At 54.4% G+C, this 57,671-nt stretch carries 42 protein-coding genes, 1 pseudogene and 1 riboswitch (2 of these 44 running past the window's edge); of the genes and pseudogenes, 24 read left to right on the forward strand and 19 right to left on the reverse strand.

The window, feature by feature from the left end:
• Together baeS and baeR are read left to right on the forward strand one after the other, a co-directional pair.
• Window positions 1–1,128, forward strand: the 3' portion of a protein-coding gene (gene baeS, locus JEM67_RS20575) for a two-component system sensor histidine kinase BaeS (protein WP_199637079.1). The gene continues 255 nt to the left of window position 1, outside the view; only the last 1,128 of its 1,383 coding nucleotides appear in the window; the start codon falls outside the window, past its left edge; the stop codon is at window positions 1,126–1,128.
• A complete protein-coding gene (gene baeR / locus JEM67_RS20580) occupies window positions 1,128–1,844 on the forward strand; it encodes a two-component system response regulator BaeR (RefSeq protein WP_199637133.1) in 717 nt (238 codons plus the stop codon). Before baeS ends, baeR begins: the two co-directional genes overlap by 1 nt.
• Here the strand turns inward: baeR and JEM67_RS20585 are convergent.
• Both JEM67_RS20585 and JEM67_RS20590 read right to left on the reverse strand, forming a co-directional pair.
• Window positions 1,839–2,228: a type II toxin-antitoxin system VapC family toxin gene (locus JEM67_RS20585; RefSeq protein WP_006318241.1), complete on the reverse strand. Its 390-nt coding sequence runs from the start codon at window positions 2,226–2,228 to the stop codon at window positions 1,839–1,841. The two genes, baeR and JEM67_RS20585, sit on opposite strands and share 6 nt — an antisense overlap.
• Before the next feature lie 2 nt (window positions 2,229–2,230).
• Entirely contained in the window at window positions 2,231–2,494 is a 264-nt protein-coding gene (locus JEM67_RS20590; RefSeq protein ID WP_126484532.1) for an antitoxin, read from the reverse strand.
• A 350-nt stretch (window positions 2,495–2,844) separates the two neighbouring features.
• Between JEM67_RS20590 and JEM67_RS20595 the strand changes: the two genes are divergently transcribed.
• The 16 genes from JEM67_RS20595 (at window position 2,845) to gutQ (ending at window position 18,841) form a co-directional block, all read left to right on the forward strand.
• Window positions 2,845–3,183 carry a YegP family protein gene (locus JEM67_RS20595; RefSeq protein ID WP_013814108.1) on the forward strand — a complete coding sequence of 113 codons (339 nt, stop codon included), beginning with the start codon at window positions 2,845–2,847 and terminating at the stop codon, window positions 3,181–3,183.
• Between the two features lie 235 nt (window positions 3,184–3,418).
• Window positions 3,419–4,771: a tRNA 5-hydroxyuridine modification protein YegQ gene (gene yegQ / locus JEM67_RS20600; protein ID WP_004951966.1), complete on the forward strand. Its 1,353-nt coding sequence runs from the start codon at window positions 3,419–3,421 to the stop codon at window positions 4,769–4,771.
• A 487-nt stretch (window positions 4,772–5,258) separates the two neighbouring features.
• Window positions 5,259–6,158: a lipid kinase YegS gene (yegS, locus tag JEM67_RS20605; protein ID WP_166729158.1), complete on the forward strand. Its 900-nt coding sequence runs from the start codon at window positions 5,259–5,261 to the stop codon at window positions 6,156–6,158.
• Between the two features lie 193 nt (window positions 6,159–6,351).
• Window positions 6,352–7,566, forward strand: a complete 1,215-nt coding sequence (gene manD, locus JEM67_RS20610) for a D-mannonate dehydratase ManD (protein ID WP_006327237.1) — start codon at window positions 6,352–6,354, stop codon at window positions 7,564–7,566.
• Between the two features lie 14 nt (window positions 7,567–7,580).
• Window positions 7,581–8,597: a Zn-dependent oxidoreductase gene (locus JEM67_RS20615; protein ID WP_199637131.1), complete on the forward strand. Its 1,017-nt coding sequence runs from the start codon at window positions 7,581–7,583 to the stop codon at window positions 8,595–8,597.
• Window positions 8,598–8,681: 84 nt separating this feature from the next.
• The gene (locus JEM67_RS20620) at window positions 8,682–9,971 is read left to right on the forward strand and encodes an MFS transporter (protein WP_199637076.1); all 1,290 of its coding nucleotides are present in this window, start codon (window positions 8,682–8,684) and stop codon (window positions 9,969–9,971) included.
• Between the two features lie 47 nt (window positions 9,972–10,018).
• Complete coding sequence (locus tag JEM67_RS20625; RefSeq protein ID WP_199637074.1) at window positions 10,019–11,491, forward strand: mannitol dehydrogenase family protein; 1,473 nt, start codon at window positions 10,019–10,021, stop codon at window positions 11,489–11,491.
• Between the two features lie 109 nt (window positions 11,492–11,600).
• Window positions 11,601–12,287: a GntR family transcriptional regulator gene (locus tag JEM67_RS20630; RefSeq protein ID WP_006327242.1), complete on the forward strand. Its 687-nt coding sequence runs from the start codon at window positions 11,601–11,603 to the stop codon at window positions 12,285–12,287.
• A 326-nt stretch (window positions 12,288–12,613) separates the two neighbouring features.
• Complete coding sequence (gene fbaB / locus JEM67_RS20635; protein WP_004951977.1) at window positions 12,614–13,663, forward strand: class I fructose-bisphosphate aldolase; 1,050 nt, start codon at window positions 12,614–12,616, stop codon at window positions 13,661–13,663.
• A gap of 234 nt (window positions 13,664–13,897) precedes the next feature.
• Window positions 13,898–14,446 carry a PTS glucitol/sorbitol transporter subunit IIC gene (srlA, locus tag JEM67_RS20640; RefSeq protein WP_004941528.1) on the forward strand — a complete coding sequence of 183 codons (549 nt, stop codon included), beginning with the start codon at window positions 13,898–13,900 and terminating at the stop codon, window positions 14,444–14,446.
• A gap of 15 nt (window positions 14,447–14,461) precedes the next feature.
• Complete coding sequence (gene srlE / locus JEM67_RS20645; protein WP_199637072.1) at window positions 14,462–15,442, forward strand: PTS glucitol/sorbitol transporter subunit IIB; 981 nt, start codon at window positions 14,462–14,464, stop codon at window positions 15,440–15,442.
• Between the two features lie 23 nt (window positions 15,443–15,465).
• The gene (gene srlB, locus JEM67_RS20650; protein ID WP_199637070.1) at window positions 15,466–15,828 is read left to right on the forward strand and encodes a PTS glucitol/sorbitol transporter subunit IIA; all 363 of its coding nucleotides are present in this window, start codon (window positions 15,466–15,468) and stop codon (window positions 15,826–15,828) included.
• Window positions 15,829–15,838: 10 nt separating this feature from the next.
• The gene (srlD, locus tag JEM67_RS20655; RefSeq protein WP_004951983.1) at window positions 15,839–16,618 is read left to right on the forward strand and encodes a sorbitol-6-phosphate dehydrogenase; all 780 of its coding nucleotides are present in this window, start codon (window positions 15,839–15,841) and stop codon (window positions 16,616–16,618) included.
• A gap of 45 nt (window positions 16,619–16,663) precedes the next feature.
• Window positions 16,664–17,020: a transcriptional regulator GutM gene (gutM, locus tag JEM67_RS20660; RefSeq protein WP_199637068.1), complete on the forward strand. Its 357-nt coding sequence runs from the start codon at window positions 16,664–16,666 to the stop codon at window positions 17,018–17,020.
• Between the two features lie 83 nt (window positions 17,021–17,103).
• Window positions 17,104–17,877 (forward strand): glucitol operon DNA-binding transcriptional repressor SrlR, encoded by a 774-nt coding sequence (gene srlR / locus JEM67_RS20665; protein ID WP_004951988.1) that lies wholly within the window; start codon window positions 17,104–17,106, stop codon window positions 17,875–17,877.
• Complete coding sequence (gene gutQ, locus JEM67_RS20670) at window positions 17,870–18,841, forward strand: arabinose-5-phosphate isomerase GutQ (RefSeq protein WP_013814113.1); 972 nt, start codon at window positions 17,870–17,872, stop codon at window positions 18,839–18,841. The genes srlR and gutQ overlap by 8 nt, the downstream gene beginning before the upstream one ends.
• A gap of 41 nt (window positions 18,842–18,882) precedes the next feature.
• Here the strand turns inward: gutQ and JEM67_RS20675 are convergent, their stop codons facing one another.
• The 13 genes from JEM67_RS20675 to JEM67_RS20735 all read right to left on the reverse strand — a co-directional run bounded on the left by JEM67_RS20675 (window position 18,883) and on the right by JEM67_RS20735 (window position 44,850).
• Complete coding sequence (locus JEM67_RS20675; protein WP_004951993.1) at window positions 18,883–19,341, reverse strand: inhibitor of vertebrate lysozyme family protein; 459 nt, start codon at window positions 19,339–19,341, stop codon at window positions 18,883–18,885.
• A gap of 86 nt (window positions 19,342–19,427) precedes the next feature.
• Entirely contained in the window at window positions 19,428–20,228 is an 801-nt protein-coding gene (gene thiD, locus JEM67_RS20680) for a bifunctional hydroxymethylpyrimidine kinase/phosphomethylpyrimidine kinase (RefSeq protein ID WP_006327254.1), read from the reverse strand.
• The gene (gene thiM, locus JEM67_RS20685) at window positions 20,225–21,019 is read right to left on the reverse strand and encodes a hydroxyethylthiazole kinase (protein ID WP_013814115.1); all 795 of its coding nucleotides are present in this window, start codon (window positions 21,017–21,019) and stop codon (window positions 20,225–20,227) included. Before thiM ends, thiD begins: the two co-directional genes overlap by 4 nt.
• A gap of 36 nt (window positions 21,020–21,055) precedes the next feature.
• Window positions 21,056–21,147: riboswitch (TPP riboswitch) on the reverse strand.
• A 1,037-nt stretch (window positions 21,148–22,184) separates the two neighbouring features.
• Window positions 22,185–22,955 carry a serine O-acetyltransferase gene (gene cysE, locus JEM67_RS20690; RefSeq protein WP_199637066.1) on the reverse strand — a complete coding sequence of 257 codons (771 nt, stop codon included), beginning with the start codon at window positions 22,953–22,955 and terminating at the stop codon, window positions 22,185–22,187.
• A 23-nt stretch (window positions 22,956–22,978) separates the two neighbouring features.
• On the reverse strand, window positions 22,979–24,196 hold the full coding sequence (locus JEM67_RS20695; RefSeq protein ID WP_199637064.1) for an aminotransferase class V-fold PLP-dependent enzyme: 1,218 nt from the start codon (window positions 24,194–24,196) through the stop codon (window positions 22,979–22,981).
• Window positions 24,193–25,473, reverse strand: a complete 1,281-nt coding sequence (locus tag JEM67_RS20700; protein WP_199637062.1) for a phenylacetate--CoA ligase family protein — start codon at window positions 25,471–25,473, stop codon at window positions 24,193–24,195. Before JEM67_RS20700 ends, JEM67_RS20695 begins: the two co-directional genes overlap by 4 nt.
• Window positions 25,470–26,471, reverse strand: coding sequence for a TauD/TfdA family dioxygenase (locus JEM67_RS20705; RefSeq protein ID WP_199637060.1), 1,002 nt, complete (start codon window positions 26,469–26,471; stop codon window positions 25,470–25,472). The genes JEM67_RS20700 and JEM67_RS20705 overlap by 4 nt, the downstream gene beginning before the upstream one ends.
• Window positions 26,465–29,602, reverse strand: coding sequence for a non-ribosomal peptide synthetase (locus JEM67_RS20710; RefSeq protein WP_199637058.1), 3,138 nt, complete (start codon window positions 29,600–29,602; stop codon window positions 26,465–26,467). The genes JEM67_RS20705 and JEM67_RS20710 overlap by 7 nt, the downstream gene beginning before the upstream one ends.
• 24 nt (window positions 29,603–29,626) lie before the next feature.
• Window positions 29,627–30,199, reverse strand: a complete 573-nt coding sequence (locus JEM67_RS20715) for a DUF6817 domain-containing protein (RefSeq protein ID WP_199637056.1) — start codon at window positions 30,197–30,199, stop codon at window positions 29,627–29,629.
• Window positions 30,200–30,219: 20 nt separating this feature from the next.
• A complete protein-coding gene (locus JEM67_RS20720; RefSeq protein WP_199637054.1) occupies window positions 30,220–35,229 on the reverse strand; it encodes a non-ribosomal peptide synthetase in 5,010 nt (1,669 codons plus the stop codon).
• The gene (locus JEM67_RS20725; RefSeq protein WP_199637052.1) at window positions 35,229–42,830 is read right to left on the reverse strand and encodes a non-ribosomal peptide synthetase/type I polyketide synthase; all 7,602 of its coding nucleotides are present in this window, start codon (window positions 42,828–42,830) and stop codon (window positions 35,229–35,231) included. The genes JEM67_RS20720 and JEM67_RS20725 overlap by 1 nt, the downstream gene beginning before the upstream one ends.
• 27 nt (window positions 42,831–42,857) lie before the next feature.
• Entirely contained in the window at window positions 42,858–43,601 is a 744-nt protein-coding gene (locus JEM67_RS20730) for a thioesterase II family protein (RefSeq protein WP_199637050.1), read from the reverse strand.
• A 13-nt stretch (window positions 43,602–43,614) separates the two neighbouring features.
• A complete protein-coding gene (locus tag JEM67_RS20735) occupies window positions 43,615–44,850 on the reverse strand; it encodes an MFS transporter (protein WP_199637048.1) in 1,236 nt (411 codons plus the stop codon).
• A 1,153-nt stretch (window positions 44,851–46,003) separates the two neighbouring features.
• Between JEM67_RS20735 and JEM67_RS20740 the strand changes: the two genes are divergently transcribed.
• Together JEM67_RS20740 and JEM67_RS20745 are read left to right on the forward strand one after the other, a co-directional pair.
• Window positions 46,004–46,432 (forward strand): GNAT family N-acetyltransferase, encoded by a 429-nt coding sequence (locus JEM67_RS20740; RefSeq protein WP_199637046.1) that lies wholly within the window; start codon window positions 46,004–46,006, stop codon window positions 46,430–46,432.
• 365 nt (window positions 46,433–46,797) lie between these two features.
• Window positions 46,798–47,478, forward strand: coding sequence for a class I SAM-dependent methyltransferase (locus tag JEM67_RS20745; protein WP_013814117.1), 681 nt, complete (start codon window positions 46,798–46,800; stop codon window positions 47,476–47,478).
• On the opposite strand, the gene JEM67_RS20750 is transcribed toward JEM67_RS20745, so the two are convergent.
• Entirely contained in the window at window positions 47,455–48,696 is a 1,242-nt protein-coding gene (locus JEM67_RS20750) for an MFS transporter (RefSeq protein ID WP_199637044.1), read from the reverse strand. The genes JEM67_RS20745 and JEM67_RS20750 overlap by 24 nt on opposite strands.
• A 94-nt stretch (window positions 48,697–48,790) precedes the next feature.
• Between JEM67_RS20750 and JEM67_RS20755 the strand changes: the two genes are divergently transcribed.
• Together JEM67_RS20755 and rluF are read left to right on the forward strand one after the other, a co-directional pair.
• Window positions 48,791–49,234 (forward strand): winged helix-turn-helix transcriptional regulator, encoded by a 444-nt coding sequence (locus JEM67_RS20755; RefSeq protein ID WP_199637042.1) that lies wholly within the window; start codon window positions 48,791–48,793, stop codon window positions 49,232–49,234.
• Window positions 49,235–49,584: 350 nt separating this feature from the next.
• Complete coding sequence (rluF, locus tag JEM67_RS20760; RefSeq protein WP_199637040.1) at window positions 49,585–50,334, forward strand: 23S rRNA pseudouridine(2604) synthase RluF; 750 nt, start codon at window positions 49,585–49,587, stop codon at window positions 50,332–50,334.
• 81 nt (window positions 50,335–50,415) lie between these two features.
• Here the strand turns inward: rluF and JEM67_RS20765 are convergent, their stop codons facing one another.
• Window positions 50,416–54,219, reverse strand: a complete 3,804-nt coding sequence (locus JEM67_RS20765) for an autotransporter domain-containing protein (protein ID WP_426406335.1) — start codon at window positions 54,217–54,219, stop codon at window positions 50,416–50,418.
• Window positions 54,220–54,413: 194 nt separating this feature from the next.
• The gene (locus JEM67_RS20770) at window positions 54,414–54,728 is read right to left on the reverse strand and encodes a hypothetical protein (RefSeq protein WP_199637038.1); all 315 of its coding nucleotides are present in this window, start codon (window positions 54,726–54,728) and stop codon (window positions 54,414–54,416) included.
• 199 nt (window positions 54,729–54,927) lie between these two features.
• Here JEM67_RS20770 and JEM67_RS20775 point away from each other — a divergent pair.
• Window positions 54,928–55,385, forward strand: a pseudogene (locus JEM67_RS20775) (DNA-binding response regulator); the annotation flags it as partial.
• A complete protein-coding gene (locus tag JEM67_RS20780) occupies window positions 55,382–57,151 on the forward strand; it encodes a hybrid sensor histidine kinase/response regulator (protein ID WP_199637036.1) in 1,770 nt (589 codons plus the stop codon). The pseudogene JEM67_RS20775 and the gene JEM67_RS20780, both read left to right, overlap by 4 nt.
• A 39-nt stretch (window positions 57,152–57,190) precedes the next feature.
• Here the strand turns inward: JEM67_RS20780 and JEM67_RS20785 are convergent, their stop codons facing one another.
• Window positions 57,191–57,671 carry the 3' portion of an enoyl-CoA hydratase/isomerase family protein gene (locus JEM67_RS20785; RefSeq protein ID WP_199637034.1) on the reverse strand. It continues 353 nt past the right edge of the window, so only the last 481 of its 834 coding nucleotides appear in the window; its start codon lies off the right edge, out of view; the stop codon is at window positions 57,191–57,193.

Raw genomic sequence — 57,671 nt, forward strand, 5'->3', positions numbered from 1 at the left:
AGCGACAGCAGCCATAATCTGCCGCCCAAAGGCTGGCGCACTCAGTTTTGGGTGGTGGACAACCAATTCAACCGGTTGGTGGGGCATTCCGGCCCGGTGCCCAAAGAGGGCCCGCGCCATCCGATCCGCTACAACAACGAAATCGTCGGCTGGGTGATCACCACGCCGGTAGAGAGGCTGACCCGCAATACCGATATCAATTTCGATCAGCAGCAAAAACGCACCAGTTGGATGATAGTCGCACTCTCCACGCTGCTGGCGGCGGCAGTGACCTGGTTGATGTCGCGCGGGCTGTTGGCGCCGGTCAAGCGGCTGGTCGCCGGCACCCACCGGCTGGCGGCCGGTGATTTCAGTACCCGCGTGACCGTCGACAGCCAGGATGAACTCGGCCGCTTGGCGCAGGATTTCAATCAGCTCGCCACCTCGCTGGAAAAGAACGAGCAGATGCGACGCGCTTTTATGGCCGACGTCTCGCATGAGTTGCGCACCCCACTGGCGGTACTGCGTGGCGAACTGGAGGCATTGCAGGACGGCGTGCGCCAGCCGACGCCGGCGTCGCTCAGCTCGCTGCAGGCGGAAGTCACCACCCTGACCAAGCTGGTGGACGATCTGCATCAGCTTTCGCTGTCCGATCTCGGCGCGCTGGCCTACCGTAAATCGTCGGTCGACTGCGTACATTTACTGCAAATTGCGGTCGCCACCTTCCGCGAGCGTTTTCGCGCCAAAGGGCTTGAGATCGTCACCCTGCTGCCGGAACAGGCGCCGCTGTTCGGCGATCCCGATCGTCTCAATCAGTTGTTCAACAACCTGCTGGAGAACAGCCTGCGCTACACCGACGCCGGCGGTAAGCTGGAGATTGGCGCAGAACAGTTGCCGGGCCAACTGCGGCTTTACTGGCAAGACAGCGGGCCCGGCGTCAATGACGAACAGCTCGCACGCATTTTCGAACGCTTCTACCGCACCGAAGGCTCGCGCAACCGCGCCAGCGGCGGTTCCGGCCTGGGGTTGTCGATTTGTCAAAACATCGTGGAAGCCCACAACGGCCAGATCTTTGCTGCGCACTCGCCTTTAGGCGGCGTGCGGATTACAGTAGAATTTGCCACCCCGATAATGAATAAGGCACCATGATGGAATCCCAGAATCAGCCGTTGCAAATCATGATTGTTGAAGACGAACCCAAACTGGGCCAACTGCTGGTGGACTATCTGCAAGCCGCGGGATATGCCACCCGTTGGTTGACCAACGGCAGCGAGGTGGTACCGGCGGTGCATGAACACTCCCCGGCGCTGATCCTGCTGGATTTAATGTTGCCGGGCAGCGACGGGCTGACGGTATGCCGCGAACTGCGCCGTTTTACCGATGTCCCGGTGGTGATGGTGACGGCCAAGATTGAAGAGATCGATCGCCTGCTGGGGCTGGAAATTGGCGCGGACGATTACATCTGCAAGCCTTACAGCCCGCGAGAAGTGGTGGCTCGGGTGAAAACCATTTTGCGCCGTTGCTATCGGCCGCTGGAAAACCTGCAGGAAGAAACGCAGTTGCATATCGACGAACCGCGCTTTCAGGCCAGCTATCAAGGCCAGATGCTGGATCTCACCCCGGCGGAATTCCGCCTGTTGAAAACCCTGGCCAGCCAGCCGGGCAACGTCTTCTCGCGTGAGCAGTTGCTGAATAATCTGTATGACGACTACCGGGTAGTCACCGACCGAACCATCGACAGCCATATCAAAAACCTGCGGCGCAAGCTGGAGCTGATCGACGGTGAAAAGTCGTTTATTCGCTCGGTATACGGTGTGGGCTATCGCTGGGAATCCGAGCCTTGTCGGCTGATAAACGGGCTATAAGGTCCAGTCTTCAACGTCCAGCCCGGACACCATGCCGAAGGCCCGATCGCTAGTGACCATTGTCGCGCCCCGGCTAAGCGCATGCGCGGCAATCAACTGGTCCAGCGCGCCCAGGACTTTGCCTTTTTTCTCCATGCTCGCCCGCATCACTCCATAACAGCGGGCAGCTTCGCTATCCCAGTCATAAACGGTCACTGCGGCTAAAAACGCCGTTACCATGGCTTTCAACGCTTTACTCTGCCGCTTGGCCACGCCAAAAAGCAGCTCTGCCTCCGTGATGCTGGAAATGCATACGGTGGAAGGCGGCACCTTTTCCATCGCACTCAGCAAACCTGGGTGCCGGCGAAACAGGTGGCTCACGGTATTGGTGTCAAACATATACATGCTTACTCTTCCTCTGCGAAAGGATCCCGGTCGGCAATGCCCTGTTGGCGTTCATCCGCGCCCAGAAAATCATGCGGCACCGGCGTTTTGGCGATCATGTTCAACAGCGGCTCCCAACTGTCCGGTTTTGCAGGGTATTTCGATAAAATCACATTCCCCTCCCGATCGCGGCGGATATATACACGATCTGTGTCAAATTCAAATTCCACGGGTAACCTCACCGCCTGATTTCTGCCATTTTTAAACAGCTTTGCGATTCTTTCCATCTGCACCCTCCTGACAGGCATAGGCCTAAGCATATGCCTGTACCGCGTCGATGCCAAGATGCTTCGCTTGTTTTTTAATCGCATTGCTTTGCGATGCGGCAAACCTTAATACGCAATGCCCTTCAGCGGAATACCGCGTTATCCAATGTGCGGCAAGCTACGCAATTTTGGGCATCGGGATCGCCGTTAGCTTCCCGTGCTTTGGCGCCTTTTGCTGATGAAACTCAACGCCAACGCAAAAAAATTGCGTTTTTTTTAAGCTATGCTGCGCAAGGGATGTTTATTAGCCGCCCAATTTCAAGCTATTGGCTACACTTACATCACTTATCGGAACCCACAGGAGAGGAACCATGGCAATCGGTCACTATGAGCTGAAAAAAGCAAAGAATGGGCAATACCACTTCAACCTGAAAGCCAGTAATGGCGAGATCATTCTGGGCAGTGAGATGTACGCCAGCAAAGCCTCTGCGGAGAATGGCATTGCCTCGGTGCAAACCAATTCGCCTCAGGAAGGGCAGTATGAATTGAAACACAGCACCAGCAATCAACCTTACTTTGTACTGAAAGCCAAGAATCATCAGGTGATCGGCGTCAGCGAAATGTACAGTTCTGAAACTGCCGCGAAAAATGGCATTCAGTCAGTGATCAAGAACGGCCCAAGCACCGACGTGCGCGATTTAAGCGCATAGCTTCGTCACCCGGCGCGCGATGATCGCCATCGCGCGTTCTTCTTATGACCGGGATCAATCCCCCTGTAATAAATCCGGTTAACTGCTGATTTTTTGCCGCGCTACCGCTACAATTCCCCGCTTTTACTGCGCCATTTGGTGGTGCGTTATGCCCACTGGCTTTCATGTTGCAGCCAACAACGCTGCAGTTTGAAAGACACAGGTATACTGACCTGAAATCAGACCGAGACTCATTATGTTTACACCGGAACTTCTCTCCCCGGCCGGCACGCTGAAAAACATGCGTTACGCCTTTGCCTATGGTGCCGATGCGGTTTATGCCGGCCAGCCGCGTTACAGCCTGCGGGTGCGTAACAACGAATTCAATCACGAGAATCTGGCACAGGGGATCAACGAAGCGCACGCGCTGGGCAAGAAGTTCTACGTGGTGGTGAACATCGCCCCGCATAACGCCAAGCTGAAAACCTTCCTGCGCGATCTTAAACCGGTGATCGATATGGGCCCGGACGCGCTGATCATGTCCGATCCCGGCCTGATCATGATGGTGCGCGAAGCCTTTCCGCAGATGGACATTCATCTGTCGGTGCAGGCTAATGCCGTCAACTGGGCGACGGTAAAATTCTGGCAACAGATGGGGCTGACGCGCGTGATCCTGTCGCGCGAACTGTCGCTGGAGGAGATCGCCGAGATCCGCAGCCAGGTGCCGGAGATGGAACTGGAAATCTTCGTCCACGGTGCCCTGTGCATGGCCTATTCCGGCCGCTGCCTGCTGTCCGGCTATATCAACAAGCGCGATCCCAACCAAGGCACCTGCACCAACGCCTGCCGCTGGCAGTACAAGGCGGAAGAAGGCAAAGAGGATGACACCGGCAACATCGTGCATCTGCATGAGCCGATCCCGGTGCAGACCGTCGAGCCGACGCTGGGTATCGGCGCGCCGACCGACAAGGTGTTCATGCTCTCCGAAGCGCAAAAGCCGGATGAATACATGAGCGCCTTTGAAGATGAACACGGCACCTACATCATGAACTCGAAAGATCTGCGCGCCATCCAGCACGTAGAGCGTCTGACTCAACTCGGCGTGCATTCGTTGAAGATTGAAGGCCGCACCAAGTCCTTTTACTACTGCGCGCGTACCGCACAGGTTTACCGTCGCGCCATTGACGATGCGGTCGCAGGCAAGCCGTTCGATCCCTCGCTGCTTACCACGCTGGAAGGTTTGGCGCACCGCGGTTACACCGAAGGGTTCTTGCGCCGCCACGTGCATGAGGCACAGCAAAATTACGATTACGGCTCCTCACTGTCCGAACGCCAGCAGTTCGTCGGCGAATTTACCGGCGTAAGGCGCGACGGCTGGGCGGAAGTGGACGTGAAAAACAAGTTTATGATCGGCGACGGCGTGGAGATGATGACCCCCGGCGGTAACGTGTTGTTTACCCTGGAGAGCATGCAAAATAAGAAAGGCGAAGCGATCGACGTGGCGCCTGGCAACGGGCATATCGTTTATTTGCCGATCCCACAGGATATCGATCTCAATTACGCATTGCTGATCCGCAATTTACCGGACACCCAGAGTCCCGCCGCGTAAAAACACCCATCGCCACCCTTAGGTGGCGATTTTTAGCAAATATTAGAATTGGATCACATCAATTACCGCGCAGCTTGGTTACCATCAGCCTGCTTAAAACCAAGAATGAAAAATATTTGCATAGCAATACTAGGAACCACCTCCTTAGCCGGTCCAATCTCCCTTGGGCTGGCTTTTTCTTTGGTGCCGTCAAAATACCCGCAGATGAAACCCTACTATTTTTTCAACATTTAAAATTGTCGAGTTATCTATTTTAATAACACGTCGCTCCGCACTTCGATATAAATACCCGACCTCATCGATTAATTAAACCATTAACAAAAACTCGCTGCTGATACCGCGCCTATATCTTAAATTAAGTCAAACATGCAGAAATAATCGCTGGCCCGCTGGCCATAATCAGAATTAACTGAATATTCTGATGGTCTGCTCTCCGCTTGTGGTTTATCGTTTCTGTCCAAAGCATTTGTCAGCCGGGAGAGAGGGAATGAGTCAACACACGTCAGCGCTTCTTATCATTAATGGCAAAGGCGCCGGCAACGAAGACGTTCGCCTTGCGGTGCAGAAGCTGCGGGATGAGGGCCAGACCCTGCACGTTCGCGTGACCTGGGAACAGGGTGACGCAGCGCGCTATGTGAAGGAAGCTTGCCAACTGGGGGTCGCCACCCTGATCGCCGGTGGCGGCGACGGCACCATCAACGAAGTGGCCGCCGCGCTGACGGCGCTTCCTGCAGGCAGCCGCCCGGCATTGGGCATACTGCCGCTGGGCACCGCCAATGACTTCGCCGTGGCCTGCAATATTCCGCTGATACCGGAACAGGCGCTGCTGTTGGCGACGAAAGGCCGTGCGGTGCCGATCGATCTGGCGAAGGTCAATGACGAACGCTACTTTATCAACATGGCGACCGGCGGTTTCGGTACCCGCATCACCACCGAAACGCCGGAAAAACTAAAGGCCGTACTGGGCGGCGTTTCTTACTTTATTCATGGCCTGCTGCGCATGGATACGCTGAAAGCCGACCGCTGCGAGATCCGCGGGCCGGATTTCCAATGGTCCGGTGACGCGCTGGTGATTGGCATCGGCAACGGCAAGCAGGCTGGAGGCGGCCAGCAGCTGTGCCCGGACGCGTTAATCAACGACGGGCTGCTGCAACTGCGGCTGTTGATCGCAGACGAACTGCTGCCCGCGTTGGTGGCCAGCCTGGTTAACGGCGAGGAAAACAAAAACGTGGTTAGCGCCGCGCTGCCTTGGTTGGAAATCAATGCGCCGCACGAGATCACCTTTAACCTCGACGGCGAGCCGCTGAAGGGCACGCATTTCCGCATCGAAGTGCTGCCGAACGCCATTGAATGCCGCCTGCCACCCAACTGCGAGCTGCTGGGCTAAGGCCGCCCTTTCTCTGATCCCTGGGCGCAGCCAGCCTGCTGCGCCCTCTTGCCGGTTCCCCCTCCTCCTTTCCCTCATTACGCGATGAAATGTGATCTTCCCCGGCAAATCCTTTAAATCATACTTGTATGGTAGTTAGTTCATGGCGTATTTTTTCCCTATTAATGACCCGTGGGAACAGGATGTAGACGTTATGAAAATTGTTAACGCAGAGGTGTTTGTCACTTGCCCAGGCCGGAATTTTGTCACGCTGAAGATCACCACCGACGACGGCATTACCGGCATCGGCGACGCCACCCTCAACGGCCGCGAACTGCCGGTAGCCTCCTACCTGAAAGATCATGTCTGCCCGCAGTTGATCGGCCGCGATGCCCACCAGATCGAAGACATCTGGCAATTCTTCTACAAAGGTGCCTACTGGCGGCGCGGCCCGGTCACCATGTCTGCCATCTCCGCCGTCGATATGGCGCTGTGGGACATCAAGGGCAAGGCCGCCAATATGCCGCTGTATCAGCTGCTGGGTGGCGCATCGCGCACCGGTGTGATGGTTTACTGCCACACCACCGGCCATTCCATCGACGAAGTGCTCGACGACTACGCCAAACATAAAGAGCTGGGCTTTAAAGCCATTCGCGCCCAGTGCGGCGTGCCGGGCATGAAAACCACCTACGGCATGGCCAAAGGCAAAGGGCTGGCTTACGAACCGGCCACCAAAGGCAACTGGCCGGAAGAGCAACTGTGGTCCACGGAGAAATACCTCGATTTCACCCCCAAGCTGTTCGAGGCGGTGCGCAACAGGTTCGGTTTTGACGAGCATCTGCTGCACGACATGCACCACCGGTTGACGCCAATCGAGGCTGCGCGCTTTGGCAAAAGCATTGAACAGTACCGATTGTTCTGGATGGAAGATCCAACCCCGGCGGAGAACCAGGAATGTTTCCGCCTGATCCGCCAGCATACCGTTACACCTATCGCCGTCGGCGAAGTCTTCAACAGCATCTGGGACTGCAAACAGCTGATTGAAGAACAACTTATCGACTATATCCGCACTACCCTCACCCACGCCGGCGGTATCACCGGCATGCGCCGCATCGCCGATTTCGCCTCGCTGTATCAGGTGCGTACCGGTTCGCATGGCCCTTCCGATCTGTCGCCTATCTGCATGGCGGCGGCGCTGCACTTTGATCTGTGGGTGCCGAACTTTGGCGTGCAGGAATATATGGGTTACTCCGAACAAATGCTCGAGGTGTTCCCGCACAGCTGGACCTTCAACGACGGCTACATGCACCCGGGCAACAAACCGGGGTTGGGCATTGAGTTCGACGAAAAACTGGCCGCACGCTATCCGTACGAACCGGCCTATCTGCCGGTCGCGCGCCTGGAGGACGGCACCTTATGGAACTGGTAACGGGAGAACGCGCAATGCAAAGCGTGGTGATTGAACAACCTGGCCGGCTGGTTATCCAGCAGCGCCCGCTGCCGCAGCCGGCGGCCGGCGAAGTGCGGGTAAAGGTGAAGTTTGCCGGCATCTGCGGCTCCGATGTGCACATTTATCATGGGCATAACCCGTTCGCCCGCTACCCGCGCGTGATCGGCCATGAGTTTTTCGGCGTGATTGACCAGGTGGGCAGCGACGTCGACCCGCAACGTATCGGCGAACGCGTTTCGGTGGATCCGGTGGTGAGCTGCGGCCATTGCTATCCTTGTTCCATCGGGCGCCCCAACGTCTGTACCGAGCTGCAAGTGATCGGCGTGCACCGCGACGGCGGCTTCAGCGACTATGCCTGCGCCCCGGCGCGCAACGCTTACCGCATTCCTGAAAGCATCAGCGATCGCCACGCCGCGATGGTCGAGCCTTTCACCATTGCCGCCAATATCACCGCCCACCTGCAGCCCAGGGCCGAGGATATCGCGCTGATCTACGGCGCCGGGCCAATGGGACTGACGGTGATCCAGACGCTTAAAGGGGTTTACGGCGTGAAGCAGATGATTGTCACCGACCGCATCGCTGAACGGCTGGCTATGGCGCAAGAAAACGGTGCCGACTGGACGTTCAATAACGCCGAGGCTTCACTGCCAGCCGAGCTGGAACGACGCGGCATCCGCCCGACGCTGATCGTCGACGCCGCCTGCCATCCGGCCATTTTGCAGGAAGCCATTAACCTTGCATCACCGGCGGCGCGCATCGGCATCATGGGTTTCTCCGGCGATGCCTGCACCGTCACCCAGCAAAGCATCACCAGCAAGGAATTGTCGATTTTCTCCTCGCGTCTCAACAGCGCCCGCTTCCCGCAGGTTATCGACTGGATGGCCGGCGGAAAAATCGACCCGCAGCGGTTAATCACCCATTGCGTAGCCGCCAATGAAGTGGAACAGGCGATGCTGATGTTCGAAAAAGATCAACGCACCTGCTGCAAGGTGTTACTGCAATTCAGTTAGTTTTGTTAACACCGGGGCATAGGGCGGCCTGGCCGCCCTTGCAGAAAATAAAGCATCAAAACTAGAAATATATGGAGTGCTTTTATGTTTAAAAACCTGCGTTGGACCATAGTATTCCTGCTGTTCATGGTCTTTATGATCAACTACCTCGACCGCGTCGCGCTGTCGATTACCGTGCCGATGATCGAAAAAGATCTGATGCTGAACGCCGAGCAGTTTGGCCTCATCTTCGGCAGCTTCTTCTTCGGCTACGCCATCTTCAACTTTATCGGCGGGCTGGCGGTCGACAAGTACGGCCCGACGCTGGTGCTCGGCATCGCCGTGGCCTTATGGTCAATCTTCTGCGGCATGACGGCGTTCGCCACCGGCTTCTATTCCATGCTGATCCTGCGCATCCTGTTCGGCATGGCCGAAGGGCCGATCAGCTCTTCCGCCAACAAAATGATCAACGGCTGGTTCCCGAAGAAACAGGCGGCTACCGCCATGGGCCTGCTCAGCGCCGGTTCGCCTTTGGGCGGCGCGGTAGCCGGGCCGATCGTCGGCTATCTGGCGCTGGCGTTCGGCTGGCGGATGGCGTTCATGATCATCTGCTCGATCGGCATCGTCTGGATGCTGGTGTGGTTCTTCGTGGTGGCGGATAACCCGGCCAAGAGCAAGCACGTCAGCGAAAACGAGCGGGCGTTGATCAACAAACTGAAAGAGGAAAAAATCAGCGAAGAAGAAGAGCTGAGCGACGCCGCGCATGGGCTAGGCTACTACCTGAAGCAGCCGATCATCCTGGTGGCCGCATTCGCCTTCTTCTGCTACAACTACATCCTGTTCTTCTTCCTGAGCTGGTTCCCGGCGTATCTGGTGCAGGCGCACAACCTGAACATCAAGGAAATGAGCCTCACCACCATGATCCCGTGGATTGTCGGTTTTGTCGGACTGGCGCTCGGCGGCTATATCTCCGACAAGATTTTCAATATCACCGGCAAGTTGCTGCTGTCGCGCAAGATCGTATTGGTGACCAGCCTGTTGGCGGCGGCCATTTGCGTCGCATTGGCGGGCACCGTCAGCAGCGTGGTGCCGGCGGTGATGCTGATGTCGGTCTCTATCTTCTTCCTGTATATCACCGGGGCCATTTATTGGGCGATCATTCAGGACGTGGTGCATAAATCCCGGGTCGGCGGCGCCAGCGGCTTCGTTCATATGATCGGCAGCGTGTCGGGGATCATTGGCCCGGTAGTGACCGGTTATATCGTGCAGAACACCGGCAAGTTCGACAGCGCCTTTATCCTGGCCGGCGGCGTGGCCGCACTCGGCGCCGTGCTGGTGTTGCTGGTGATCAAGGCACCGCGCAATGCCGCACAACCGCAGATCTCGAAACACTAACCCCTTCGGGGCGGCCAACGTCGCCCCGCTCTTTCAGGGATTTCAGCATGACACTTTCCAGCAACAGCGCGCTGCCGGCGGCAATTGCCCGGCCAGGTTACGACCGTGAACGCATAAAACCCCGCATTGTCCACCTCGGCTTTGGCGCCTTTTTTCGCGCACATCAGGCCGTGTATGCCGAGCAGTTGGCCAACGATCACGCCGGCGACTGGGGTTACTGCGTGATCAGCATGCATAACGGCCAGCAAAAAATCGCCGATCTGCAGCAGCAGGATTTGTTGTACACGGTGGCCGAAATGGACGGCAACGGCTGGCGCGGCAGGACGATCGGCGTGATCAGGCAGGCGCTGCACCTGCAGGTTGACGGGTTGGCAGCGGTGCTCGACGCCATGGCGCAGCCAGAAATTGCCATAGTTTCATTGACCGTCAGCGAGAAAGGTTATTGCTACCAACCTGCCAACGGCCAGTTGATGCTCGATCACCCGGATATTCAACACGACATTGCCAACCCGCTGCGGCCGCGGTCCGCGCCGGGGCTGATCCTGGCTGCGCTGCGCTTGCGCCGGGAGCGCGGCCTGCCGGCGTTTAGCGTGATGTCCTGCGACAACATGCCGGCCAACGGCCAGGTAACCCGCAACGTCGTCGCTCAACTGGCGCAGCGGCAGGATGCCGGGTTGGCCGACTGGGTGCGGCAAAACGTCCGCTTTCCTTCCACCATGGTAGACCGCATTGTCCCGGCGGTGACGCCGGAAACCCAACGCCAGTTGCAGGCATTGCTGGGCGGCGTGAGCGATGCGGTCGGCGTGGCCTGCGAACCCTTCCGCCAATGGGTGATCGAAGACGACTTCCCTCAGGGGCGGCCTGAGTGGGAGCGAGCGGGCGCCGAACTGGTCAGCGACGTGCTGCCGTATGAGGAAATGAAGCTGCGGATGCTGAACGGCAGCCACTCGTTCCTTGCCTATCTCGGCTATCTGGCCGGTTATCCGCACGTCAGCGACTGCATGCAAGATGAGGACTTTGTCCGCGCCGCTCGCCATTTAATGTTGGCGGAACAGGCGCCGACACTGCAGGTAAGCGGTGTCGATTTGGCGCATTACGCCGATTCATTGTTGCAGCGCTACCGTAACAGCGCGTTGAAACACCGCACCGGGCAAATCGCCATGGACGGCACGCAAAAATTGCCGCAGCGCCTGCTGGATCCCATTCGCCACCATCTGGCGCACGGCAGCCGTTTTGACGCCCTGGCGTTGGTCGTGGCCGGTTGGATGCGCTATGTCGGTGGCCTGGATGAGCAGGGCCGGCCGATCGAAATCAGCGATCCCTTGCGTGAACGCATTGCCGATCGGGTGGCGGGCAGCGAAGAAGGCCCACAGCGCGTGCTTGCGTTGCTCCAGTTGGAAAGGGTATTTGGCCATGACCTGCCGGACAGCCCGCGCTTCGTCAGCGCAGTAACCCAGGCCTATTTGGCGCTGTTGGATAAGGGAGCAAAAGCCGCCGTCGCCGGATTAGCGGTTAGTTGATAGATCGATTGAAATTCATCAGGCTGCGGAGGGATTTATCCGCCCGCAGCCCCAAGATAATCTGCTAGTATGGTGGCATTCACTGCAAGTCGGGTCACTGATTGTCGCCATGTCTGAATCCTACAGCCTCACCAACACCCTTCCGGTCAACCAGCAAATTTACCGTTTCCTGCGTAAAGACATTGTCGACTGCACCATTCCGCCCGGCACGCTGCTTTCCGAGAAAGAGATTTCCACCCGCTTTAGCGTTTCGCGCCAACCGGTACGCGAGGCTTTCATCAAGCTGGCGGAGGCCGGTTTGGTGCAGATACTGCCGCAGCGCGGCACTTTCGTGATGAAGATTTCCGCCAAGCGGGTGGCCGACGGGCGCTTTATCCGCCAGGCGGTGGAGTGTGCTATCGTCCGCCGCGTGGCGCAGCGGATCACGCCGGAACAGCTGATGACGCTGGAGCACAATTTGCATCGCCAGGAACTGGCGGCGCAAAACCAACAGACGCGCGAGTTTTTGGCGCTGGACGATGAGTTCCACCAGTTGCTGACCCAGTTCGCCGACTGCCCCCTGGCCTGGGAAACCATCGAAACCATCAAGGCCACCATGGACCGGGTGCGTTTTCTCAGCCTGAGCGAGGTGTCGCCGCCGGAAAGCCTGATCCAGCAGCATTATCGGATCTTTGCCGCACTGAAGGCGCAGGATGCGGACGCCGCCGAACGCGCCATCCATGAGCACCTGCAGGAGATGATCTACTCTATTACGCCGATCGCCCTGCAAAACACCGAGTGGTTCGATATCGAGTAATCAGTCAGTTACCGCGCCGGGGGCGATCGCCCTCGCGTATTTGCCCCTGCAAATGGAATTTCCTCTCAATCGCATCTATTGTTTCTCCTTGCCAAAGGAAATTCAGTAGTCTCGTTCTTTCAGCTTTAATCACCGCTTTCTGCTATGCCGGTGACCCAATATCCCCTATGGCTTTCAAGTTGCAGCTAGGCACCCAGCTTGCTCATCCCCAGGCGCTTACTTTAGTAAGTAACTGGGGTGGGCTAGTGCAGGTAACAACGCTGCAGCTTGAAAGACGACGGGGATGGCATTGCCGGTGTACCAGGGAGCTAAATCGGGAGTTAATCATGACTGATATCGCGCAGCTGTTAGGAAAGGAAGCGGAAGACCTGTTGCAACACCGCTGTACCACCATCCCTGCTGAGAATCTGTACCTGCCGGGCGCCGACTTTGTTGACCGGATAATGATCGATAACAACCGTCCCAATACCGTCCTTCGTTCCATGCAAACCCTGCTCAACCACGGCCGCCTGGCCGGTACCGGTTACCTGTCGATTCTGCCGGTCGATCAGGGCATTGAACACTCGGCCGGCGCTTCTTTCGCCGCCAATCCCTTGTATTTTGATCCGAAAAACATCGTCGAACTGGCAATCGAGGCCGGCTGTAACTGCGTCGCCTCCACCTATGGGGTGCTGGCGTCGGTATCACGTCGCTACGCCCACAAAATTCCGTTCCTGGTCAAACTGAACCATAACGAGACCCTGAGCTACCCGACCCAATACGACCAGACGCTGTACGCCAGCGTCGAGCAGGCTTTCAATATGGGGGCGGTTGCGGTCGGCGCAACCATTTACTTCGGCTCCGAGCAATCTCGCCGCCAGATCGAGGAGATCTCAGCCGCCTTCGAACGCGCGCACGAGTTGGGCATGGTCACCGTACTCTGGGCCTATCTGCGTAACCCGGCGTTCACCAAAGACGGCGTGGATTACCATTCCAGCGCCGATCTTACCGGCCAGGCCAACCATATTGCCGCCACCATCGGCGCCGATATCGTCAAGCAAAAAATGGCGGAAAACAACGGCGGCTACCGCGCAGTAAAATTCGGCTATACCGATGACCGCGTCTACAACAAGCTGACCACCGATCACCCGATAGATCTGGTGCGTTACCAATTGGCCAACTGCTATATGGGCCGCGCGGGCTTGATCAACTCCGGCGGCGCCGCCGGTGAAAACGACCTGCAGGAATCGGTGCGCACCGCAGTCATCAACAAGCGTGCGGGCGGTATGGGCCTGATCCTGGGACGCAAGGCGTTCAAGAAATCGATGAAAGAAGGCGTGGCGCTGATCAACGCCGTACAGGACACCTATCTGGACAAAAACGTCACCATCGCCTGATCCTTTTCCCTGCCCCCTCAGCCCGGTACGCCGGGCTTTTTTGTGCCTGTCTTCCGTCAATCCTGTCGTTCTACCTTTATTTTTCTTTCACAATTAACTTTCACAATAAAATATTTATCTTTCATAATGTGATCTATTTAAAACAAATGAATCCATAAAGTGATTAGTGTAAGGCCCATGGCGACAGAGCCGCTTTTCGCTCCAGGCCATATCGTCCATCACAGGAGAGCAATAATGATTGAGCTAATCACCCACGGCGCCGAGTGGTTTATCGGCCTATTTCAGAAAGGTGGTGAAGTGTTCGTCGGCATGGTGACCGGCATTTTACCTTTGTTAATCAGCTTGTTGGTTATCATGAATGCGCTGATCAAATTTGTAGGCCAGGAACGTATCGAACGATTGGCGCAGCGCTGCGCGGGCAACCCGGTATCGCGCTATCTGCTGCTGCCGCTGATCGGTACCTTTGTTTTCTGTAACCCGATGACCCTCAGTCTCGGGCGCTTTATGCCGGAGAAATACAAGCCCAGCTACTATGCGGCGGCGTCCTACAGCTGCCACTCGATGAACGGCCTGTTTCCGCACATCAATCCCGGCGAGCTGTTCGTTTACCTCGGTATCGCCAGCGGGCTGACGACTCTCGGCCTGCCGCTGGGGCCATTGGCGGTGAGCTATTTCCTGGTCGGGCTGTTCACCAACTTCTTCCGTGGCTGGGTAACCGACCTCACCACCAGTCTGTTCGAACGCAAGATGGGCATCCGCCTGGATCGCCAGGTGCAACTTTAATCCGTGGAGTGCAGCATGAGTGCTTATATCCGTATTGAGAAAGGCGCCAGCGGCTGGGGTGGCCCGTTGGAGATTGAGATCGAACCCGGCAAGAAAGTGGTGTACATCACCGCCGGCACCCGCCCTGCGATCGTCGATCGGCTCAGCGAGCTGACCGGCTGGCCGGCAGTCGACGGATTTAAAGAGGGCGAACCGCCGGCGGAAGAGATTGGCGTGATGGTGATCGACTGCGGCGGCACCCTGCGCTGCGGGTTATATCCGAAGCGCCGCATCCCGACGGTCAATATCCACGCCACCGGCCAGTCCGGCCCGCTGGCGCAGTTTATCCTCGAGGACATTTACGTCTCCGGCGTACGCGACAACAACATCAGCCTGGTGGCGTCGGCAACCGGTACGGCGCAAAAGGCCCCCGCCCCGCAGCCCAAAGGGCGGGATTACGACACCAGCAAAAAAATCACCGAACAGAGCGACGGCCTGCTGGCCAAGGCCGGCATGGGCATGGGTTCGGTGGTGGCGGTGTTCTTCCAGGCTGGGCGCGACACCATCGACACAGTGCTGAAAACCATCCTGCCGTTTATGGCGTTCGTCTCGGCGTTGATCGGCATCATCATGGCCTCGGGTCTGGGTGATTTTATCGCCCACGGCCTGACGCCGCTGGCCAGCAGCCCAATCGGCCTGGTGACGCTGGCGCTGATCTGTTCCTTCCCGCTGTTGTCGCCCTTCCTCGGCCCCGGCGCGGTGATCGCCCAGGTAATTGGCGTACTGGTCGGGGTGCAAATCGGTCTCGGGCATATTCCGCCGCAGCTGGCGCTGCCTGCGCTGTTTGCGATTAACGCGCAGGCTGCCTGCGACTTTATTCCGGTCGGCCTGTCGCTGGCGGAAGCCAAACAGGACACCGTGCGGGTCGGCGTGCCGTCGGTACTGGTCGGGCGTTTCCTGACCGGTGCGCCAACGGTACTGATCGCCTGGGCCGCTTCGGCCTTCATCTATCAATGACACTGTTTTGCAGGGAAAAGATCATGCACACCATTTTCCACACCACCATTACGCAGATTGGCGGCAGCGCTCGTGAGGCATTGCAGGATGAGATGCTGATTACCTTCCGCGAAGGCGCGCCGGCGGACATCGAAGAGTTTTGCTTTATCCATCGGCACGGCGACACCGCCGGCGAATTGCAGGTCGGCGGCTGGATGGAGCTGGCGGAGCAGCGTTATCCGATCACCGCCGTCGGCAGCGTCGCGACGCAAAACCTGCGCGAGCTGGGTCATGTCACCGTACGCTTCGACGGCGTAACCCAGGCCGAGTTTCCGGGTTCGATCCACGTTTCCGGCGCCACGCCGGCTGATATCCCGTTAGGCAGCACGCTGAAATTTATTGCATAAGGAGTAGACCATGTCTGAAGTAGCGGTAGTGATTGGCGGCGGCCAAACCTTAGGTGCGTTTTTATCCCACGGCCTGGCGCAGGCGGGTTACCGGGTCGCGGTGGCCGATTTGAACGCCGACAATGCCCGGCAGGTGGCGCAACAGATTAACCATGAGTTCGGTGCGGGCCGCGCCCAGGCTTTCCAGGCCGACGCCACCGACGAGCAAAGCGTCATTGCGCTGGCGGCGGCGGTGGATCAGGCGTTCGGCCAGGCCAATCTGCTGGTTTACAGCGCCGGTATCGCCAAGGCGGCGCCGATCACCGATTTCCTGCTGGGGGATTTTGACCGCTCGTTGCAGGTCAACCTTGTCGGCTATTTTCTGTGCGCCCGCGAGTTTTCCCGCCTGATGATCCGCGACGGCGTGGCCGGCCGTATCATCCAGATCAACTCCAAATCCGGCAAGGTGGGCAGCAAGCACAACTCCGGTTACAGCGCGGCCAAGTTCGGCGGCGTGGGGCTGACCCAGTCGTTGGCGCTCGATCTGGCGGAATACGGCATTACCGTGCATTCACTGATGCTCGGCAACCTGCTGAAGTCGCCGATGTTCCAGTCGCTGCTGCCGCAATACGCACAAAAGCTGGGGATCGAGCCGGATCAGGTCGAAAAATATTACACCGACAAGGTGCCGTTGAAACGCGGCTGCGACTATCAGGACGTGCTGAACACCCTGCTGTTTTACGCCAGCGACAAGGCGTCTTACTGCACCGGCCAGTCGATTAACATCACCGGCGGCCAGGTGATGTTCTGATGTGATCGCCTCCCCCTCCACCCGGAGGGGGATTAAGGAGGCATTATGACTCAAGCATTGGTTATCTTCGCCGTACTGGCCTGGCTGCTGCAAATCGGCCTGGGCGGGTGGCAAATCCGCCATTTCAACCGCGCCTTCGATCGCCTGTGCCGGCAGGGCACCGTCGGCGTCGGGCGCTCCGGCGGCCGTTTTCGACCCCGGGTCGTGCTGGCGCTGGCTTTCGACACCGAGCGGCGAGTCTGCGGCAGCCTGATGATGCGCGGCCTGACCATCTTCGCCCGCCCGCAGCCGCTCACGCATTTGCACGGCCTGCATCAACAGGATTTGCGCCCGGATGTGATCTTCCCCGAGGATCGCGCATGCCGGACTGCACTATCGTTAGCGATTGCCCCTAAATCATGATATTTTCACATTAAAAGACATTACCTTTCATATTGAATTATTCGCTGAAGGGAAATGCCCACCTCTTGTGAACGGGAATCGCGATGAAACCAAAGCAGCGGCAGGCCGCTATCCTTGAATATCTGCAGCGGCATGGCAAAACGGCAGTGGACGCCCTGGCCGAGCATTTTTCCACTACCGGCACCACCATCCGCAAGGATCTCACCCTGCTGGAAGACGAAGGCGAGGTGATCCGCACTTACGGCGGCGTGGTGCTCAGCCGCGACGACGGCGACCAGCCGATCGACCGTAAAACCCATATCAACAGCGAAAAGAAACGCCAAATCGCTTACGCCGCCATCAAGCTGATTAACGACGGCGACTCGCTGATTTTCGATGCCGGCAGCACGGTGCTGCAAATGGTCCCGCATCTGGCGCAGTTCAATAACATCACGGTGATGACCAACAGCCTGCATATCGTCAACGCGCTGGTGGAACTGGACAACGACCAAACCATCCTGATGCCCGGCGGCACCTACCGCAAAAAATCGGCCTCGTTCCACGGCAGCCTGGCAGAGTCGGCGTTCCAGAAGTTCAGCTTCGACAAGCTGTTTATTGGCGCGGACGGGGTCGATCTCAACGCCGGCGTCACCACCTTTAACGAGGTGCATAACGTCAGCAAGGCAATGTGCGAGGCTGCCAGCCGCATTATCCTGCTGGTGGATTCGTCGAAATTCGGCCGTAAAAGCCCGAACGTGGTGTGCGACCTGAGCGCCGTGGATACCCTGATCACCGATAAAAACATCAATCCGGATTACCTCGCCGCGCTGCAAGCGAAAGGCATCAATATCATTCTGGTAGGAGATTCCGATGAGTAACGCTACTGCCCTGCTGGCCTTTGCCCGCGAAACGCTGGAAATTGAGCTGACCGAAGCTCAGCGCCTGCTGGCGCGCCTGGACGACAATTTCGTCTGCGCCTGCGAACTGCTGTTGAACTGCCGGGGCAAGGCGGTGATTTCCGGCATCGGCAAATCCGGCCATATCGGCAAAAAAATTGCCGCCTCGCTGGCCAGCACCGGCACGCCGTCGTTCTTTGTCCATCCTGCGGAGGCGTTGCACGGCGATCTCGGCATGATCGGCGCCGACGACGTGGTGGTGTTTATCTCCTATTCCGGTCGCGCCAAGGAGCTGGATTTGATCCTGCCGCTGCTGGCGGAAAATAACATCCCGGTGATCGCCATTACCGGCGGCAAAGAGTCGCCGCTGGCGCTGGCCGCCGCCTGCGTGCTGGACATCAGCGTCGAACGTGAGGCCTGCCCGATGGGGCTGGCCCCCACTTCCAGCGCGGTCAATACGCTGATGATGGGCGACGCGCTGGCGATGGCATTGATGCGCCAACGCGGGTTCAACGCCGAAGACTTTGCCCGCTCCCATCCGGGCGGCAGCCTGGGCGCGCGCCTGTTGAACCGGGTACACCACCTGATGCGCACCGGCGATCGTCTGCCGCAGGTCAGTGAAAACGCCAACGTGATGGAAGCGATGCTCGAACTGAGCCGCACCGGGCTGGGGTTGGTACCGGTGTGCGATGCGCAGCAAAAAGTGGTGGGGGTGTTTACCGACGGCGACCTGCGCCGCTGGCTGGTGAAAGGCCATAGCCTGCAGGATGCGTTAGGCCCGGCGATTACCCGCCCCGGCTACCGCTTGCCGGAACAGTGGCGTGCCGGAGAAGCGCTGGAGGCATTGCACGAACAGCACATCAGCGCCGCGCCGGTGGTCAATCTGGATGGCGTTCTGGTGGGCGCCATCAACCTGCACGATCTGCATCAGGCCGGCATTGGCTGAGTGCTTTACTTGAGGCGCAGGCAACTGCGCCCCAGGTCGTTTTATTTCCAGTCGGGATTGCTCTCGAACTGTTTTTTCAGCAGCGCCTTCATGTCTTCGTCCGGCTTGCCCAGCCATTGGTATTTGGCGTATTTCTTCGGATGATCGATCGCTTCAGGTTTGTTGGCGACCTCTACCCGCACGCCCCAGGCCTGGGATTTGTCTTCTTTAAACGCCACGATCAAAAAGTTGTTGGCGCAATCGTGCGGCTTGCACAGATTGCCCACCAGGTAGTTCTGCCCCTTCCAGCTCAGGCTTTGCGCCGGAGTGGAAGTGCCCATCCCCTTACGCGCCCAGCCCGGCAGGCGAGCCTGCCCCTTCACCATGTTCTGCCAGCTGGTTTGATAACCCGGCTGCTGGATCACGTCCGAGGTGGTAACAATCTGCTGGGCAACACTGCCCGCACTGAGGCTGAGTAATGCGCCGAAGATGGCGCAGCGAAGTGCGTTTTGTCCTGTCATGGCCTTCTCCCTTGGTTAAATCCGATCGTACCCGGCGAGCGCCGGGCATGGATCCAGTCTGACCACAACAACGGCAAAAAGTTGAATCACCACCACGCGTGAAAATGATGCACCGGCCCGATGCCGTGCCCCACTTCCAAGGTATCTGCCTGCTGCAATGCCTTTTGCAGATAGTCCTTGGCGGCGGCGACCGTGCCGGCCCAGTCTTCATGACGCGGGCGCAGCGCAGCCAACGCAGCGGAGAGCGTGCAGCCGGTGCCGTGCGTATGACGAGTCGCTACGCGCGGTGCAGTGAAGCGCAGTTCCTGCTCCGCGCTGAACAACCAGTCCGGGCTTTCGTTTTCGCTGAGGTGGCCGCCCTTCATCAGCACGGCCTGGCAGCCCATGGCCAGCAACGCCCGGCCCTGTTCGCGCATCTGGTGCTCATTTTCCGCCGGGGCGCACGCCAACAGAGCCGCTGCCTCCGGCAGGTTCGGCGTGATGATCGACACCTGCGGCAGCAGTTCGCGACGGATAGACTCTACCGCCTCCGGCGCCAGCAAGGGATCGCCGCTTTTCGCCAGCATCACCGTATCCAGCACCACGAACGGCGGCCGGTAGTGGCGCAGACGTTCGGCCACTGCCTGCACGATATCGGCGTTGGCCAGCATGCCGATTTTGGCGCTGTCGATACGCACGTCGCTGAATACCGAATCCAGCTGGGCGGCGACAAACGCCGGATCGATGTTATATACCGACTGCACGCCACGGGTATTTTGCGCCACCAGCGCGGTGATCACGGAAGTGCCGTAAGCCCCCAAGGCAGAAAAGGCTTTCAGATCGGCCTGGATGCCGGCGCCGCCGCTCGGATCGGTGCCGGCGATGGTCAAAGCGTTAATCCGTTTCATTGCAGCTCCTCCGCACGCAGTTGATACAGGGCGTCGAGAAACGCCGGGGTAAAGCTGCCCGGCCCCGCAGCTCGGTGCGTGGCCCGCTCGCCGCAAAGCGACATCACACGGCAAGCGGTCGCGACGTTGTCCAGTCGATCGCCCGGCAGGCTGCAAAATGCCGCCACCACCGCCGACAGGGCGCAACCAGTGCCCACCACCCGCGTCATCAGCGCATCGCCACCGGCGACCGCCCAGTCGCGCCGGCCATCGGTGATGTAATCCACCACGCCGGTTACCGCCACCACCGCGCCGCTGAGCTGCGCCAGTTCGCGTGCCGCCGGCAAAGCCGCCAGCGAGTCGTCGGTGCTGTCTACGCCGCGCCCGGCGGCCTGCCGGCCGCTCAGCGCCATAATTTCAGACGCGTTGCCACGGATTGCCGCTGGCTTCTCGCCCAGCAAACGACGGGCAAAGGCGGTGCGATACGCCAACCCACCTACCGCCACCGGATCCAGCGTCCATGGCGTTCCCGCCAAATTGGCGGCCTCTACCGCCGCCAGCATGGATTCGGCGCGCGAGGCATTGAGAGTGCCGATGTTGATTAACAGGGCACTCGCCATCTGGCTGAACTGCGCCGCTTCGGTCGGTTCCACCACCATCGCCGGGGAAGCGCCAAGCGCCAGCAATACGTTAGCCGTGAGCTCCTGCACCACTTCGTTGGTCAGGCAGTGGATCAGCGGGGGCCGTTGTTTGAATTGGGTCAGACAGGCCGCGGCGCGGGCGCCGGGTAAAGCATCAGGTCGAGCGAACATATTCCTCCCAACCGGCGTTCAAGAAGGCGGGTACCGGCTGGGGCACCGAGACTTCCCTACGCTGGCATAATCCAGATCAGGTAATACGGGTAAAATCTCAGCCCCTTGGGGCACCCCGAGTCTTTGAAAGTGTTAAGTTTTTTCAGCTTTTCACTGTAACCACTAAGAGATAATCATACCCTATAAATTAACCTGTTGACCACACCATACTCCAGAGTGTTGTACAGTTATATTCGACAAGTTTTAGGCCTAACCCAAAACCAGCAATGGATTGTCCATGCGAAAAGAAATATCGAACATTATTAGTATAATAAAAAACAAACTAATAAAAGTTTAACTTTATCATTAAAACAAACCAAAAAAACCTTATGACACTAAATAAAACTCTCTAAAAGCTAATACCCAATTATTAGTTAAGGGAGTTTACACTTGATATCTTCCTCAACTCAACTAAGAGATCATGATTATTATCTAAGAGCCAGTGTAATATTTCAGGGTTATATCTTAATGTATTTATTATTTTGCTTAACATTCAATGGCGTAAATTTTTAACACTTGAAATGACATATATTAAACTTCACATAGTTACTTTTAAATTAACACATAATCATAACCACTTCGCAATTATTTTTAAAATCAAATAAATTAACTCTGTAAGCCCCCCTGTAGCAGGCTGTCGACTTTACAGCTATTTCACTTTCCATGGAGATAAGACCATTACCTTGGTTTTTTGAATACCTCACTCGTGACTTGTTATCTACCGGTCTGCACAATAGACACCCTTTATATTTTTTAAAGGTCGGGTAGAAAAAAATCGCGCATTGATTATAGAATCTGAATAGGTTTCATCGGCGATTTAATTCGGCGTTCCGAAACGGGATTAGGGTTAAAGGTATTATATATCATAACGCATGAACGTTGGTTGTTTCTGGTCACGGTTTTATATATAGATCTTCCCGAAGAATCATTCTGTTAGACTATACAGGCCCGGATGAAAAATATAGTACTAAATACTTTCCTGATGGCCATGCAACAAAATAAATCGCAAAAAAATTGCTAATAAGGCCGTCCATCGAGCGGCCTTGTCGGCACTAGCGTTTGTAATTACCCTTGCTCGCAACCTTGGTACATAGATGACTCAGTTAGCTATTGACCGCCATAGACTTTATTGCCCATCTACAATACGAGCCGGAACACCTGCAACGGTTTTACCCTCAAGTACGCATTCCAGAACAACTGATCCTGCAGCTACCTTGGCATTATCCCCAATATTAATGTTGCCCAATATTTTGGCGCCAGCACCAATGGTAACGTTATCCCCAATTTTAGGATGACGATCACCATGTTCTTTTCCTGTACTACCCAATGTTATACTGTGAAATAGCGAAACATTATTGCCAATAATTGCCGTTTCACCAATAACAAGACAATGTGCGTGGTCAAACATAATACCCGAGCCAATTTTTGCTGCAGGATGGATATCAATTGATAAAACTTCTGACATGCGGCTCTGAATAAATAGCGCCGTTTCTTTTTTTCCTTGAATATATAACTCATGAGCTACGCGATAGCATTGCAAGGCGATAAACCCCTTAAAAAAAAGCATTACCTGCAGGTATCCATAACAAGCGGGATCTCTTTCTCTGAAAGCATGTAGATCAGACAGCGCCTGATTAATAATTTCAGGGTTATTGTTATAAACTTCAACGACAATTAGATACCAGTCTCTAAACCGGTCTTCATCCTTATTCAGTTTGTCCACGACACACCACGCAAGAGACGCATTAAAATTCGAGTGTGCAAGAATAGACTTATACAAAACCTGGTTGATAAGTGGATTTTTTACAAGAGCCTGACGAGCCTCTTGCTTCAAAATATTAAACATATAGGTAGATTCACCTACTTCAAGATATTCATCATTTTTAAAAAAACGCATGTATATGCTCACCTTAAAGTAAATTAAATTGTAGCCAAACCTACGCAGGTCGCCAGCTCATCAATAGCAGAAAAAAGCGTTTCGATTTCTGACAGTTCATTATAAATACAGGCAGAAATACGAATAACTTCACCCTGTGCTTTTTCAGTTACAAAAGGCTGTGCGCAAAGATAGCCACTGCGACACATGATGCCCCATGAATCACTCAGCAAACGAGTCAACTCCCCCGCCGGAATACTGCTGTCAAACTTCACGGAAAATATCGCATGCCGGTCCTTTGTATCGTGCGGTCCAAGTAACGACAGGAATGGGCGTTCTGCAATAGATTTCAACATCGCCTCTGACAATGCCCTGTCATGAGCACTTCTCAGGCTTTCATCACACTGCAGCAAGTAACGCACAGCGGCCCCAGTGCCTAATACAGAAGCGATAGCGGGTGTGCCGGCTTCAAGGTGGTATGGCGCACGTCTATTTATCTGCTTTTTCGCATCAACCCAATCCACAGTTCCACCGCCGTATTGCAGCGGTTTCAATTTTTCCAGTAAGGCATATTTTCCATATAGAAGACCCACTCCTGTTGGACCATACATTTTATGGGCGGAAAATGCCGCAAAGTCGACATCAAGCTGGTGAAAATCAATGCGCTCATGCGGCAGTGACTGAGCAGCGTCCAGGACGATAACAGCGTCAGAGGACGCCCTGATTAATTTCACCATCAGCCCGACCGGATGCACCACCCCCGTGACATTTGAACAGTGAGTTAATGCCACAACGCTTGGTTTTAGCGACAGTAACTCGCGAAAATGGTCCAGATCGAGCCGCCCTTCCGCAGTAGTGCGAATAAAGCGCACGTCAGCTGTTTGCCGCCAGGGAAGAATATTTGAATGGTGAGCATCCTCATTGACCAGGACAATGTCCTGCTTGCTGAGCTGCAGCCCATGCGCAACGATATTCAGAGAATGCGTAGTATTTCCGGTAAAGACCAATTCATTGGCTTGCGCGCCAATATAGTTAGAAATATCCAACCTTGCATGTTCATAATCATTCGATGCTTCATCGGAAAGTCGATGCTTACCGCGATGTATATTGGCTCCATTAAAGGTATAAAAATCACTGACCGCCTTAATAACCGCGCGAGGCTTGAGCGTAGTGGCGGCATTATCGAGATAAATAATTCTATTACCGTCAATCTCTTGCTGTAGGGCTGGGAAATCAGATTTACAGACCGGGGAATGGCTCACGGTTTTACCTCATGAAACTGAGAAATACAGGACTGGAATTTTCCACTGCGCTCACAGGGGATATAATCCACCGATAGGTATTCAATATCATCGGTGCCAATCAACGTACCGACGACATCCTTTATTCGAGCCAGGGTTAACGCATTAAACTGCTCATTAGCGATAAAGCGGAAGGTGAGTTTCCCTGCCTGGTTTTGCTCCATTTTGTAGAGGTCGATCCCCGGAGCATCACCCACAGCAGCATCTAAATCGGTCGGCGAAATACTCCTATTTCCCACCAGCAGATTCTGCGTTGCCCGCCCCTCGATCACCACGCGGGGTAAGGTACTACCGCAGGTACAAGAACCTGCGACAAAGCGATAGAGATCGCCAGTGGCATAGCGAATACGCGGGATGAGTCCATCATCGATGGTTGAAATGACCAATTCTCCTGGCTGGTTCTCCTGTACGTCCTCCCCATTTGCCAGCAGCTCAACGAAATAATCCTGGTTGTTGAGATGCAGGCTGCCGTGGTGGCATTCAAAGCCCAGATAACCCAGCTCTGACATGCCCAGCATGTTGCCCACCGGCACATCGTCACCGAAAAACTGGGTGATTTGCCGCCGCGCCACGTGGGTCAGTTGCGTGTAACCGCAGATGATGTGCAATTTGTTACTGCTGCTGATAGTCCTGCCCAGCTTCGCGGCCTGACGCGTCAAAAATGCCAGATGTGTGGGGTCCACCACCAGAATGTCCGGATTGTAAAGCGCGATTTCATCCAGCGCTTGATTGATCATCCGCAGAGGTGTCGCCAGCAGGTCATGCGCCACCGATAGGACCAATGTGCCATCTGCTAACGTGCGTTCTTCCATTGTACTCAAGCCAATACCACACTCGACATCTGAACAGTTAGGCGGCGCATAACGACACAACTTGAGCTTTTTCCCGGGCAGCCAGAGCGAATTAAACTTCTCATTTACGCTCAGGCTGGTAGCCTGCCGACGCGCCAGATCAAAGGAGAAAATCGCGCTGTTCAACCGCTCGCCCGACGTCCCCGAACTTTGAAAACGCATGACGTGCGGTGAGTTCAGGGTGTAACCCGCTGCCAATACGCCAAACGGATAATTTTTTCGGTAATGCATCTTACGCGTGACGGGCAGGCGCTTAAACGCCTGTACTGAGTCAATGGCATCGGGCACGATGCCCGACTCATCGATATGGTTACGGAAAAAACGCGCATGCTGATAAGCATATTCAATCTCGCGTTTTACATCCTCAAAATTGCCTGAATCGATCATGTCATTGCCACCATAATGGAACGTGGAGTTTTGAAAGGTCGCCGCCCGTGTGACATCGTCTCGTTATCAACGATCAGAATGTCCCCTTCTTCCCAGTCGAAGACTAACTCCTCCTGCTGGTAGGCCGCCCGGATGGTGGCCAAATCCGCTGCTGGGATCGGAGTACCGTCACCAAACAACGTGTTACGCGGCAGATCAATTTCACAAAACTCGAGACGTAATTCCCGCTCCGTCTCCGGAGGGAGGCTACTGACATGAAACAGGTGGGCCTGGTTAAACCAGATCCCCTGACCGCTGTGTTTATCGCGTATCGTAGCCTGACAAACCTGACGCGTGCGAAGCCTTCCCTCGCTCAGCCACTCAAACTGGATGCCGTTTTCAGTGCAATAGCGTTCCACTTCGCTGACTTCCTCCGTCTGGAAGACATCCTGCCAGCTCAAATCAAGCCCCAGGCCATAGTTACGCACATACATAACGCCATGTCGGTCAAAGCGTTCGATCAGATCTGCCGGTAAGCATTGGTACATTCTTTTACTGTCTGCTAAAGGGGTTTGTCCCCCGTCACCCGGTTTAACCGCGCAGTAGAAAAATAGACGCGTGGGCCAGTTCTGCGTGTAGGACATTTCGTTGTGCTGAGGAATATGCTGATCCGCCGGGTATTCGGTTGAGCTGTAAATCCCCGCACTGATGCTTTTACGCGGCGTTGACCGGTGGGTGTAGTTCAGCAACGTGCCCTGTGTCGCCTCAACCACCTGACGGAAAGCGTCGGCATCGGTTACGTTAAATCCTCGTAACAGCAGCGCGCCATTCGCGTTCAACCATTCGGTCATCTGCTGCAGGTGTTCCAGCACCCAAGCGTGCGCAGAAACGTCTTTACGATCGGGTATGACCATTTTTCCCCGCCGTATTTCATCCACCAACGGCACCAGTGTTACGCCTTGATGCAATGAGACTTTCACTACCTGGCGACGACCGCCAAATCGCGTTTCGGTTAACATGATTTTACCTCCTGATTTTGTGCCAGCGCCGTATCGATCTGCGCACTCAGTCCACTAACAGTGGCATTCATAAAGACAGAACGCAGGTTAAAAGGGATCGTGAACTGCTGACGGATCGCAGCCACCAGCCTTGTTGCAACCAGTGAATGGCCACCGATATCAAAAAAGTCATCGTGCTGGCCGACTGAGGCAACCTGAAGCAACGATTCGAATATTTCGGCAACTGTTTTCTCTGTGTCACTTTTCGGCGCCACATAATGGCTGTTATCGCCGGAATGCAGCGATTCGGGATGAGGAAGGAGTGAAATATCAATTTTCCCGTTATGGTTGAGCGGGAAACGAGACAACGCGACGACGTACGACGGCAACATAAAGTCCGGCAATTGCGTACTGAGGTAATCGCGCAGCGCAGGTTGCAGACCAACCGAACAGTCCTGCAACACCACATAAGCCACCAGATGTGCGCTGGCAGACTCACCCTGTTCAATGACGCAGCTATCCAGCACTTCGGCATGACGACGCAAAATCGCTTCGATCTCGGCAGGCTCCACCCGGAATCCACGGATTTTCAACTGTCGATCGATGCGCCCCAAGAACTCAAGCCGTCCGTTTGGCAAGCGGCGAACCTTGTCTCCGGTGCGGTATACGCAACCTTCGTCATGCCACGGATCCGCAATAAAGCGCGCGACATCCCGCTCTTCCGCGAACACATAGCCGGTGCTGACGCTTTCCCCCCCGATATATAATTCACCAACCGCACCATCCGGCAGCAAATGGCCATACGCATCAACAATGTAAGCACGCACGTGGCCTAACGGCTGCCCCAACGGAACGGTAGATGCCAGTGCCACATCCACGTCAGTTTCGACAACGCCGGCAATCACCCCCACGCAGGTTTCGGTCGGGCCATAATGGTTGAAAATCTTGCAGCCGTGGCTGAAGGAATTGAACAAACGCCACATCCCCCAGCTCAGCATTTCTCCGCCCAGCACCAGCGTTTTTTCTGGCATCAAGCGAGCCGGCTCCTGACACAGAGCAAACAACGAGGCTAAATGCGAAGGCGTGATCTTCAGAACATCAAATTGCGTTATTTCCATAAACGCGATTTGTTCCTGGGCTTCTTCCGCTTTAGAGTGCGGAGACATGATGATGCAACCACCGCTGGTTAACGCCGGGAAAATCGTCGTGTTACCTAAATCCGTGGTCAATGGGCCGACAGAAAGATAGACTAACGGACCTTTTATGCCGATACGTGTCTTAACCCCATCAATGTAGCGCGCGAGCGCGCGGTGCGTTACTTTTACCCCTTTAGGGTTACCCGTGGTGCCAGAGGTGTAAAGAATGTAAGCAAGCGCATCGGGGTGGATCGTCACCTCCGGCCCGCTCGAAGGATACACTGTCGCGGCTTCCAGCACGGCGGACAGACGAAGTGTAGCCTGTTCGCCAATAACATCGATTTCACTGCCGTCATCCTGAATCAATAACACTGGCGTGGTTTGCTGGAGCAAGGTTGCAACACGCTGTTCAGGCATAATGATATCTAACGGCAGATAGGCTGCCCCCGCTTTATTAACGGCGATAATCAGTGCTAAAAGGTAATCACTGCGTTCCAGCCGTAAAGCCACCGTGGAACCGGGAACAACCCCTTTAGCGACCAGCATATTGGCAATCTGGCTGGTCAGCGCATCAAGCGAACCATAACTCCAGATACGATCGTTAAAACGTAAAGCAGGCGCATTGGGCGTTTCCTGCGCTTGCCGAGCAAAAACCTGCGTCCAGGGTTCAGAGGCAGCCAGTGCAACAGGAGCAACCGTATTCTGCAACAGCTGTTGCTGTTGAGCCGTGTTAAGCAGAGCGAAATGCCCGAGAGGTTGTCGCGTATTAGCCAACAGTGCATTGACTGATGCATTAAAGGCTTGAGAAATCGCCTGTATGCCGGCATCGGGAATAGTGCCATTGCGCACATTCAGCGTGCAGCGCAATACCTCACCGACCTGTACCTGCAACATCAGATCGGTATCAAAATCAACGCGCGGCTGCGACTGGTTACACCAGTTAAGTTCTGCCAGGCTGATTGCCATTGCTGCTTCATCAAAATCAAAAGCAACATTTACTTTCTTGCTAATCTGATGAAGACCACTGGAACGTACCTGCACCAGCGGTTCATAACGTGATAAAGCGTCCTGACATTGCGTCAATAATTGTGAAAAATCATGGGTTGGTAACGGAGCCAGATTGAGCGTGACCGGCGCACTATAACGGCCGAGTGAATGCTGCAATTCAGCAAAAGGCCTTCCGAGCATGTTCACGCGAATGCTGACAGCATCAGGAGAGCCACAAAGTCGCCACAGACCCGCCGTCCAGCAGGCCAGAAACACCGCTTTTTGCTCCACCCCCAACCGATCAGCAACCGCCATCAGGCCCGACTGTTGCTCCACGCTCAGCGACAGTGGATGACGGCTAAAATCCGTTCTCTCTGATTTCATCTCCAACGGCAGGTTCAATGCAGTGGCGTTTGCCAGCTGTGTCTGCGCGTAGGTATCACCTTTATTAACGTGGTTTTTCTGATCTTCTTCCCGCTGCCACTGGGCAAAATCCACATATTGCACAACATGGTTTTCACCCACGGCCATTTGCTGGGGCAACGCATGATATTCAGCCGCAACCTGCTGCATCAGCAAATTCCCGGATAGCCAATCAAAGCCTATCGCAGGTACCTTGAGCAGCAATGTGTGATGATCTTCCCAAGAGAGTAAGCTCGCATTAATCGCATCATCACGATTGACAACCTCACCGCTTTCTAGAGCAGCCATTTCGCTTGCAATCACTGACTGTCTTTCGGCTTCCAATAATAAAACTATCTCATCGAGATGCAGTAAGGCAGTCTCACTGATTACCATCAGTGGATTTTTACTCTGACTTTGCAGTGTTCGATAGTGGGTGCGAAGGATTTCATTTTTCTCAACAATGTTATTTAGCGCCTTATTAAGAAGAATCTTATCCAGCACACCTTTAATATCGAATCGCAAACACAGGGTACGGAGATTTTCATTTACGCGCTCAGCACAAAACGCGTCCTGCTGGAAAGATAATGGGAAACCCTCCCATGTATTATCGGGCATTAATGTCATTTTATTTCCTCCAAAGAATTTGAATTAGCTGACTATCTCATTCCAGACACGTATCTTATTGCCACCAAAATACTCTGCGACCATTTCCCAGAATGCGCCGTATTGGGCAGGAATATTGGTGCAGGTATGATTTTTGTGCGTGGGGGCATGTGCAAGCACATCCGCTAATTTTAAGGTCAGCAGTTTTTCGAAATATTCACGAGTAACAGTAATGGCTTCGCCGCTACGGCGATCTTTTAATGCGGGTATGCCATCGGCTTTCAACAGGTTGCGAAAGCTTTTACTGAGCGACTCATAGCTCATCACCGAAAAATGATAAACCAGGCTTTCAACCTGAGTACCCGCGCAATTACGTACTATCTGGCGCTGGGTTTCAGGAATATCACCGATTTCATCCGTATGCAGGCCCTGTGTGCCATAACAGCCGTGGAAAAGACCGGCCAGGCACACCTGCTCCTCACACGACATCCGGAACAATATTTCGTAAGTACGGATCAGATGATTCATCAGGGGTTCATCCAGATGAGCAACCTTGTGTACGCCAAGCGTAACGAAGTCATTCTGATAACGTTCAACGACTGTAGCTGTTTCCATCATAAGATCCTCGAACAGTTTGGTTATCGATTAATGTTTTTACGATTCTTTTGGAGTTGCATAACGCGTTGCCTGGCTGTCAGGTTTTTATCTGTCGGCACGAGCTGAGTTGCCGCTTGTTTTTCTGAATGTCCTTTTAACCACTGAGCCAACGAACGAATTGTGGTGTACTGGAATAAACTCATTACTGGGAAATTAAACCCTATTTCATCCTGTAATGCCCGATGCGTTTGGATAAGCCTGGCAGAGTCTCCCCCTGCATCAAAAAAGTTGTCCGTAAGACTAATTTCATTTCTATTTAAAACAATTCGCCAGACGTTTTTTACTTTCTCCTCAATACACATTCCATTTTCCGACGACATCTCAGTATCTTTTACATTCAACTTAGGTTCCGGCAATTTACTTTTATCAAGCTTTCCATTTACCGTTACCGGCATTTCATCAATCGTAATAAACAAAGCGGGAATCATATATTCAGGCAGACTCTGACTTAACGTTCCTTTAATCAGCGCAATATCTGGCTGAGTCATTGCCTGACCGACGATGTAGGCACAAAGCCAGTAATGGTGTCGTTCACCTTTTCTTGATACGTGCGTCGCCACAATGCCTTCACATCTCAGGATCGCCGCTTCGATTTCATCGATTTCGATGCGATAGCCATTGATTTTGACCTGTGAGTCCTGCCGCCCAAGGAACTCAATATTACCGTCGTCAAAGAACCGCGCCCGATCTCCAGTGAAATACATTCTGGCTGAAGGGGCGGCGACAAAAGGATCGCGACAGAATTTCTCCGCTGTGCGATGTGCATCACCGTAGTAACCCTCGGCCAGCACATCACCACCAATATACAAGTCGCCCTCAACCCCGACCGGTACCGGCAACTGCTGCGGGTCCAGAATGTAGTAGCGTGCATTCTGAATTGGCTTGCCGTAAGGAATGCTACTCAGCTCTCTTTGATTGCCGGATGTCGGGAAAAAGTTGGACCAAATAACGGCTTCGGTGGCGCCACCCAGCGCGATCAGCTCTGCTTTAGTGCATTTTTTCGCCAGCCGGGTCGGCAGCGACACCGGGATCCAGTCACCGGATAAAAATGCCAGCCGGAGATGCGGGTTACCTGTTACATCCAGATAAGGGATAAGTTGATCGAGGATCACAGGCGCCGAATTCCAGAAGGTTATCGCTTCCCGGCTGACAATCTGGCTCAGTAGTTCAGGGTTACGAATTTCTTCCCGGCTCGCTACGCGCAGCGTCGCACCCGCTGCCAGCGTGCCCAACATGTCATAAACGGAAAGGTCGAATGCGATCGACGTGACAAACAGAAGTTTATCCACGGGAGAAACCGCAAACGTGCGATTAACCCAGTCAATCAGATTGACCGCCGGTCGGTGTTTCACCGCGACGGCTTTCGGTATTCCCGTGGTACCGGAGGTAAAAATAATATAGGCACGATCATCCGCCGTAGCTGGATTGTCCGGCGGCGTGTCACACTGCATGCGATGTGCATCAGAGTCCGCCCAGATCAGCGTCAGTGGTACTTCAGCCTGAATGCTCAGCGCTTTATTACGCAAAGCGTCATCACTGATCAGGCCAGAAAAGTTGGCAACGGTGGCCATAAGCCGACAGCGTTCTGCAGGTGTCGACGGGTCGATCGGCACATAGACACATCCCGCCTTCAGCACTGCCAGTACGGCAATAACCATTGCCGCACCGCGTTCACATAAAATCCCTACATGAGCCCCCACCGGCACACCAGCATCACGCAGGCTCCAGGCCAGCTGGTTCGCACTCCGATCGAGCTGCTGATAGCTCAGCACATCCTGACCCGCAATCAGAGCGGTGTGGTCGGGTTGCCCGACAACACGTTGCGAGAAAAGCATGTCGATGCGCCCTTCAAACGCCACAGCCGTTTTCGTGTTGTTCCAATCCTCCACAATTTTCTGATGAGACGCCTCAGATAACAGACCGACCTGAGACAGCGGTGCTCTGCTATTTGCCGTCAGATTCGCGCAAAATCCGGCCCAGGTCTGCGACAAATTCCTCGCCATAGCATCACTAAACCGCTGCGTATCGTATTCCAGGTTCAGCACCAACCCGGTATTGTCGTAACGGAAAAACAGGCCGAGGTCAAAACGGTTGGTGCCAAGATCTACAGGCAAGAAGGTTGTCTGGCAGCCCTCCAGCTCCAGAAGTGCCGGAGATACTAACAGTGACAGCATGACATTCACGGACGGTACGCCTTCAGCGGAACGTAACCCTTTCACCGCATTCAATACTGACTCAAAAGGCACATCTGCATGCCGCAACAGCTGAAGGGTGTTCTCTTTCGCGGCCTGTAGTAACTGTTCAAAGGTCATGGCGGCATGTGGCCGTCCGCGCGCAATAGCAGTATTAACAAAATTTCCGACCGTTCTGGCGTATTCCGACGGACGGGTATGTACTGGCAAAGCCAGCAACACATCGTCACTTTCTGACAGTTTGCCCAGAAATGCCCAGGTAACGGCCAGCAGACCGTGGAACAACGACCCCTGATGCTGCTGACACAACTTCAACAAAGAGCGTACCGTCTCCTGATCCACCGTGATGCTTAGCAGTTGCCCAACACCGGTCGTGCTTCGTTTAGCCGGTTTGTCGAAAGGTAAGCGTAAAAGCTCTGGTGGATTCGCGAGCGCCATTTGCCACCATTGCAGCGACTTTTCCTGCTCCATTTGCAGCGACGGAGTCAGCAAATATTGGGCGTAGTCATTATACGATCGGCAGCTCTGTATGAGGGCGTGCGGGCGGTTATAGCGGAACGAGATCTCCTCCACTAGCAGCTCCATCGATCCATCGGCCGCAATGTGATGGGTTTTGATATCCACCAAGTGCAAGGTGGGAGCAACAGTGATAATTTGCACACCGAAGGGTACATTGCTACTCAGTTCAAACGGCTGTCGCTGGAAAGCGCTGGACAGAGTTTTGGCCTGCTCCAGTGCCTGAACCAGCGGCATCTGACTCAAATTTTTCTGCAACACGTTCACGCGGTGTTCGGCCAGTGGCACAGGTTGCAGGCCACGGTCGGACTCACCATATACCGTGTGCAGCATGGCATGGTGTGCCGCCGTTGCGGTCAGCGCCGCAATCAGCCGTTGGTTATCCAGCTCGCCCTGCAGTTGGAAGGTGTTTGCAATATTGTAACGCGGCGATCCCGGCAGCAGCTTTTCCAAGGTCCACATTCTGCGCTGAGAAGGTGTGCAGGACAGCTCTTCGCTGCTTCCGGCGCGATCGTCTATCACGTCGGATTGAGCTATCAATTTGGCTTGTTCAGCCAATGTGGACGCTGACATCAACGCTGCCAGCTCAATGCTGACCGAGAAGATTTCACGGATGTGATACTGCAAACGGGTGAACAACAGGGAATGCCCACCCAGAGCAAAAAAGCTGTCATGCCGGCCAATCGTCGGCTGCTCTAACAAACGACGCCAGCACTGTGCCAGGGTTTCTTCAGTCTGCCCCATAGGATGCTGATCGTCGGTTAAGTGTGCCCTGACAGTTGCGGCTTTACGCAGGTAAGCCCGATCAATTTTGCCGTTTGGCAGTCGCGGAAGCTTGTCAAAGACCTGCCACTCTGAGGGGATCATAAACGCCGGCAAGCGTGCGCTCGCCCACGCGGCGATATCGGCTTGGTTTGTGCTGTCGCGCAGTTCGAGCGCACAGCGCAGAAACTTTCCGCGTGCGGGTGAATCGACCACCACCACCGCAACCTCTGCCACCGCGGGATGCTTTCGCATTGTTGCGTCCACTTCACCGATTTCAACGCGATGACCACGAATTTTCACCTGATCGTCACGTCGCCCCAGACACAAAATCCGCCCGTCGGCAAGCTGGCGACCAAAATCACCGGTACGGTACATGCGATAGCTGTCTGGTTGCCGTTTATCCGGCATAAATACGCTCTCAAGGTCGGGGCGTCCGTAATATCCACGTGCAACACCCGGCCCGGCCACGTAGATCTCTCCAACCTCTCCGTGCGCGACCTCATTACCACTTTCATTCAGCAAATAGCAGTGGCGTCCCAGCATCGCAAGGCCAATGGTAGGCTGGTCATCGCTCGCCAAAACCTCGCTTACGGTGGAATAGGTCGTATCTTCCGAAGGTCCATATAAGTTGAAAATCTGCGCATTGGGGCACTGCGCGCGCAATACCAGCACTAAGCTTGCAGGCAGCGGTTCACCGGCTAGGTTAATCACCGAAAGCTGCTGTGGTAAATGCCCCAGCTTCGCCACTTCATTGAGCACAGAAGGCACTGTATTCAGCAGCGTCAGCACGTCGCGCCACTTCCAGTCAAGCAGCGATAAGCCATTTTCCAGGATGTGGATCATTCCCCCCGCGCTCAGCGGCACAAAGATTTCAAACACCGAGAGATCAAAGGTGATCGAAGTAGTAAATGCGACACTTGCCAGCTGCGATGACGAATAAAAATGATGCGCCCAGTAAAGAAGTGACAGTGCATTGCCATGCTCAATCATCACTCCCTTTGGCACCCCCGTTGAACCCGAAGTAAAAATAAAATAAGCCAGTGAGTTTGACTGTGCAGGGTCGTTATTCAGAACATGGTCCAGATCGGCCAGCGCAATATCTTCAATGCAAATGGCCGTGATATCACCAGGCAATGTCTCCGCCAGCAATCGCGTGGTAATGACACACTGAACCTGCCCTATCGTGATTAACTGCTCAATGCGCTGCTGCGGGTAACGTGGGTCAAGCGGCAAATAGGCGCAGCCGGCGGCCATAATGCCGATCAATGCAGCGGGTAAATTGCGATCGCGGGGTAAATACACCCCGACCGCCGTTTCCGGCATCAGTCCATGACTGCGCAAAGAGGAGGCAATAGCGCAGGCTTGCTCCCGTAACTCAGCGTAGGTCATCACACCGGCATCATCGCGAAGAGCAATTGCCGCTGGCGTGCGTATTGCCTGGCGAAAAAACGCGTTGTGTAAGCTGTATCCATAATCCGACGGACAGAAATGCCCGACAACGCTTGGAGGGTTATTCATCACAGTTCCTTCACTCGACGACGGTTATTAGAGAAACTCCATGACGGGAGAGCGTCAACGGGGTGCTGCTGGTGTTTGAGTCGCGCTTTTTCAGTGTCCAGCCACTGCATTAGCTGACAGAGGGGCGTTTCCGTGTTGGTTACAATCCGAGCCACTAAACCGACGAAACAATCACACAGCATCCCGACATCTTCCTGAGCAAAAAGGCCGTTACGATAGTCAAGCCCACCCTCCACTCCCGCACTATTACTGACGAGTGACAGCTTGATGTCATGGACGTCCAGTAGAAATTCAGCATCCAGCAGGCGAGACGCGATCCCATCGATATCCCACTGAGGAACCGGCACATCGTGCAAAACGAACCAGGAACGATAAATAGGTGACGATTCCGCATCGGAACGACGCGGACGGAGAAGACTCACCACCTGATCAAAGGGGATATCCTGATTGATGTAAGCATCAAGGCAGGTAAGACGTACCTGCTGTGCCAGTTGAGTAAAGGACTGCTCACGATCAAGATGAGTGCGGATCGCCAGGCTGTTGACCATGAAACCAATAACATTGGTCAATGCCGGATCCGCGCGGTGGCCCGCAGGCGTACCGACAATGATGTCATCCTGATGGCACCACCACCCCAGAACCAGCTGCCAAACCGACATGTAACCCATGAAAGGCGTAACACTCAGCGCAGAACACAGGTCAGTGAATGCCGTGGCAACCGGTGTTGTGATATGGAAGACATGGCGCTGTCCCCCCGTCGCCGGCTCACCCGTAACGATCGGCAATGCCAGGACGGGTAGCGCACCACCCAGTTGCTTCAACCAATATTCACGCTGTGCGGCAAACGCATCGGTCGCAATCTGGCTTTGTTCCCAGCAGCAAACGTCAAAGAAATTGAGCGCGTCAGCCGGCAAGTGCAGCGGTTGACCATTGAGCAAGGCGCGATAACGTTGACTCGCTCCTTTGATCATGATGGCAGTAGACCAGCCATCCCAGATGATATGGTGTGCAACCACAATCAACACATGTTCACGCGGAGAAAAACGCAGCAGATGTAATTTGAACAACTCGCCCGCATTAGCTTTAAGCGGGGTGTTCGCTTCGCGCTGAATATGCTGCCCGATAAAGTAATGGCGTTTGTTTTCTGCAACGTCGCTACAGTCGCTCATGCGGATAAGTGGTTGAGCGTCCGGGCGTAGCACCATATACGGCTCAGCGACATCGTCAGAGATCGCGCAGGTCAACACCGGATGCTGCTGAATAAACCCGGTCAGCGCCTGGGTGAACAACGCCACATCCAGCTCCCCCTCAAGGGCAAAAGGCTCCACCAAGTTATAGGTGGTATTACCTGGATAACATTGATCATGGAACCATAAGCGTAGCTGCGCTGAAGACAGCGGATAGCTATCACGCCGCTCTGCCTTTTGCACACCGGATTGACTTGTCTCATCGGAGCAAGCAGCAGGCTGATACTCTTCAACCACCTGGCTGATAGCACGCACGTTCGCGTGTTCGAACGCGGCCCGTAGCGGAAACAACGGGCACATCTCATGCCGGATGAGTGTAACCAACTCGGTCAGTCGGCGAGAATCCATGCCCAACGTAAACAGATCCTGCTCAACGCTGAACGTCGTGCATTGCATGATGGCCTGCACCAGCCCCGCCACCTGCGCTTCAGTATCATTTTTCGCGGCAATCTGCTGTGGTGCCAAGTCAAGCAGAACAGGGGAAGGTAGCTGCTTAACATCGACTTTTCCATTTGCGGTTAATGCAAAGCCCGGAACAACCGTGATCAATTTCGGCACCATGTATTCGGGCAGTCTTTCGGCCAGATGCCGCCGCAGCCGTGCAACGCCATTCGGGCAATATTCATTCAGGGTGACCCAGGCCACCAACAGCTTCGCCCCTTGGTGCTGATGAGCGCCGACGATGCAGCCTGTCACGCCATCGCATTTCAACGCAATCGACTCAATCTCCCCCGTCTCGACCCTGAAACCATTTATTTTGAGCTGGTTATCCAGTCTGCCCAGAAATTCGATGCTGCCATCAGCCATCCAGCGCCCCATATCACCGGTGCGGTAGAGTTTCTCTCCGGTACGAGGGTGGCTGATAAAGCGTTTCGCCGTTTCTGCCGGATTGCCAAGATAGCCCAACGAAAGGCCGTCACCACCAATATACAACTCTCCTGCAACGCCTATTGGACGGATGCGCATTTGCTGGTCAAGGACATAGAACTTCTGGTTAGCCAGCGCTTTGCCGTACGGAATGCTGGCCCGCTGACGATCCTCGCGCACAATGGGGTGGAAGATTGACCAAATCGACGCTTCCGTCGCGCCGCCAAGGCTGATTTGCAACGCCTCTGGCAGAGTTTTTTCAATACGCGCAGGCAATGAAACCGGTATCCAGTCGCCACTCATCATGATCAGCCGCACAGAGGGTAGTGTTTTCCGATGGGATTCAAGCGCTGACACCAGCAGCTCCATCAGTGCGGGAACGCTATTCCATAGCGTGACTTGATACCATTCAATACGGCTGATCCAATGTTCCGGATCTTTACTCAACCGGACATCCGGTATAACCACGGCACCACCGACGCTGAGAGGTCCAAAAATGTCGTATACCGACAGGTCAAAAGTCGCTGAGGAAAGGGCTAATACCCGGTCATTACGATTTAGCTGATAACGGCGGTTGATATCTGACACCGTGTTATGCGCAGCGGCATGGCTGATCATCACTCCCTTCGGGGTACCGGTGGTCCCGGAGGTAAAGATGATATAGGCCAGTGCATCCGGTGACACCGCCACCTCCGCACAGGTCGCCGCGTGATGGTATAAGGCATCAGACAGCACAATCCGCTGCAGCCCTCCAGGCCATTCGGTGGCCGCTGCACACTCCTCGGTAACCACGGCAATATGGATATCCGCCATGTTGAGTAAGGTATGCAGGCGTTCTTTTGGAAGCGAGGGATCTAACGGCACATAAGTGCATCCCGCGCGCAAGATTGCCAGGATGCCCGCAACCTGCTGCCAGCTCTTCTCCGCCACAATCGCCACCGCCGATGACGGAACCGCGCCCGCGCTCTGGATCCGTTCCGCCACTGCGGAGGTGAATCGAGCCAGTTCACCGTAGCTGATGGTGTCATTCCCAATGAGTGCGGGCGCTTCTGGCGTCACGTCTGCCCAGCGCAGGAAAGCCTGATGCAATAAAGCAGGAACGACCTCGCATGCGGTCTGGTTCGATGCAGACACCACGCCTCGGTTAAAGCGCTCTGCCCACTGCTCACGCCAACTGTTGTCTTGCCAGAGTGCCGGGTGGTGCGCCATTTTCAGCAACAGCGTGCGGTAATCAGCGAACATATTTGCCAGCATAGCGGGGTCAAAAATACCGTCTAATACATCCCAGTTAATCAGCAGATCGCCGCCTGCTTCGTACACCTGACAATCCAGCCAGACATGCGGCGTCTGTGAGATGCCGTCGATCAGCTTGCCAAGACGGCTAATGATCGGTTTATCCTGCGCAGAAGGGAAAATCAGGCTGGTAAAGACATAAGGCATCAGCACCCGCTGCTCGCGCTGTTCTGCAATGTCCCGCAGCACTTTAATTCCGTTATATTGCAGCGCTGCCAGATCATCCCACAGCCTTTTTTGCATCGCGCGCGCGCGGTCGATAAATGTTGATTCTTCACGTAGATCGGCTTCAAACAGCAGTACCGAAGTAAAGTCTCCCATCACGTTATAAATGCCGGGATCAACCTCTAGCCGGTTAAATGCCGGAAGATTCAGGCAGAAGTGCGGCGATTCAGCCCAGACGGTCAGCACTTCCGAGTAGGCAGTGAGTAACAGGGTTGATGCCGTAACACCGTGGCAACTGGCACTCTTTTTGATCTGCTGCCATACATCAGCTGGCAGTCGTGTTTCTCTGCGAACAAAACGATGCTGCTCTAGCGTATCGGGATCGGCAATTAAGGGTAACGCCGGGGCGGAAGGAAAACTCGCGATCCGCGACTGCCAGTAAGCTTTTGCCGTGGCAAATGCACCACTGGCTTCCAGACGCTGTTCGGCCAGGACGTAATCACGAAATTCAACATCACAGCGCTCTGGCTGGTAGCTGGCATCCTGATAGCAGGCTTCCAGCTCACTCCAGAACAACGTGATACTCCACGCATCCAGAATCAATAAGTCGAAGCTGATATGCAGGCGCGATGTGCTATCCGGCATATGCGAGATTGATAAATCAAACAGTGGCCATTGACGATAATCCATCACCTGATGGGATTTGCCCTCACGCCACGCACTGAGGTAATCCGTGGCCTCCTGATGGGATCGGCTGCTGTAGTCGTTGAGGGTAATGCGGTATGGCGGTACTTCAGGCAGCGTCCGCTGCATGCCATTATCATCGAACACCGTGCGCAGCATACTGTGCCGCTTGATCATTGCGTTTAGCGCCATCTCCAGGCGCGCTGCATCGAGTTGATAGCATTCGAACTCTTCATAAGCATGAGCAGCCATGCACCTTTCCGGGTTCCCTGTATTGCGGGCAATCCAGTAGGCATACTGAATGTCCGTCAGCGGAAATGGTTCGAACGCGTCTTGCGGGGCCTTTAACAAGGCGGCCGCTATTGCGGCTGCCTCATTATCCTCAACCAACGCTGATGTATCATCAGCGCTTTCAGGAATACGTTGGTCTACCTCGCTAACGAAGGCGTCGAATGTAGGGAAATCTAAAATCATGCCCGGCGGGAAGACGCAGCCATACGCTTTAGCGCGGCTGGCGATCTGAATACTCAAAATCGAGTCCCCTCCGAGTGAGAAGAAATTATCGGTGGGCTCCAGCGTTTCGATACCCAGCGCATCACACCACAGCTGCTGTAACCGCTCTGCTCTTGTTGCGGGTTCCGCACGAGAGTCGGGTATACTGTTCTCATCACTCACGGTTTCGCGTTGATCCGCCAGCGGGGTCGCTTCAATCCAATGGCGCGTGCGATCAAACTGATATCCCGGTAATGGAAGTAGCTGACCGTCGGTGGTCAGAACGTCTGAAAACTCTTCATAACCGCAACACCACAGCCCTGCCTTCAGACCCAATAGGGTTTCATCCGGGTTCCGCATTACCCACGTGGCAGGCAGAACAGAAATGACATTGATTCCCTCCCGCTGCTCGACACGCGTGATTTCCTTTATTGCGCCGTTAAGAGATGTACCAGGCCCACATTCAATAAAGTGATAAGAGGGATTGACAAGGAGTGTCCTTATCCCATCAGCAAAACGTACGGTTCCCCGTAGATGTTGTACCCAGTATTCAGGATCCGTGGCCTGTGCCGTCGTAATCCACGTACCGGTTAAGTTAGAGATGAAGGGCTGTTGCGGCGCAGCTAACGTGATATCTGCCAGTACGCCGCGATAAGCCTCCAGGCATGGCTCCATCATCGATGAGTGAAACGCATGCGAGGTTTCCAGCATGCGGCAGCTGATATCGTCATTTTCGAGCTGCTGACGCAGTTTTGCGACCGATTCCTGCGGTCCCGAGACCACACAGAGTGACGGCCGATTAATTGCGGCCACCGAGATATCTGCTGGCAGGCACGGGATCAACTGCTGTTCATCCAGCGACACTGCCATCATGTCGCCCAGCTCCATTGCCTGCATCAGACGCCCGCGTGCCGCAACCAGCCTGGCAGCTTCAGGCAACGACATAATGCCGGACAGTGTCGCGCAGATATACTCGCCAATACTGTGACCAATAAAGGCATCAGGCTGAACGCCCATCGCCATGAGCTGTTTTGCCATCGCATAGGCGACAGAGAACAACGCCGGTTGTGCGACGGCAGTCTGTTCCAGCAGTTCAGCCCCATGCTTATCAAAGACCACAGTCCGCAGATCGAACTGAAGATGATCGTTAAACAACTCAGCGAGCTGGTCGAACGTTTCAGCGAATACGCTGCCAGGCTGATAAAAATTACTCCCCATACCGGCAAAATGCGTCCCCTGGCCGGGGAACATCAATACCCAACGGACAGGCTTCTCACTGCACATCGCCATCTGTTTAGTACGCTGTGGATCGTCCCCCAATCGTTTGCTGGCTTCCTCCAGCGTCTGTGCCATAACCACTTGCCGGTAGGGAAAGTCCTGATAGCGACGCCGCAAGGTATAGGCTACATCGCGCAGGGACAGATCAGGATGGGATCCGAGGTAATCGGCTAATTGCCGAGATAAAGATTGCAGTGCCGTTTTGCTCTGCGCTGCTAAAGGTAAAACCAGATAATCGCCTTGATGCGTGTTTTGTCCCTCGAGTACTACGGGCGGTTGTTCAAGAACAACGTGCACGTTGGAACCACCAATACCGAATGCGCTTACCCCCGCACGCCGCACGCCAGGTCGATACCAGGGCTGAGACACATTGACGACGCGAAAAGGCGTTTGAGAAAAATCGATACCGGGATTTGGGCGTTCAAAATGGAGTGTCGCCGGAACGAAACCCTGCTGTACAATCCTGGCGGTTTTGATTAGCCCCGCAATCCCGGCCCCCACATCCAGGTGGCCTATATTGGACTTCACCGCGCCCAACAAACAACTGTCGGCCTCAATATGCGGATAGAAAGCCTGACTAAGCGCAGCGATTTCGATAGGATCACCCATCGCGGTGCCCGTACCGTGGGTTTCTACATAGCCAATCGAGTCAGGTGTCACATCAGCCGCAGCATGCGCCATGCGGATAACCTGCGCCTGCCCATCAACACTTGGCGCCGCGTATCCAACCTTCTGCGCACCATCGTTATTGGTGGCCGATCCACGGATAATCGCGTAAATCCTGTCTCCATCGGCCATTGCATCTTCCAGGCGTTTCAGCAGGACCACTCCCCCACCATTGCCCCTCACCGTGCCTGAGGCCCGATCGCTAAAAGGCCGGCAATGGCCGTCACGCGAGAGAATGCTGCCTTCCTGATGGATATAGCCTTGCGAGAGTGGAAATTCCAGCGAAAACCCACCGGCCAAAGCCATATCACACTCTCCCGCCAGAAGGCTTTGCGCCGCCTGATGCACTGCCAGCAAAGACCCTGAACAGGCTGACTGGACCACCACGCTAGGCCCTTTCAGATTGAGTTTGTAGGAGATACGGTTAGCCGCATAGTCTTTGTCATTGCCAATCAGCAATTGCATCTGGCTGGTCTGGGACTTGATTTGTCGGTTCGCTAACACTTGCTGGGTCAGATAGCTGGCGGGACCGCAGGCAACATAAACCCCGACAGGGCAAGGCGGCTCATAACCGGCGTACCCGCCATCTTCAAGTGCATGCCAGGCGCACTCTAATAACAAGCGTTGTTGTGGATCGGTAATATCAGCTTCACGCGCTGATATTGAAAAAAACTTCGCATCGAAGGCATCCACATCATCGACCAAAAATGCGGCAGGAATGAAGTTGTCATCATTTTCAAATCGCGTATCTTCGGTTTTTTCGAACCAAGTGACAGCCTCTTTCGAATTACATAAATTATCCCAGAATTCATTAATATCTTTCGCACCCGGGAACTTTCCCGCCATTCCAATTATTGCTATTTCGGTGCCGGCATAAAGCGTGGCTACTGCCGAATTTAATTCAGACATGTTCACTAGCCTCATTAATCAGAATAATCAGAGATAATTAGCGCGCACAAACTTCACAACATCACTTAACCAAATATCCCGATTTTCATCCATCAGAAAATGGCCAGTATTATGTTCAGTCACATTAATAGACGCATGACTCATCGTCGCCCAAGAATCAATATAATTACGGGGTATCACTGGATCTAAATTCCCATAACTAATATAAATTGGCGCATTTAGAATTCTGGGTTGTGCTGGTTGAAAATTGTCACTGGCACACAAATCACGCCTTATTGTATCGGCAAAAATAGAGAAGTATTCATCATCCGAAAATCCAGCATTACTTCTGTCACTGAGACTCGTTAAAGCATCAACCAATGCTTTATCAGATATATTTTCCCAGTCGATAATCTCTTTGCATACATAGGGTGCTCGTTGGCTTGCAATAAAAACGCCATCAACAACTATGCCCTGTTTTTCGAAACGATTAGCCAGTTCGTACGCCAACAGTGCGCCATAACTCACGCCACACACATAAAGTTTTTCAGCTGAAGCTGGCCTGATCCTCGCATAAATATCATCAATAACAGATTCGACGCTGTTCATTGCCCGCTCAGGAAAACGCTCTTCCCGGCCCGCAATAACCGGGGCATAAACATTAGCGTATTTCCCAACCTCACTCCCCCAGCGATGGTAGCGACCTGTACCACCTCCAGCATGCGGAAAGCAGATTAGATTATGCCGATTTTCAGGCGAGTAATGGCACTCACGAATAAACTGAGTTTTCATAATTATCATCTACTTACTTATTAAATAAAGACTCTGGCTTTGACCCTTTCAGTGCCAGTATGAAGGCAATTACCGCAAGACATGCTACTGACCCCATCAAGATATGCGGCGATCCATCATTCACTTCTGCAGCAAACTGCGTCGCAATACTGGCCAAAATCATGCTGATAAACATGCAAAACCCGGCGGCTGTGCCCGCTAATTCACGTTTAGCGCCGATTGCACTGGTCTGTGCAGCAGGTGCCGTTACACCGAAAAAGAAGCAAAACAGCATCGCAGGAATAACAAGCACATAAAGTGAAAGCGGCGCAATCAGTGTGAGAACCAAACCCGCAGAGCTAAATATAGCGCCGAGTAGACTGCCCCATTTCAGGCGCTGTGCCAGCAGAACAGAGTCTGGCAAACGGCCCGACAAAAGATTGCCAGCAATGACGCTGAGTGAGCAAATCAACAGCACAATACTGGATTCCGCTGCAGTAAAGCCAAACGTTGTCGTCAGCACAATGGGTGAGGTAGCCAGTATTATCATAAATGCAGACTGGGACAGTCCAAACTGGAATACATTTCCTGAGAAAATATGATTGCTGATTAATTGTTTATAGGCTTGCAGCAAGCTGAAGTTAGCATTATTTTCGGTAGTATTTCTGACAGTCGGTACCATAAGAACTACGCAAATCAATGCGACACAGGCAAATAAACCGATAAAGGTAAAATTAGATCGCCATCCGTAGTTATCCGTCAACACCCCCCCCAATGGCACGCCAATTAAAGGAGCTGTCATCATTGCAGCAACTAGACGTGACATTATTTTAGCTGCTTTCTCGCCTTGATATAAACGCATAATCATTGCTCGTGCTGCAACGACACCTGCCGCCCCACCCGCTGGTTGAATAACCCTGCCTAATATAACCATTTCGATATTATTCGAAAAATACCCGATAATGCTCCCCACAATCAGCACAAGCATACCAATAATCAGTAGTTTTTTATTTTCAAATCTGTCAGCCATTCTTCCGTAAAAGAGCGAAAAAAATGCAAAGCTCAACATTGAGAGCGAAATTGTCAGATTTGCTACTCCTGGAGTGGACGATAAATCTTTAATGATATTAGGCACAGAAGGCAAAAAAATCTGAAATGAAGCTGGCCCTAAAGCAGAAAGTAATACCAGCGTAAAAATGGCCGTTCGTTCTTTGTAACTGCTCATTTGATTCTTCACCATCCCAGGTACAGCCTTAGAATTATCACTCATGAACGCTCCCTATGTTGCTATTACAGTCACTATGTAAATAAGATTCAGCCAATCTTCAGCTTTTGTAAGTTTGATTAGTAAATCTGTATTGATAGACCTTGTCAATCACATGGCATTAACTTTATACCCACCTTTTTAACTTACAAAAAGTAACAAACAGCACAGAACCCATAAAAAATGCGGTCCGCGAAGGAAACGGCTGCATTTTCTTGCTTAAAAATAAGAAAGGATAAATCACTTATTAAAAACCATAATTTGTAGTTAAAAAAGTAAATTATATTGAAAAAAATAGAATTTTTAACCTAAAAAACAAACAAAAGAAGTTATTTGATCCATAGTGATTTAGCAATTAACACTATGTTACGGCGATCTTATTCAAATAAAATGATTATAAATACATAAATTACAGATTTTATTTGATTGATAATGTTAGACTTAGATCTAATCCCGCCAAACACACATCTTAAATTGACTATAAAAATCGACAAAACAATATTATTAACCATAAAAATTAAAATAATTAGTATAAAAAACCAGAACGGTGATTTGAGTACAGGTTTAGTAATACCGAATGACCTGTAAAGGTGTCTATTAAATGAACTAATATAATTCATATTCTCTAATGATTTCGAGTGGAGGACTTTCGAATTTAGGAACATCAATAATTTGACCGATTTTACGTTAACGCCATAATTTTTCGGTCAGGTAATTCTGCTGAATTATTTTTTGGTAGCTTGAGAGGGAAGTAAAATATTTATCGGGATTGAGACGCAGCACATTTTTGATCGTTGGCCTATAAGCAGGCCCCTGTAACCATTGCAAAAATTTCGCCAACGCCTTCTCAAGGAGCATTCTCGTTTCACACTTACTGCTCGATCAGGCGGAGATTTAATTTCACCTGTAATGCAGAGTTTGGTGTACCCAGCTTCAGGCTCCAGAATTGCTCGTTAAATGGCTTAAAATCGTTCTGGGTACGCAGAATGGTACATGATATCCGAAACAGCCATTTCTATTGAGGAGAGCATAATCCAGATCAGGTAATACGGGTAAAATCTCAGCCCCTTGGGGCACCCCGAGTCAAGGAGGCCATTAGTGGGGTTGCTGCCGGTGAGGTCAATCGCGCTATAGTGTCAAAAAATAAAAAGGAGCTGCCATGCAAACAAGACCCTACCGAGAAGCCGATCGTCCGTTCTTGCGCACCCTTTATCTGGCTGCGCGCAAGGCGGCGTTCACGTGGCGCGATACCGAAGATTACCGGCTGGAGGATTTCGACCGCTCGACGCTAGGCGAGGATATCTGGGTAGCGGAAGATCAGGGAAAACTGCTGGGGTTCGTCTCGATTTATCGCCAGGATAACTTTATTCACAACCTGTATGTCGATCCTCACCTCCCGCCACGCGGCGTCGGCACGGCCCTGCTGCACGCGGCGGAGCGAACCTTTACCGCCACCGGCTCGCTGAAATGCCTGGTGAAAAACAAGAAGGCGCTGGCGTTTTACCATAAGCATGGCTGGCAAAAGATAACCATCGGCAACGACGGCGGCGGAGAAGAATACTACCTGCTGCACTCGCCTAAAAAATAACCTCATCCGCTGTGAGCCAAACAGGAAAAGGCCTGACATAGTCAGGCCTCAGACTGCTGACAAAGCCCGGAATTAGGGAGAGCGTGCCGAAGGGGTCGTAACGGCCTTGGCCGTCGGAGCGCCCCTCGGTGCGCTAGGCCCGGGTATCTCGGACTCAAAGACAACTTTGTCATCAACCTCAGGCCTCCGGCACGGCTCAGACTACAACCCCCGCAAAACGATATCCTGCATCGCAGGGATGTTAGCTGTCCTGTACCGAGGGCCTTTCAGCGCTCCCCAGCGCCAATGTAACAATGAGAATGGATTTCATTTGCGTTAAAGACTATCCTCCGGTTTACCTCTTACAGGCTATTCAAGGAATGGACATGCAACATCAAACGGATACCCGTTTCCCGGACGCTGCGGCGGCAGACTACGATCGCCGTATTCTGACGCTGGTGCCCGGCTATCAATTCGCCCAGTCGCTGCTGACTGCCACTCTGGCACAGGCGTTACCGCCGCAAGCCCGGCTGCTGCTGGCCGGTTGCGGCACCGGCAACGAACTGATTGCGTTGGCGGGTATCGGTCCGCAATGGCTTTTCAGCGCCGTGGAACCTTCCGCCGGCATGCTGGCAGCTGCACGCACCAAGGCGGAAATGGCAGGCTGCGAACCGCGAGTCACCTTCCACCAGCAACTGCTGGACCAGGTGCCGCAAGCGCTGCACGACGCCGCCGTTTGTTCGCTGGTGCTGCACTTTATTGCCGATGACGGCGCCAAGCTGGCCTTCCTGCAACAGTTGGCCGCACGTTTGTCGCCAGGCGCGCCGCTGCTGCTGTTCGACTATCAGCCGGATGGCCTGCCGGTCAGCCACTATCAACATTGGCTGCAAAGCGCCGGACATTCCCTCGACGGCGCACGTGAGGTGATTGAACGCACCCGCAGCAACTGGCATCCGCTAGCGGCGCAGCGCGCCCGATTGCTGCTGACGGAAAGCGGTTTTACCTCACCGCAATTGCTGTGCGACGCGCTGGGTTTCCGGCTGTCATTGCTCTACCGCCGCGCCTGAGGCCGGCATGCCACGCAGCGTCAGCCACCAGAACAGCAAGGCGACCAGGCTGACGCCCGCACCCAACCAACACACGCCGGGCCAGCCCGCCACGGCGTATACGTGGGTGCCGGCAAAGGCACCCAACCCGCTGCCCACGGCGTAAAACAGCATATAACAGCCCACCAACCGGCTGTGGGCCTGCGGGTGCGCGCTAAAAATCATGCTCTGGTTCAGCACATGAATCGCCTGCCCGGCCAGATCGAGCAGCACAATACCGGCCACCAGCCACACCAGACCGTACTCCAGCATGCCGAGCGGCAGCCAGGCCAGCACCAGCAACAGCAGGCAGACACCGCTCGCCACTTGCCCTAACCCGCGATCCGCCAAATGCCCGGCGCGCACCGCCGCCAGCGCGCCCACCGCCCCGACCAAGCCGAAGGCGCCAATCACCGAATGTGAAAAATTGAACGGCGCCTGGCTGAGCGGCAGCACCAGCGCGCTCCAAAGGATGCTGAACGCGCCAAACATCAGCAGCGCCAGCATGCCGCGAATTTGCAGTGTGCGATCGCGCAGTAATAAAACCAGCATGGAGTACAGCAAGGCCGGATAACTGAGCGTCGACGGCGGCGTGCGCGGCGTTGGCAACAGGCGCGACAACACCGGCAGCAGGATCAACGTCACCGCAGCCGAGAAAAAATAGACCGCCCGCCAGCCGCCGATATCCGCCAGTGCGCCGGACAGCGTGCGCGCCAGCAACAGGCCCAGCACCACCCCGCCTTGCGCCGCGCCCACCACCCGCCCGCGTTCATGCGGTGCCGCCAAGGTGGCGGCAAAGGCGACCAATCCCTGAGTCATGGCGGTACCAAGCAAACCCACCAACAGCATACCTACCAGCAATAGCGCACTGCTGTTCGCCCATCCCACCACGCACAGCGCGGCCATCAATAACAGTTGCTGTACCGCCAGCAGCCGGTGGCGATTAATCAGATCCCCCAGCGGCACCACCAGCAACAGAGCCAGCGCACAACCAAGCTGGGTGGCGGTGATCACTATCCCCACCGACGCCAGGCTGATGTTGAAATCATGAGCGATCGCATCCAGCAGCGGCTGGGCGTAATACACGTTAGCCACGCTGAAAGCGCTGGCCCCGGCCAGCAGCAGCACCAGTGAAACGGGCAGCCGGCTGAGCGCACGGCTTTGCGGCGGACAGATCGGATCCAGCGTTTTGTCACTCATCGTTCACCCTTAAAGTGGTTTCATTATTAAACCCAATGAACTTTACGCGTAGAGGTTTTATAATGCAACCAGATATCATGAAGGGAACTGAACCATGAAACGTAAAAGCCTGGAAGATGCGCAGTGTCCGGTGGCACGCACGCTGGATGTGATCGGCGATTGGTGGTCTCTGCTGATCGTGCGCGACGCCTTTGACGGCGTACGCCGCTTCAGCGAGTTTCAAAAGGGATTGGGGATGGCGAAGAACATTCTCTCCACCCGCCTGCGCACGCTGGTGGCGCACGGGGTGCTGGAGATCGTGCCTGCCTCGGACGGCAGCGCCTATCAGGAATATATTCTCACCGACAAGGGCCGCGCCCTGTTCCCGGTGATCGTCGGCTTGCGCCAGTGGGGGGAAGATCATCTGTTTGCACGGGGCGAGGCGCACTCACATCTGGTGGAAAGCGGCAGCGGCCAACCTATCCCACGCATGACGCCGACCGGCCACGGCGGGCAGACTCTTACGCCGCTGAATACCAGAGTGGTGAAGGTGGAATGAGCATCAGCGTCGCCATGGCTCCCACTGTCGGGCAAACCTGCCGAGGAAGGTCATCGTTGAACCTTGTACGCCTGAAATCAGAGTATCGGCATGCATAAAAGACATAAAGTGTCAGATATGACACTTTATGGCTAATAGAGATAACCTTTGGATTGGCAGAGACGCGAAAGAAACAAAACAGTTCAAATATGACACTTTATGGTTTCCGGCAGAACAACGTGAAGCCGTGCTCAGGTACGTAGCAAGGAGAATAACCTTGCTTGGCGTGACCGAGCTTAAAACGACGTGAACGTGCCCCGGCCTTGCAACGTCCCCTGCGTAAGGTATAGTCCGCGTTTTACGGGGAAACCATGCTGACTCAATCATCCATTCGCCTTAACAAATACATTAGCGACAGCGGCATCTGTTCCCGTCGCCATGCCGATCGCCACATCAAACTGGGCAACGTTTTTATCAACGACAGGCTGGCCGCCGTGGGCGCACAGGTATTTTCAGGGGACAGGGTGAAGGTTAACGGTCAGCCGATCGCGCCGCGTGACGCGGATGATTTGGTGCTTATCGCGCTCAATAAGCCGGTTGGCATCCTCACCAGCATGGGCAAGCACGAGCGGGATAACATCGGCGATTTCGTTAACCACGACAAACGCACCTTCCCTATCGGCCGCCTGGATAAAAACTCTCAGGGGCTGATTTTTCTGACCAATCAGGGGGAGCTGGTCAACAAGATCCTCCGCGCCGGCAATAATCACGAAAAAGAGTACCTGGTCACCGTAAACAAGCCGCTGACCGAGGCGTTTATTCAGGGTATGGGAGCGGGTGTGCCGATATTGGGTAAAGTGACCCATCCATGTCAGGTAGAGAAAGAAACCTCGCAGGTGTTTCGCATCACGCTGGTTCAGGGGCTTAACCGCCAGATTCGCCGCATGTGCAAATATTTCGGTTATGAAGTCACCAAGCTTGAGCGCGTGCGTATCATGAACGTCGATCTCACCGGGCTGGCGCTGGGCGAGTGGCGGGATTTTACCGCTGATGAACGGCTCGAATTATTTAAGCTGATTGAGTACTCTTCGTCTGAAGAGCCTTGCCTTGCGGCACAATAGCGCCGAAGCTGAGATATCGCCAGGCAACACCCCGTTGCCCAGCGACATCTCGATACCACAGAGACCTAATTCATCAGCACATCAGAATGACCATTTGATGTTGGCATTGACCGCATTAACCTGAGTATCAGAACCGTATTGCCCTTGATAACCGACGGCCAACGTGGTGGATCGCGACAGCTTCATGCTCACCCCGACATCAGCCACCATCAGATTGTCGTCAACCGCCTGCCCCTGGGTGACAAAAGCGTCACTGCCGGCAAATGCCATGCGCGATGAGGTGTTTTTATCGCCGTAGGCATGCTGCCAACCCAGTGAACCGTAAAGACTGACGTTTTTCGGCAGTTCTTTGATACCCCGCACGCCCAATGTTGAATAGAACGTATTCATCGTTTCATTGCGGACGCTCAGCGCGGCGGCGCCGCCCTTTTCCTGGAAGTTATCGGTGTGCAGACGGATGTAGCTCAGATTGATAAAGGGCTCGACGTTCGCCTCCGGCTGACCAAAACGGTAGCTCGCTTCGGTGAATGCCAGCAGCGAGTCAGCGTCATAGTCCGCCTTGAGCCGATCGGAGAAATTGCCGACATCAACGTTGCGCTCATTCTCAAGCCGATGCCAGGTGTAACCCAGCGCACCGCGCAAGGAGAAGGCATCCTGCTGCCCTGCGGCATACAGACCCAGGTGGTAATTGTCGCTGTCGGACTTGGAGCGGCGGCTATCAATATCGTAATCGCCGCGGCTATACCCAAAATATCCCCCAACGCGGACACTGTGGTCGGTGAGTTTACGATCGGCACCGATCAAGAAGCCGCTGGTGTTGCCATCCAGTTTCCCCACGTTGTCGTTGCCGCTGTTTCTTGTCCAGGAGCCGAAAGTCTGCCCCCATACGCCGTTATTTTCGGCATTGGCCGGCTGAACCAGCGTCATCGCCAGCGGTGGAACGGGCAACGCATCATTATCGAACGCGCGCAACATGCGCTGATTCAGGACACTGAACACTTGGGTGCTGCCGGCAATCAGGTTTGACTGAATGGAGGGATAGACTTCACCAGACAGTTGATTGAATGCATCGCGGGCTTCCGGCGCGTTCAACAACAGCAAAGAGTTGTATAAGGCCAGTGAAGGGCCGCTCTGCGCCAACGTCGACAGGGCACCGGCGGTATTCCATTGGTTGCCGGTTTGCGCCACCGTTTGGAAAATACCGGGCTTGTTACCACCTTCACCTGGATTGCCGCCCTCACCTGGGTTGCCGCCTTCGCCTGGATTACCACCCTCACCTGGGTTGCCGCCCTCGCCTGGGTTACCGCCCTCACCTGGGTTGCCGCCCTCGCCTGGATTGCCGCCCTCGCCTGGGTTGCCGCCTTTTTGCGCAATCGTCAGATCCACGGCATTCGTACTCTGGTTGAGCGCCACGTCCAAAAAGGCAGATTTTGAGATAGCCTCGGCGAACCGGCCGTCGATCCCGCCCTCCGAGGTTAAAATGCGGTAGCTTTGTCCTGTCTGATAGCTGGTTTGCGGATCCAGCGCAGTAACCTGCACTTTGGCCTGCTCGCTGAGGGTGGTTTTACCCGCGACAACCAGCTTGTCGCTGCTGCCGTCGCCGGCGATATCGACGTCGTAGAAAGATTCACCGAGGAAATTCAAATCGCGTTTCAGCGTGATCGTGCCGATATTGCCGTCGCCGGGGGAAATATGGCCGCCGGACTGGATCTCGATCTGACCCAAGTTGCCGCCCTCGCCGCCTTTTTGCGCAATCGTCAGATCCACGGCATTCGTACTGTGGTTGAGCGCCACGTCCAAAAAGGCAGATTTTGAGATAGCCTCGGCGAAGCGGCCGTCAATCCCACCCTCCGAGGTTAAAATGCGATAGCTTTGTACGGTCTGATAACTGGTTTGCGGTTCCAGCGCGGTAACCTGCACTTTGGCCTGCTCGCTGAGGGTGGTTTTACCCGCGACAACCAGTTTGTCGCTGCTGCCGTCGCCGGCGATATCGACGTCGTAGAAAGATTCACCGAGGAAATTCAAATCGCGTTTCAGCGTAAGCGTGCCAATATTGCCGTCGCCGGGGGAAATATGGCCGCCGGACTGGATCTCGATCTGACCCAAGTTGCCGCCCTCGCCGCCTTTTTGCGCAATCGTCAGATCCACGGCATTCGTACTGTGGTTGAGCGCCACGTCCAAAAAGGCAGATTTTGAGATAGCCTCGGCGAAGCGGCCGTCAATCCCACCCTCCGAGGTTAAAATGCGATAGCTTTGTACGGTCTGATAACTGGTTTGCGGTTCCAGCGCGGTAACCTGCACTTTGGCCTGCTCGCTGAGGGTGGTTTTACCCGCGACAACCAGTTTGTCGCTGCTGCCGTCGCCGGCGATATCGACGTCGTAGAAAGATTCACCGAGGAAATTCAAATCGCGTTTCAGCGTAAGCGTGCCAATATTGCCGTCGCCGGGGGAAATATGGCCGCCGGACTGGATCTCGGTCTGGCCCAAGGTGCCGTTGCCGCCCAGCGTACCGCCGGATTTGATCGACGCGGCGCTGCTGTAACCCAGGCCATTGCTGACGTCAGAACCGGCCGTACCGTTGAGGATCAAGGTACCGCCGTTCTCGGCGCTCAGCGTCTGCACGTCGAAAGGACTGTCTTCTGGTTGCGTATTGATATCGCCGGCGATGATGATTTTGCCGCCCCGCGCGGTCACATTCGCCTTGAGCTGGGTCAGATCGCCGCTCAGCGTCGTATGCCCGGCGGTATTGATAACCTCGCCTTCCCCCATCATCTTGTTGCGGAAGTCGTAGTTATCGGAAGTATGGTTAAAGTACACATAGCTGCCGAACAAGCCGCCCCGCAGGTTGACCGCCGTCTGGGCATCGATAGTGCCCGCGCCACCCGCCGCGCCTAGCGTGGGTTCGGTCAATCCGGTGCCGGTATCCATATTGCCGCGGCTGCCGATGATCAGTGCGCCTCTGTTCGAGCCGGAGCCGGTATCGCCCAACCGCAGTTCGTTTGCGCCGGCGGAAAATTCACCGCCGTCAACAACCGAAAGCACACCGTTGCCGTAATCCCCCACGCTGACATGGCTCCCGCTGGTAAAGCGCGAGCCATTGCCAGCAATATATAATTCGGCAGTTTTGCGCGAACCTGAAACGCCGGCAATCTCTGCGCTGCCAACGTTGACCACCCCACCGTTTAGTACGTCCAGATCGCCGTAAAGCGTGAGCGCGCGGCCGACGTTCCACTGGGACAGTGCCCCCGTGACGGTGACTTTAGGGCTCAGCTTATCGGTCTCATCAGGCCCGAAACCATTGCCAACATGTGCATCATAGATGGTATTCAACATCGCGTATCCTGTAATCGACACGGTGGATCGGGCACCCAACTCGGTGCCGACGCGGAGAAAATTGCTGGCGACTCGAGAACGGAATTGGATGCCCGTTATCTCAATCCTGCTGTCGTAGCCGCGGGTGGTACCTACTACGATATTTTTCGCTCTGACCAGCCCGCCCTCATCAACCCACAAGGTACCCCACTCCAAGTTCAAATTGCCGCGCAGTACTGATTGGTCGTTCACCACGTTCAATTCGGATCTCCACCCGCGGACCGTGATCATGCTGTCATAAATCTGACCGTTGAACATCCGACCGATGTGGATGTTATAAGCGGTGAGCTGGCCATTACGGATTTGCAGGTTTCCGATTCGATTGCGGCCGACGTAAACATCCCCAGTGTAGGCCAATGGTTCGGAAATAACTGAGTAGCCGTCAAAAATCACATCGTCTGCGCGAGCAATATCGACGGGCGCCAGCATCAAAAGCGGCGCGTAAAATAGAGCGAGGTAAAGTTTGGAAAGCGGTGTTTTAACCACTAAAGGTTGCAATATAATGTCATTCATGGGTTATCTCCGTACTAATTAGCGCTATGTCGCGAAAAATGTTGTTATATAAAAATTCAATGAACCAATGGAATTATAAGACATTATTTCGCACACGCTTGTTTATTGAACATCTAAGTGGAAGCGTATTTCCCCCGGAGCTGACGCTCCAGCATCGGAAAACCAAAAAGCGTCATCAATACCCCCTGAGTGAATTATTTATGTATGACGACCGGGGTACAGCTCGGCGTAGTCAGCGATGGCGCTGATCCTAAAAACCCTGGCATCATCATCGAAGAGCAGTCGAAGATCCGCCCTTTTTCCGTGGTGGCGCGGTAAGAAAGTTTTTGCCCGCCCAGCGCATCAGGCTGCCCGCCATTAACATTGGTCACGGTAATTTCATCCGATGAGCCCAGGCCCAGCATTTTAGTCGTTTCCGCCTGCAGCAAGGGTATTACCTGATCGGTTTTCAACATTGAACAGCCGGCCACCAGTAAAGTAACGGCTAAAACAATAAGTGATTTTTTCATAAATTATCCTTTGTAACCAGACAGTTCCAATCGCTGAATGGTTTTATGTTTTACCTTATCCAAATCCCAGAATAATATATTTTCATTTATTAAGTTAAAAAAACCCTCCTAGAGTAGGGAGGGTTGATAATAACAAGTCATCGGAGCCAATCTGGTACGTTTACACGAAAGGAGATCTCTTTGGAGCAAGATTATGCACTGGTTGTCCAAGGGGACGGCGCTGAAGTTACTCAAAGAGCTAAAAGACCAGTATTCGAAGATTCGTTTTCTGGTGGTCAGCGGCGATGAGAACAATGAAATATGGCAAAAGGTGCGTGATGCCGGCGGGCACGGTTTTGTGCTGAAAAACGAACCACCTGAATTATTCGCCGAAGCCGTTTCCGCTCTGATTGAAAATAAAAATTGGTTCCCTCTGGAACACGGGGAATGTGTAACCAGCGCTCACAGCCACCTGCAAAAATTCAATTTAACCCCGCGACAAATAGAAGTATTAATCATGATGATGCGCGGTTTTCCCAATAAGCGAATAGCTGCGCAGCTGTCTATTTCCGAACCCACGGTTAAAGAGCACATTAGCAAAATTCTAAAAAAATAGGCGTAAACAGCCGGGTGGAGGCCATCACCCTGCTGCATGGCAGGCAGGACCATTCGCAATGAAATTACTTCAATCATTACAAAATGATGAGATCTCCCCACAAGCGCAGATCCGCCTGCTGGACAATACCTTCATGCGGCTGGTCTTCAGTTTTACCGCCGTGTCCTTTGTGGGTATTCCTTTCGCCATTTGGCTCTATTTATTGGGGAAAGAACTCACGCCAATTATTGCCTGGATAGGGATATATTTTCTCTGCGCATTGGCCATCAGATTATGGCATCGCCGTTATCGTCATGACACCCAGAAAAATAACACCAGCACAGTGATTAGCCGTTGGCTGCCGCGCATTAATAACGTCGCCTTCGTACATGGCTTGGGTATTTCATCCTTATATTTAATCGCCCCGGGAAAAAACAGTTTCGATTTCTTCCTGTTATTAAACATCAGTATCGCGGCCATCGTCGCCGCCAATGCAACCCATCTGACGCCGGTCATCAGCACCTTTACGCGCTTTTTCTTCGCCTCCTGGGGTGTGCTTAATCTTGGCATTATCTGGCGACTGGATGATGTCATGCCGATCGTGCTGATGCTCAATTTGCTTTATGGGTTCGCCATTTACCGGCACGCATTAACCTCGCATGCCTTTTTTATTCAGCAAGCCCTGCTCGAAGAGAAAAGCTCGCGCCTTGCGGAACAATTTCGGCAGGCCAAAGAAGAGGCGGAACAAGCCTTGCTGGATAAAAACCAATTCCTGACCACCGCCAGCCATGATTTGCGCCAGCCGGTACACGCGATGGGCTTTCTGATCGAGGCCATCATCCATAAGAATCGTGATACCACGCTGATCCCTCAGCTGTTGGATCTGCAACAAAGCGTGCGATCGGTGCACCTGATGTTCAATTCGCTGCTCGATCTCAGCAAGATTGAGTCCGGCAACGTCAGTACGGCGACCACCCATGTGGACATTGGAACGCTACTGGATTCGGTGATTACGCTGTTCCGCGAAGAGGCCAACAGCCGAGCATTATCACTGCGCACATGGCGGCCCAAACGGCGGGTTTGCGTGATGGGCGATCAATTGCTGATCCGGCAATCGCTGATCAACCTGATACAAAATGCGCTGCGTTATACGCAAGAAGGCGGCGTATTGATCGCGATCCGCCCTCGGGGCGAGGAATGCCTGATCGAAGTGTGGGACACCGGCGTCGGCATCGCCGACGAAGAGAAAGGTAAAATCTTTTCCCCCTATTATCGGCCCGAGCTGGCGTGGAAAATCGACAGCGCCGGCCATGGATTGGGGCTGGCGGTGGTGGCGCGCTGCGCCAAATTGATGAAGGTGAAATACGGCATGCGCTCCATTGAAGGCAAAGGATCGCGTTTCTGGATGCGCTTTGCCCTGTATGCCGGCGAAGAACACCCGCCGGAAAGCGTTAACAGCTACGCCAACACCGGCTATGAGTCATTGAGTGGCACCTGCCTGGTGGTGGACGATGACCCGCTGGTGACCTCCGCCTGGGAGAGTTTGATGAGCACCTGGGGCATTACCGTGCGCTGTGCGGCTTCCGCCGAGGAGGCTTTTGCGATTATCGACGAAGGCTTCGCGCCTTTCGCCGTGCTGTGCGACCAACGGCTCCGCTCCGGCGAGAGCGGCTTCGATATCTTGAAAGCGCTGTTTGAGCGCCTGCCGGATACCAGCGGCGCCATGGTCAGCGGGGAATTCAACTCGCCGGTTCTGCAAGAGGCCGAGCAGGAAGGTTACCTGGTATTGAGAAAGCCGCTGGAGCCGGCGAAATTGCATGCGTTGTTGAGCCAGTGGGCGGGGTGTTAGCGAACACAGACTGGCCCCCGGCCCTGTCGCCAAAACACCTTAAACGCCAAGCCCGCGCAGCAGGCCCTCGAGGTTGCGCTCACCCTCTTTAGTTTGGGCACCGGCCTTAAGCCCACCGCGAATCAGCTGCTCCGCTGCCGGGCGGGCAAACAAACCCGCCCAGGCTTCGTGCTCGCGCTGAAAGCCCGCCCGCAGGTCCGGCGCGGGCATCGCCTGCTTGGCCGCCGCGATAACCCCGGCAGGCAATGCCGCGATGTTGCGTGCTAGCCGATCGACAAACTCATCAAGCTCGGCGGCGGGCAATGCGCGATTAATCCAGCCGTAGCACTCTGCGGTTGCCGCGTCGATAAGATCGGCGCCAAGGATCACTTCAAGCGCGCGGCCGCGCGTCATGCGGCTCGTCAGATATTGGGTCGCGCCGCCGCCGGGCGTAATGCCCATCAGGGCTTCGCACTGGGCAAGCCCCGCCCGCCCTTCTGCGGCGAAGGCCATGTCGGCTGCCGCCACGAACTCTGCGCCG

Source organism: Serratia sp. PAMC26656, from assembly GCF_016469055.2.
Lineage (GTDB): Bacteria > Pseudomonadota > Gammaproteobacteria > Enterobacterales > Enterobacteriaceae > Serratia > Serratia plymuthica.

What these genes read in the sequence shown, in the direction of transcription:
- baeR (WP_199637133.1), top strand. Translation starts at nt 1,128, where the DNA reads ATGGAATCCCAGAATCAGCCGTTGCAAATCATGATTGTTGAAGACGAA.
- JEM67_RS20585 (WP_006318241.1), bottom strand. Translation starts at nt 2,228, where the DNA reads ATGTATATGTTTGACACCAATACCGTGAGCCACCTGTTTCGCCGGCAC.
- JEM67_RS20590 (WP_126484532.1), bottom strand. Translation starts at nt 2,494, where the DNA reads ATGGAAAGAATCGCAAAGCTGTTTAAAAATGGCAGAAATCAGGCGGTG.
- JEM67_RS20595 (WP_013814108.1), top strand. Translation starts at nt 2,845, where the DNA reads ATGGCAATCGGTCACTATGAGCTGAAAAAAGCAAAGAATGGGCAATAC.
- yegQ (WP_004951966.1), top strand. Translation starts at nt 3,419, where the DNA reads ATGTTTACACCGGAACTTCTCTCCCCGGCCGGCACGCTGAAAAACATG.
- yegS (WP_166729158.1), top strand. Translation starts at nt 5,259, where the DNA reads ATGAGTCAACACACGTCAGCGCTTCTTATCATTAATGGCAAAGGCGCC.
- manD (WP_006327237.1), top strand. Translation starts at nt 6,352, where the DNA reads ATGAAAATTGTTAACGCAGAGGTGTTTGTCACTTGCCCAGGCCGGAAT.
- JEM67_RS20615 (WP_199637131.1), top strand. Translation starts at nt 7,581, where the DNA reads ATGCAAAGCGTGGTGATTGAACAACCTGGCCGGCTGGTTATCCAGCAG.
- JEM67_RS20620 (WP_199637076.1), top strand. Translation starts at nt 8,682, where the DNA reads ATGTTTAAAAACCTGCGTTGGACCATAGTATTCCTGCTGTTCATGGTC.
- JEM67_RS20625 (WP_199637074.1), top strand. Translation starts at nt 10,019, where the DNA reads ATGACACTTTCCAGCAACAGCGCGCTGCCGGCGGCAATTGCCCGGCCA.
- JEM67_RS20630 (WP_006327242.1), top strand. Translation starts at nt 11,601, where the DNA reads ATGTCTGAATCCTACAGCCTCACCAACACCCTTCCGGTCAACCAGCAA.
- fbaB (WP_004951977.1), top strand. Translation starts at nt 12,614, where the DNA reads ATGACTGATATCGCGCAGCTGTTAGGAAAGGAAGCGGAAGACCTGTTG.
- srlA (WP_004941528.1), top strand. Translation starts at nt 13,898, where the DNA reads ATGATTGAGCTAATCACCCACGGCGCCGAGTGGTTTATCGGCCTATTT.
- srlE (WP_199637072.1), top strand. Translation starts at nt 14,462, where the DNA reads ATGAGTGCTTATATCCGTATTGAGAAAGGCGCCAGCGGCTGGGGTGGC.
- srlB (WP_199637070.1), top strand. Translation starts at nt 15,466, where the DNA reads ATGCACACCATTTTCCACACCACCATTACGCAGATTGGCGGCAGCGCT.
- srlD (WP_004951983.1), top strand. Translation starts at nt 15,839, where the DNA reads ATGTCTGAAGTAGCGGTAGTGATTGGCGGCGGCCAAACCTTAGGTGCG.
- gutM (WP_199637068.1), top strand. Translation starts at nt 16,664, where the DNA reads ATGACTCAAGCATTGGTTATCTTCGCCGTACTGGCCTGGCTGCTGCAA.
- srlR (WP_004951988.1), top strand. Translation starts at nt 17,104, where the DNA reads ATGAAACCAAAGCAGCGGCAGGCCGCTATCCTTGAATATCTGCAGCGG.
- gutQ (WP_013814113.1), top strand. Translation starts at nt 17,870, where the DNA reads ATGAGTAACGCTACTGCCCTGCTGGCCTTTGCCCGCGAAACGCTGGAA.
- JEM67_RS20675 (WP_004951993.1), bottom strand. Translation starts at nt 19,341, where the DNA reads ATGACAGGACAAAACGCACTTCGCTGCGCCATCTTCGGCGCATTACTC.
- thiD (WP_006327254.1), bottom strand. Translation starts at nt 20,228, where the DNA reads ATGAAACGGATTAACGCTTTGACCATCGCCGGCACCGATCCGAGCGGC.
- thiM (WP_013814115.1), bottom strand. Translation starts at nt 21,019, where the DNA reads ATGTTCGCTCGACCTGATGCTTTACCCGGCGCCCGCGCCGCGGCCTGT.
- cysE (WP_199637066.1), bottom strand. Translation starts at nt 22,955, where the DNA reads ATGCGTTTTTTTAAAAATGATGAATATCTTGAAGTAGGTGAATCTACC.
- JEM67_RS20700 (WP_199637062.1), bottom strand. Translation starts at nt 25,473, where the DNA reads ATGATCGATTCAGGCAATTTTGAGGATGTAAAACGCGAGATTGAATAT.
- JEM67_RS20705 (WP_199637060.1), bottom strand. Translation starts at nt 26,471, where the DNA reads ATGTTAACCGAAACGCGATTTGGCGGTCGTCGCCAGGTAGTGAAAGTC.
- JEM67_RS20710 (WP_199637058.1), bottom strand. Translation starts at nt 29,602, where the DNA reads ATGACATTAATGCCCGATAATACATGGGAGGGTTTCCCATTATCTTTC.
- JEM67_RS20715 (WP_199637056.1), bottom strand. Translation starts at nt 30,199, where the DNA reads ATGATGGAAACAGCTACAGTCGTTGAACGTTATCAGAATGACTTCGTT.
- JEM67_RS20720 (WP_199637054.1), bottom strand. Translation starts at nt 35,229, where the DNA reads ATGAATAACCCTCCAAGCGTTGTCGGGCATTTCTGTCCGTCGGATTAT.
- JEM67_RS20725 (WP_199637052.1), bottom strand. Translation starts at nt 42,830, where the DNA reads ATGTCTGAATTAAATTCGGCAGTAGCCACGCTTTATGCCGGCACCGAA.
- JEM67_RS20730 (WP_199637050.1), bottom strand. Translation starts at nt 43,601, where the DNA reads ATGAAAACTCAGTTTATTCGTGAGTGCCATTACTCGCCTGAAAATCGG.
- JEM67_RS20735 (WP_199637048.1), bottom strand. Translation starts at nt 44,850, where the DNA reads ATGAGTGATAATTCTAAGGCTGTACCTGGGATGGTGAAGAATCAAATG.
- JEM67_RS20740 (WP_199637046.1), top strand. Translation starts at nt 46,004, where the DNA reads ATGCAAACAAGACCCTACCGAGAAGCCGATCGTCCGTTCTTGCGCACC.
- JEM67_RS20745 (WP_013814117.1), top strand. Translation starts at nt 46,798, where the DNA reads ATGCAACATCAAACGGATACCCGTTTCCCGGACGCTGCGGCGGCAGAC.
- JEM67_RS20750 (WP_199637044.1), bottom strand. Translation starts at nt 48,696, where the DNA reads ATGAGTGACAAAACGCTGGATCCGATCTGTCCGCCGCAAAGCCGTGCG.
- JEM67_RS20755 (WP_199637042.1), top strand. Translation starts at nt 48,791, where the DNA reads ATGAAACGTAAAAGCCTGGAAGATGCGCAGTGTCCGGTGGCACGCACG.
- rluF (WP_199637040.1), top strand. Translation starts at nt 49,585, where the DNA reads ATGCTGACTCAATCATCCATTCGCCTTAACAAATACATTAGCGACAGC.
- JEM67_RS20765 (WP_426406335.1), bottom strand. Translation starts at nt 54,219, where the DNA reads ATGAATGACATTATATTGCAACCTTTAGTGGTTAAAACACCGCTTTCC.
- JEM67_RS20770 (WP_199637038.1), bottom strand. Translation starts at nt 54,728, where the DNA reads ATGAAAAAATCACTTATTGTTTTAGCCGTTACTTTACTGGTGGCCGGC.
- JEM67_RS20780 (WP_199637036.1), top strand. Translation starts at nt 55,382, where the DNA reads ATGAAATTACTTCAATCATTACAAAATGATGAGATCTCCCCACAAGCG.